The organism is Paraburkholderia bryophila (genome assembly GCF_013409255.1).
GTDB lineage: Bacteria > Pseudomonadota > Gammaproteobacteria > Burkholderiales > Burkholderiaceae > Paraburkholderia.
Window position 1 is genome coordinate 4647308 of record NZ_JACCAS010000001.1, and the last position, 56667, is coordinate 4703974.

The following is a 56667-nucleotide window of genomic DNA, read 5'->3' on the forward strand; positions in this document are numbered from 1 at the left end:
GCAACATGCTGACCGATACGTGCATCGAAGCCGGTTCCATTGTGCGCGTGAAGACGTTCACGTATGAGCAGATCGGCGAGGCGTGGGTAGTGCAGAGCGAGACCGCGTGGGTGAATCAGTCCGGTCTGGCTGCGGAATAGGGCCGCTGAAGGGCTCGCGCATGTTGGTGTTGCCGATGGCGCGCGGACGGCTCTGGTGAGCTATCCGCGCGTGTGAGTCAGTGGACTATCGGTGCCGTCGGGTCGCGCGCCTCTTTCTCGACGCGAACGATGTGCGCCACAAGATCGGCCCCGACGTTTTGCACGAGCGCCTGCGCCCACGCCAGAACGGCGGCGTCAATTGTCTCGCGAGTGGCTGCACTTGTCAGTCCGATACTCGCCCGAAAGCCGAGCGTGATCGCGACCGTGCCGTCTTCGGCGTAGGCCAGCGTTCCCCCGGCCCCTATAGCGGGCATGCCGTCCCCGTTCTGTTCGTCGCCCACCACGTAGAAACTGGACTCGTCGCCGTCTGTTTCGAGATTGCTTTCCATCGCCGCTCCCCTGAAAAAGGGCCGACATATGCCGACCCTCTGCGCCGCCGCCGAATTATGCCTCTAACGCTTCGGCGGTCTTCGTGATTACGAGCGCGATGTTCTCTTGGCTCGCCGCGACTGGCATAGCCGATTGCTCGGCGGCGATTAAGAATCCGAGAACCATTTTCGCGCAGTGCATGAGGAGACTGAGCGCGTTTTCGCCGAGGAAGCTTTCAGCAACGGCCTGCGCCTGCCGACCGATGATTTCCGCGATGTTGTCCCCCTCGAAGCCGACCGTCCCGGCGTTCTGCTGTGCGCGCAAATCAGCCACGAACTGCACGAACTCGCCGACGATTGCTGCCGTTTCTTTTTCCATGCTATTCCCCGAAGAATAAAGCGCTTAGAACGCAAAAGGGCGAGCCGGATCACTCTGGCTCGCCCTGACGGGTCATTGTTGTTGCGCTGCGATCCTACACCAAGCTATTTACGTCTGCGTTAGTGGCTTCCCTCTATGCGTGCGCTTCCTCGTGCTCGTCGCGCTCCTCTTCAGAGTGACCAATCAGCGACGTGGCCGGGATGCCAAGCCCCTCATGCAGGCGGCGAATCATCGGAAGGGTAAGCTGGCGCGTGCCGTTCAGAACCTCATAGACGCGATGCCTCGGCCCGATGTACGGGACTAGGTCTGCCGCGGTCAAGCCCTGGGCTTCCATGCGGAATTTGATGGCGTCGATAGGGTCTGGCGGCGGGATATGAAAGTGCTTGTCCTCGTATGCGCTGACGAGCGCGAGCAAGACTTCCATGCGGTCGCCATCGGGCGTCCCTGCATCCGGGCCAACGTCGAACAGAGCGGACAAATCATCTAGCGCCGCGTCGTAATCTTCTTGCGTGTGAATGGGGCGGATGTCCATGTCATTTCCTCCTCAGTTCGACGGTGGCCGCGTCCACCTCGTTGTATTCGGCATGCGTTCCGAAGAACTTGATGTAAACGGCCTGAAAGCTGTAGTTAATCCCTGTGATAAGCCGGTAGTCATTGCCCTTGATGTTGAAGACGACGCGGTTGTTCGCGATGATGCTCGCGTTCGCGTACCGGTTCTTCACATCCTGCGGGCTCGACCACTTCGCCGCCAGCGCGTCGTCATACCATGCCTTCAGAAACCCGGCTGCCGCAGGGTAGTCCTCGCAGGCGCGAAGATAGGTCTGTTTGGATACGATGTTCATGTGACCATGGTAGTCCCACTGTGGGACTCGGTCAACAGAATTCCCTTTGCGTACCGTGGTTTTCTCGCGTCGCCGGTTCGGGGCGCGCTGCGTCGATTTTTGCGTTGATTGGTGTTTTCGCTGCCAGCAAACCCGCGCCGGGCCTAGTTCCTGAACTGCTGCATCATCGGCGTATGTTGTGCGACCTCGCTGGCCGCTGCGCTTTGAATACCCATCCGTGGTGTCTTTTTGCGTTAGCTGTTCAGGGCGTGAGTTTAACCCGCCGATGGGGCGAACGGACCCTGGCCGGATGGCTAATCCGCGCAGTCAATCGCGCGCGACAGCCTGGCGCGGCGTATTGGTGACCCGCGCCGGCTCAACGAGTCCCGCTTCACCCGCGCATCCCGTCCGCATAAGACAGCATACGACCGCAATTAAGCCATTCGCGGGCACGGTGAATTTGACACCCTTGCTCAATAAATCGCTGCATCGGATCATGTTCACTGCCGGAGCGCACCGCTCCGGTTAAGCTCCACTCCAAGCTAAAGCGTGCGCCGATTCCAGAAAAACCGATCCATGAATGAAGTCGAGAAATTAAAGCGGGCGGTTTCGTGGCTCCGTGACGCAGATGGTTTGCTCATCACGGCAGGGGCGGGCATGGGCGTCGATTCAGGTCTGCCGGATTTTCGTGGGGCGGAAGGGTTTTGGCGGTCTTATCCTGCGTTGCGCCAGCATCAACTGACGTTCCAGGACATGGCGAATCCACGCACGCTCGTCAAGGCGCCGAATTTATCCTGGGGCTTTTATGGCCACCGGCTCCAACTCTACCGGCGAACCGTGCCTCACCACGGTTTTCAGATGCTTCGCCGTTGGGCCGAAAATATGCCGAAACACGCCACTGTTTTCACCAGCAATGTTGACGGTCAGTTTCAGAAAGCAGGATTCTCCGCCGATGTCCTAGCGGAATGCCACGGCTCTATCCACATGATGCAATGCTCGGAAGTCTGCACCGACGCCATCTGGTCGGCGGCGGCGTTCGAGCCGGTTGTGGACGAAGTCGAGTGCCGCTTACTCAGTGAACTTCCGACCTGTCCGCATTGCGGCGCCGTTGCGCGACCGAACATCCTGATGTTCGGCGACTTTGACTGGATTGCGCTGCGCACCGAGGCGCAAGAGGCGCGACTGAATGTTTGGCTTGCGTCCGTAGAACGGCCTGTCGTCGTGGAGATCGGCGCGGGCAAGACTATCCCGACTGTTCGGAATTTCAGTGAGCGGGTGGGCGCCCGCGTCATCCGCATCAATCCCAAAGATCCGGGCATCGCTCCGCATCGTGGAGTCGGTTTTGCGAGCGGGGCGCTTCAAACGCTCTCGCTGCTGGACGAGGCCTTAACCGGTTTTTAACCGGCGTCTAGCGGGCGTCGATCGCGATTCACCCGCGCCCGCGCACCGCCCTCACTCCTCCACCATCACCCGCATATCCACCTTGCGCTCATTCACCGCGCTGCGCCGTTTCGCGAGCCACATCATGAACGTGATGAAGCTGCCGAACACCACAATGATCCACTGCGCCGGCAGCTTCGCGGTCAGCAGCAATGCATAGACCCCAAGCATCAGCAGCACGGCCAGATTCTGATTGAAATTCTGCACCGCGATCGAGTGCCCAGCGGACAACAAAGTCGCGCCGCGATGCTGCAGAATCGCGTTCATCGGCACGATGAAAAAGCCCGACAACGCGCCGAGCAGGATCATCAGCGGATAAGCGAACAGAATGTAAAACGGCAGCACGTATGTGCCGATCCGAATGCCCGAGCCCGCCGGGAACAGATCCTTGTTGTAGAACGCCACCGCGATCGCCACCGCGCCGGTGAGAATCCCCACCGGCAGCACGCGCAACGATTTGCGCAATGGAATCAGCGCCGCCGCGGCCGCCGCGCCGACCGCGATGCCGAGCCCGGTGACGCCCTGCATCACCGCCGCCTTCGACAGCGACAGCCCGAGATTCACGTTGGCCCATTTGAGCACCAGCAATTGCAGCGTCACCGCGCCGCCCCACATCAAGGTTGTGACCCACAGCGCGATCTGCGCGAGCTTGTCGGCCCAGAGCACGTTGAAGCAGTGATAGAAATCGCCGACCAGCTTCTTCGGCTCGGCGAGGCGGTTCGGATAACGCGCGCCGGTGTCGGGAATGAAAATATTGATCGCGGCGGCGATCGCGTACGTGACCATGGTCGCGAACATCGCCAGATCGGCGGACGAGCGGATCAGCGGCCAATGCGCATGCGCGACGAATTTATCGGCGACCGTACTGATCAACGCGCCGCCGACCATCGTGCCGACAATGGTCGACAGCACAGTCGCCGATTCGAGCCACGCGTTCGCCTTGACGAGTTTGTCGGCGGGCAGCAACTCGGTGAGGATGCCGTATTTGGCGGGCGAATACGCGGCCGCGCCGAAGCCGACCACGCCGTAGGCGATCATCGGATGCACGCCCGCGATCATCATCAGGCAGCCGCTCGCCTTCAACGCGTTGGAGACGAACATTACGTGCCGCTTCTGCATGGCGTCGGCGAAGGCGCCGACGAACGGCGCGAGCAACACGTAGGAGACGGTGAAGAAAATCTGCAGCAGCGGGGTGACCCAGGCGGCCGAGCGAATCACGGAGAGTAGCGCGATGGCGGCGATCAGCAGGGCATTGTCCGCGAGCGACGAAACGAACTGCGCCGCGATGATTGTGTAGAAGCCTTTTTTCATGAAGCGGGTCGGAAGCGGTGCGCCTGGTTGGACGCACGGCAGGGCGCAGCGAAAGACGCGCAAAACGCAACCGGCGAACGAGCGGGCCGGCGCGGCATCCCGCTTTGTAGCACGAACGCCTGCGCGATGCAGGCGAGCCAAACGAAAAAGCGGCCGAAGCCGCTTTGGGTGTTTCTTTGGGTGTGGCCTGAGCCGACACCCAAGACCGGTCGGTCGCGCAATGACGCGCGCCTGGCACGTGAATCCGGCACGTGAATCTGGCGGTTCCGGCTTCAGCCTTCACACCAGATCGCAGCCGTGTCTCGCTCAGCCCGCTTGCTGACGGGTACGGCTATAGCGCGACAGGATCGGGATCATCTGCGCGTAAATCTTCGGGTTGCCCGCGACGATTTCGCCGATGTGCAGGAAGTCCGAGTCGCCCGTGTAGTTGCCCACCAGGCCGCCCGATTCCGTGATCAGCAGGCTGCCCGCGGCGACGTCCCACGGATTCAGGCCTTGCTCGAAGAAACCGTCCATGCGGCCGGCGGCGACGTTCGCCAGATCGAGCGCAGCCGCGCCCGGACGGCGCAGGCCGGCGCAGGCTTCGGTCATTTCAGCGAACTGGCGGCCGTAGGCGGCGAGGCCGTCGGTTTCGCGGAACGGGAAGCCCGTGCCGATCAGGCCGTCGGCGAGACGGTCGCGCTTGGCGACGCGGATACGGCGGTCGTTCAGGAACGCGCCACGGCCGCGCGAGGCGGTGAAGAGGTCGTTGCGGGTCGGATCGTAGACCACGGCCTGCGACACGACGCCCTTGTGGGCGAGCGCGATCGACACGCAGTAGTACGGGAAACCGTGAATAAAGTTGGTGGTGCCGTCGAGCGGATCGATGATCCACTGATATTCGGATTCGTTATCCGACTTGCCGGATTCTTCGGCGAGGATCGCGTGATCGGGGTAGGCGGTCTTCAGCGTGTCGATGATCGCCGCTTCAGACGCTTTGTCGACCTCCGTGACGAAATCGTTGTGCTGTTTCTTGCTGACCTGAAGCAGATCGAGGTCGAGCGACGCGCGGTTGATGATCTGGGCTGCGCGGCGCGCGGCCTTCACAGCAATGTTGAGCATGGGATGCATGAGACTGGATCCTTGTGCCGGGGCAGCACGGCTGCTGGCCGGTAAATAAGCGCTAAACCTGCGCTGACAGGGCGCCTGCGAGGCGCGAAAACAGCACGGAACGCTCGCCCGGTACAGGACCGGTGCGCATTCCGCCGACGGAGACGAATTGGATAAGAACGAGGCGCCGGACCTTTCGGTGTCTTTCGTAGACAGACGAAAACCGGACGCGAATCTCAGTATTTTACCTGAGTTTCGCCTGAGTCCGGGCGGCGAGGCATGGTTTGCCCGTATTTACAGGTAAATCGGACCGCTGCCGGGCTTGGCGCTACCATACGCGTCTTTAGTCTTGCAGAACGCCATCGTGGACCACACCCACCATTCCTCCGATCCTGCCGTGGCCGAGTTGCGCGGCGGCTTCACCTCGACCCGTTTCGTGCTCGTCGAGCCGAGTCATCCGGGCAATGTCGGCGCGGCGGCGCGCGCGTTGAAAACCATGGGCTTCTCGCGCCTCGTGCTGGTGTCGCCGCGCGTGCCGAACGTGCAAAACGATCCGGAAGCGATCGCCATGGCGAGCGGCGCGGACGACGTGCTGGCCTCCGCGCACGTCGTGCATACGCTCGCCGACGCACTGAGCGGCGTGCACTGGTCGGTCGCGCTGACGGCGCGGCTGCGCGAATACGGGCCGCCGCAAGGCGCGCCGCGCGCTGCGGCCGGCGTCGCGCGCGAACAGGCGGCGCACGGCGAGATCGCGCTGGTGTTCGGCAACGAGCGCGCGGGCCTGTCGAACGAGGACGTCGAGCGCTGCAGCGCGCTGGTGCATATTCCGGCCAATCCGGCCTACAGCTCGCTCAATCTCGCGCAGGCCGTGCAGGTGCTGGCGTATGAGTTGCGTACGGCGTATCTGTCGACGGACAGCGCGGCGTCCACGGCGATGCAGACGGCCGCGCAAGGATCCGCGGCGCAGGGCGACCCAGCCGAACCCCGCGCGGCCAGCGACGAAATCGAGAGCATGTTCACGCATCTGGAAAGCGCGCTGGTCGCGCTCGAGTTTCTCGATCCGGCCAATCCGAAGAAGCTGATGTCGCGCTTGCGCCGGCTGTTCGCGCGTTCCGGTCTGGAGCGCGAGGAAGTGAATATCGTGCGTGGCATCGCCAAGCACATTCTGCAGAAAACGCGCCACCGGGACGGCGACGCTTCTTAAGGCCGCGTAAAGCCGCGCGTCGCGATCGACGACCTTGCCGGCAGCGTGGGCTTCCGGCAGGTTTCGCGCAATCGCCCTACAATCGCTCGAAACGTTCTAAGCAAAGCTGCCAATCTGCTATGCGGCAAGCATGCCGTCGCGTGTGATGTTCCACACCGGCGTTCTGCTGGCGATCTTTCCTCCCACGACACCATCCCTGCCATGTTCACGAGACTTCGCGAAGACATTGCCACGATCCGCGAGCGCGATCCCGCCGCCCGCAGCGCCTGGGAAGTCATCACGTGTTACCCGGGCCTGCACGCGCTCGTGCTGCACCGGCTCGCGCATGCGTGCTGGCAGGCGCGGCGCCGCTGGCTCGCGCGCTTCGTGTCGCAGATGGCGCGCTTCATGACCGGCATCGAAATTCATCCGGGCGCGACGGTGGGGCGGCGCGTGTTCATCGATCACGGGATGGGCGTGGTGATCGGCGAAACGGCGCAGATCGGCGACGACTGCACGATCTACCAGGGCGTGACGCTCGGCGGCACGTCGCTTACGCGCGGCGCGAAACGGCATCCGACGCTTGAGCGCGGTGTGATCGTCGGCGCGGGGGCGAAGGTGCTGGGCGGTTTCACGATCGGTGCGGAAGCTAAGATCGGTTCGAACGCGGTGGTTACCAAACCGGTGCCCGCGCGGGGGACGGCGGTGGGTAATCCGGCGCGGATCATCATACCGGCGGCGGCCGCGGTGGCTTCGGCAGGCGCGTCCGGCGGGGCGCCAGGCGATGCGGCCGGAGTCGAGCCGCAGGAAGCGAAACGCGCGAGCGCAAGCAGTGCGTTCTGCGCCTACGGCATCACGCCGAATGCGGACGATCCGGTGTCGCTTGCTATTCACGGGCTGATCGATCATGCGGCCACGCAGTCGAAACGCATCGACGAAATCGTCGGTGCGTTGGAGCGGCTGGGCACGAGTCTGGAAGGGCTGCAAGGCGCCGACGCGGCGTTGCTCGATTTGCGGCGTTTGTCGGCCGCGATCGCGGGGAAGGTGGAAACAGCAGCGTCAGCGGAGCGCTGAGCCGCCCACATCAATCCAGCGGCAGCGCCCGAATCCCTTCGGCATCGATCCGCAGATAACCACCACGGCGCTCGCCGTGGTCGAGATCCCAATCCGGCAGCACCCAGCGTGTGCCCGCAGCTTCGCGGTGCCGCGCCGGCCGGTGCGTGTGGCCGTGAATAAGGGTCGCCGTCTTCGACGATTTGAAGAGCGCCGCAATCGCCTTCGACGTCACGTCGTACTTCGGCGAGACCGGTCGCGAGCGTCCTTGCTCGCTCTTCGAGCGCATGTTTTCCGCGAGCGCCTGACGCCAGCGAAACGGCCACGCCAGAAACAGAAACTGCGCGAAGCGACTGCGCGCAAAGCGGCGGAACGCCTGATAGCCAGGATCAGCGGTACACAGCCCGTCGCCGTGCGCGAGCACGACGCGGGTGCCGAACGCGGTGATCACGAACGGATCGGGCAGCCAGATCGCCCCGGCCGCTTTCATGAAGCGCTTGCCCAGCAGAAAATCGCGATTGCCATGCATGATGTAGAGCGCGATGCCGCGCTCCGACAGCGTGTGCAGCAGCGCCGCCATGCGGCCGGCGAACGGCTCGACGAGCATGTCGTCGCCGATCCAGTACTCGAACAGATCGCCGAGAATGAAAACCGAATCCGCCTGCTCCGCGGTGACGCGGATGAAATGCTCGAACGCGGCGACCGTGTGCGGAATCGCCTCGCTCAAGTGAATGTCGGAGAGGAAAAAAAACGGGCGTGCGGCGTGCGGGCGTTTGCCCTCGCCAGGCACGCCCGCGGCGACGCTTCGCAGCGGCGTTTCTTGCAGCATTGAAGGTGCCTGATATCAGTTCGAACGAGTCGACGCGTGCACGGCGCGCGTGGGGCGCGCCATGGCCGCTTAGTCGACGATCACAGCCTTTTCGATCACGACGTCGTCGACCGGCACGTCCTGATGGAAGCCCTTCGAACCCGTCTTGACCTTCTTAATCTTCTCGATAATGTCCAGACCGTCGACGACCTTGCCGAACACGGCGTAGCCCCAGCCCTGCGGCGTCGGCGACGAGTGGTTCAGGAAGTCGTTGTCGTTCACGTTGATGAAGAATTGCGCGGTCGCCGAATGCGGGTCGTTCGTGCGTGCCATCGCAACCGAACCGTTGACGTTCTTCAGGCCGTTGTTGGCTTCGTTGTCGATCGCATCCGCGGTCGGCTTCTGCTTCATGCCGGGTTCGAAACCGCCGCCCTGGATCATGAAGCCGTCGATCACGCGGTGGAACACCGTGTTGTCGTAGTGACCGGCCTTCACGTAGTTGAGGAAGTTCTCAACCGACTTCGGCGCCTTCTCAGCGTCCAGTTCGAGCTTGATGACGCCGTGGTTCGTATGCAGTTCAACCATGATGGAATCCTTTGATGAACGAGGTGGGTAAAAAGCGCGGCCGCCCGTCACGTGATGCGATGACGGCGGTCCGCGCCGGGGCGTAGATTGAGCGCCTGCTGCTGATTGTTACTTGCTGTTGATTGCTGTCAATTGCGTTACTTGCCGACCACCGTAGCCGACTCGATCACGACGGCCTTGGCCGGCACGTCGCTCATCGGGCCGCGCGAGGTGGTGGGCGTGCCTTCGATCTTCTTCACGACGTCCATGCCGCTCGTGACCTTGCCGAACACCGCGTAGCCATTGCCGTCCGGATTCGGATAGTCGAGGCCGGCGTTGTCCACCGTGTTGATGAAGAATTGCGCGGTGGCCGAATTCGGATCGCTGGTGCGCGCCATGGCGAGCGTGCCGGCGGCGTTCTTCAGACCGTTACGGCTTTCGAGCGGAATCGGCGCGCGCGTCGGCTTCTCGGCGAAGCTCTGCGTGTAGCCGCCACCCTGAATCATGAAGCCGCGAATCACGCGATGGAAAATCGTGCCGCTGTACTGGCCGGACTTCACATAGTCGAGGAAGTTGGCGACCGTCTTCGGCGCTTTCTCAGGATACAACTCGACGCGGATGTCGCCTTCCGACGTCTTGAAGAGGACGGACGGATGCGTGGCTTGCGAACCGGACTGGGCAAAGGCGGGGGCGTTTGCGATCAGGGCGGCGCTGCCGAGCGCCAACATCAACCATTTCATGAAGATCCTCAGGGTTGGAAAAAACGATGTGCCGAAAACAGCGTGGCGTTACTTCGACGGCGCCATGTAGGGCGGCATGGCGAGCGAGCCGTTCGAGCCGCCGAACTGGAAGCTGGACGTGTCGGTCATGTTCGAGGTGGCGCGGGCCGTGTAATCGTCCGGCGCGACGGCCGCCTTTTTCACGGCGGGCGTTTTGGTCTGCGGCGGCGAGACGATCTTCTGGATGTCCGCGAGGCGCTGCGTGGTCGTGGCGCTCGCCTTGCCCAGACTTTGCGCGCGACGGTAGGCCTCATTGGCCATGCGCAGATAGAGGTCGCCGAGGTTCTCGTAGGCGAGACCGTAGCCGGGATTCACCTTGGTTGCCGTTTCGAGCGCGGCGCGTGCTTCCGTATAACGGCCTTGCTTCGCGTAGAGCGCCGCCAGGTTGTTATACGGCTCGGGCAGCTCGGGGTACAACTGCGTGAGTTCGGTGAAGGCGGTGATCGCCTCTTCGTCGCGATTCAGGTGGGCCAGCACCGTGGCGCGCTTGAATTTGGCCTGCGCGTCGCGCGGGTTCGACGCGATGCGCGCGTCGAGCTGGGTCAGCGCGGCCTGCCAGTTTTTCTGCGCGATCGTGGTGTCGATTTCCGGCGTGTTGTCGCGCACCGCGGGGCCTTGCGGTAACGTCGACGCCTTCTGCGCGAACGCGGCGGCGCCCGGCACAACCGCCAGCGCGGCAGCGAGGGTGACGCGCAAGGCGAGGGCACGCGTGGAGTCACGGACAACGCCACGGGACATGCCGCGCACGACGCCACCAAAGGCTGTCGCGGCGAGGGTCGCAGCGCTACTCGCGCGGCCGCTGGAAGGTTTCATAGGCTCAGGTCTGGATGTTATACTCCGACCCATTCTAACAAAAGGTCTGCGCGTTCCGTCGAACCGCAAACTGTCTTTTCGCCACTCGTGGTCGTCTCCGCCTTGATCGCAGCCTGACCGCCGCACCCGCTGCACCGGTTTTGCTGTACGCGACGCCCCCGCCGTCAGTTCGCGGGGCGCGGCGCGCATGAAACACATTGCGGATTTCTTTCGGCCCACGCACCGTTCTCTATGGAATCACTGCGCATCTACAACACGCTCGCGCGTGACAAGCAAAACTTCGTGCCGCTGCAGCCCGGCGTCGTGCGAATGTACGTCTGCGGGATGACCGTGTACGACTATTGTCACGTCGGTCATGCGCGGGTCATGGTCGTGTTCGACATCGTGCAGCGCTGGCTGCGCACGCTCGGTTACGAGGTGACCTACGTGCGCAACATCACGGACATCGACGACAAGATCATCCGGCGCGCGGTCGAGAACGGCGAGACGATCAAGTCGCTGACCGACCGCTTCATCGCCGCGTTGCATGAAGACGCGGACGCGCTCGGCATCGCGCGGCCCGACATCGAACCGCGCGCGACCGACTTCATTCCGCAGATGCTCGGCATGATCGAGAAGCTCGAGTCGAACGGTTACGCCTATCAGGCGAGCGACGGCGACGTGAACTACGCGGTGCGCAAGTTCGCGGGCTACGGCAAGCTGTCGGGCAAATCGATCGAAGATCTGCGCGCGGGCGAACGTGTCGCGGCGAACGACGCGAAGCAGGACCCGCTCGACTTCGTGCTGTGGAAAAAAGCGAAACCGGAAGAACCGGCCGACACCGGTTGGGACTCGAAATTCGGCCGCGGCCGTCCCGGCTGGCATATCGAATGCTCGGCCATGGGCTGCACGTTGCTCGGCGAACATTTCGACATTCATGGCGGCGGTCAGGACCTGCAGTTTCCGCACCATGAAAACGAAATCGCGCAAAGTGAAGCCGCGACCGGACAAACGTTCGTGAATTACTGGATGCACAACGGCTACGTGCAGATCGACAATGAGAAGATGTCGAAGTCGTTGAACAACTTCTTTACGATTCGCGAAGTATTGGCGCAGTACGATGCCGAGGTCGTGCGGTTTTTCATTGCGCGTGCGCACTACCGTTCGCCGTTGAACTACAGCGACGTGCATATCGACGACGCTCGCAACGCGCTCGCGCGTTTGTACACCGCGTTGAAAGACGTCACGCCCGACAGCGTCCAGCTCGACTGGAACGAAGCGTTCGCGCAGCGTTTCCAGACCGCCATGAACGACGACTTCAACACGCCGGTCGCGGTGTCGGTGTTGTTCGAACTGGCTACTGAAGTGAACCGCACGCGCGACCCTGCGCTCGCCCGTCAACTGCGCTCGTTGGGTGCGGTGCTCGGGCTGCTCGGCCGTGAGCCGCGTGCATACCTGCAGCAGGCCGCGGGCGCCGCCGCCGAAGGCGCGCTCGAGCCCGCCGCGATCGAAGCGAAGATCGCCGTGCGCGTGGCCGCCAAGCAGGCGAAAGACTATGCGGCAGCAGACCGGATCCGGGCCGAATTGCTCGAGGCCGGCGTTGCACTTGAAGACAAACCCGGCGGGTTGACCGAGTGGCGGCGCGTGTGAGCGCACCTCGTAGTTCCCTCTGATCGACTCGCCAGGCAGGAGGCAGGATGGCAACGGCCACGAAGACGCCGGCTAAACGAGCCACGTCTCAGACAAACGCGGCAGCCGCGGCAAAGTCGACTCGAACGTCGGCTCGCAGCGGTAGCGGCGCGGTAAAAAAAGCATCGTCGAAAGCCGGTGGGGCGGCGGCCAGGAGCGCAACGGGCATCGCATCGGGTGCGGCGAAAAAGCCGGCGGCGAAGCCTGGGCTCAATGGCGCATCGGCGCCGGCGTCTGCGTCTGCTAAGCGCGCCAAAGCGCCGCGTGCGAAGAGCAATGGCGCATTGCCTGCCGAACTCGCGGGCGACGTGCAGGAACTCGCGCGCGTCACGCAAGAAGGTCACGAAGGCGAAGTCGTGCGCAAGACGCGTGCGTCGTCGAGTGCGGGCGGCGAAGGGACTAGCGCGAGCGAAGTCGCGGTGCCGGTGCAGATCGCCGGTCTCACGCCTGAAGAGACGCGGCCCGCGTATTGGGACAAGGCGTGCGCGGATCTCGTCAAGCGCGATCGCATTCTGAAGAAGCTGATTCCGAAATTCGGTCCGGTGCATCTGCTGAGCCGTGGCGATCCGTTCGTCACGCTCGCGCGCTCGGTGGTCGGGCAGCAGATTTCGGTCGCGTCCGCGCAAGCGGTGTGGGCCAAGGTCGAGGCCGCGTGTCCGAAGCTGGTGCCGCAGCAGTTCATCAAGCTCGGTCAGGAGAAACTGACCGCGTGCGGTTTGTCCAGGCGCAAAGCCGAATACGTGCTCGATCTCGCGCAGCACTTCGTGTCGGGCGCATTGCACGTCGGCAAGTGGACGACGATGGAAGACGAGGCGGTGATCGCCGAACTCACGCAGATTCGCGGCATCGGCCGCTGGACCGCGGAGATGTTCCTGATCTTCAATCTGTCGCGCCCCGACGTCCTGCCGCTCGACGATCTCGGTTTGATCCGCGCGATCAGCGTCAACTATTTCAGCGGCGAGCCGGTCACGCGCAGCGAAGCGCGCGAGGTCGCGGCAAACTGGGAGCCGTGGCGTACCGTCGCGACCTGGTATATGTGGCGTAGTCTCGATCCGTTGCCGGTCGAATACTGAATACTGAACCAAAGAACGAGCCATCTCGAAAACTATTGAATGTTCGTATTTGATAGTTGCGAGGGGGTTTAGACATTGGCGCGCGCGGTTAGAATACGCGCTGCCGGTAAGTCCAAGGATTACAACCAATGAAGACCACGTTTCTGGATTTCGAACAGCCGATCGCTGAACTCGAAGCGAAGATCGAAGAATTGCGCTTCGTGCAGGACGATTCGGCCGTCGATATTTCGGAAGAGATCGAGCGGCTGTCCAAGAAGAGTCAACAGCTCACCAAAGATCTTTACGCGAACCTCACACCGTGGCAGGTTTCGCAAATCGCCCGTCATCCGCAGCGCCCGTACACGTTCGACTACGTGAGCGAGCTGTTCACCGATTTCCACGAACTGCACGGCGACCGCAACTATGCGGACGACCTGTCGATCGTCGGCGGCCTCGCACGTTTCAATGGCCAGGCCTGCATGGTGATCGGTCATCAGAAGGGCCGCGACACGAAGGAACGCGCGCTGCGCAACTTCGGCATGCCGCGTCCGGAAGGCTATCGCAAGGCCGAACGCCTGATGCGTCTCGCCGAAAAATTCAGCCTGCCGATCTTCACGTTCATCGATACGCCGGGCGCTTATCCCGGCATCGGCGCGGAAGAGCGCGGCCAGTCCGAGGCGATCGGCCGCAATCTGTACGTGATGGCCGAACTGAAGACGCCGCTGATCGCCACGATCATCGGTGAAGGCGGTTCGGGCGGCGCGCTCGCGATCGCCGTGGGCGACAGCGTGCTGATGCTGCAATTCTCGACCTATTCGGTGATCTCGCCGGAAGGCTGCGCGTCGATTCTGTGGAAGAGCGCCGCGAAAGCGCCGGAAGCCGCGGAAGCGCTGGGCCTGACCGCGCATCGTCTGAAGGCGCTCGGCTTGATCGACAAGATCGTCAACGAACCGCTCGGCGGCGCACATCGCGATCCGAAGGGCATGGCCGCGATGTTGCGCCGTGCGCTCGCCGACTCGCTGCGTCAGTTCCAGGGCATGAGCATCACCGACCTGCGTCAGCGCCGTTTCGATCGGCTCATGGCGTACGGCAAATTCAAGGAAACGACGCCGGGTGCGTAAGCCCGCGCGCGTTTTCTTTCGTCCAGTAGCGCGTCTCGCGCTAGCGACGTGACCACCACCGCCGATTCATCCGCCGACCGCCTCGTTCTCGAGGCGGTCGGCGTTTGTTTATCCGCACTGCCATTGCCGTTGCCACTGCACGGCGACGCGCGTGTTGCGATTGCATTCAGCGGCGGGGTGGACTCGAGCGTGTTGCTCGACGCCGCGGTACGAGTGGCCGGTGCGTCGCGTTGCATCGCGCTGCATGTGCATCATGGTTTGAGCGCACACGCCGACGCTTGGCTCGCGCACTGCGAAGCGTTTGCGCGGGAACGCGGCGTTGAATTCGATGCGCGCCGAGTCGAGGTATCGCGCGATGCGGGTGTCAGTCTCGAAGCCGCCGCGCGCGACGCGCGTTATCGCGCGCTGGATGCGATGTGCGCGGCGCACGGCGTTCATGCGTTGTGGCTCGCGCAGCATGCGGACGATCAGGCGGAGACGGTGTTGCTGCAGTTGTTGCGCGGCGCGGGTCTCGCGGGGCTGGCGGCGATGGCGCCGGAGTACGCGCCGTCTGGCGCGGTGGCGCTGCGGATGCGGCCGTTGCTTCATCTGCTGCGCGCGCAGCTCGAGCAGTACGCGAGCGCGCGCGGCTTGCGCTGGATCGACGACGAGTCCAATGCGGATACCCGCTACGCGCGTAATGCGTTGCGTCACGAGGTGACGCCCGCGCTGGCCGTTCACTTTCCCGGATTCCGCGACGCGCTCGCGCGCACGGCGGCGCATGCGGCGTCGGCGCAGCGCTTGCTCGACGATCTCGCGCGCGTCGACATGAACACGGTGTCGCGCGACGAAGGCCGCGCGTTGTCGCACGACGCGCTGCTCGCACTCGACGACGATCGCGCGCTCAATCTGCTGCGTTACTGGATGCGTACGCTGGGCTTCGTCGCGGCATCGACTGCGCGACTCGGCGATGCGTTGCGTCAATTGCGCGAAGTCGGGGTGGCGGACGATGGTCACCGCTTGCGGATCGATCACGCGGGGCAGGCGTTGCGCAGTTATCGCGGGCTCGTGTATTGGGAGGCGGGCGATAGTCGCGAGCCCGCCGACGAGACAGCGCTCGTCGCGCGTGAGACGAGTGCGTTGGCGTGGCAGGGCGAGTCGATCTGGCGTTTGCCGCAATGGCGCGGGACGTTTGTGTTTGCGGTGGTAGAGCAGGGCGGGATTGAAGCGCCTCGACACGAAGGCGAGTCCACTCCGCGCTTGGGTGCCGGAGTTCATAACGAGTCCCACAGCAAATCCGATTTCGACGCTCAAGCACCCGCCTACGAGCCCGACACGATCCCTCTCAGCGTACTAAAACGCGCGCTACTGACTGCCCGTTCCCGCCGCGGCGGCGAACGCATGCGCGTGAATGCGTCGCCCAACGCGCCGAGCCGCACCCTGAAAAATCTCTTCCAGGAGCGCGGCATCCCGGCATGGAAACGCGACGTGCCGTTGCTCTATCTCGGCGATGACCTTTTGTTCGTGCCCTTGCTCGGCGTGAACCGCGCGGCGCTCGCGGATCTCGGCAACGCAACCGAACCCCGCATTCTCATCAGCTGGCGCGAGGATCTGACGATCGCCTGACCGACCGGTCGGACAACCCGGTGATCCAATCGGTGAATCGCGCGCCGACGCGCCAATCCGCACCGGACAAGCCTTTGCAGCCGGCATTCGACGCCTTTCCATGGCCTTTCCGGCTTGTCTTTTTGCGCTCGATCGGGTACGTTAACTTGTTTGCCCGGCCCGCTTTTGCCGTCGCTTGTGTCGGTTTTCCGATCGTGATCCGAAATTCCCGGTAAGCCATTAGCGATCAATCACGGGCAAATCCGCGCGTGCTGCACGCGCGCTGCATCTACGCCGCCACACACTTCGCCGCCGTTCACGAGACGTTGCGCCCCTGTGCTTTTGTGCGGTCGTCTCCAGCGCGCCAGCGCGGTTTCTCCTTCAGTTCAGAACGACAATGGCACTCATCGTACATAAATACGGCGGCACCTCGATGGGCTCGGTCGAGCGCATCAAGAACGTCGCCAAGCGCGTCGCGAAATGGCATAAGGCCGGCCACAAGATGGTGGTCGTGCCGTCGGCAATGTCCGGCGAAACCAACCGCCTGCTCGGTCTCGCGAAAGAAATCACCACGCAGCCGAGCCCGCGCGAACTCGACATGATCGCCGCCACCGGCGAGCAGGTCAGCTCGGGTCTGTTGGCCATCGCGCTGCAGGAAGCCGGCGTCGACGCGGTCAGCTACGCCGGCTGGCAAGTGCCGATCAAAACGGATAGCGCGTTCACGAAAGCGCGCATCATGGAGATCGACGGCGAGCGCGTGCTGCGCGATCTCGAAGCAGGCAAGGTGGTGGTGATCACCGGCTTCCAGGGTATCGACCCGGACGGCCATATCACCACGCTCGGCCGCGGCGGTTCGGATACGTCGGCGGTTGCGGTCGCGGCTGCGTTGAAGGCCGACGAGTGCCTGATTTACACGGACGTCGACGGTGTCTACACGACTGACCCGCGTGTGGTCGAAGAAGCGCGCCGACTCGATCGCGTGACGTTTGAAGAAATGCTGGAAATGGCCAGCCTGGGTTCGAAGGTGCTGCAGATCCGTTCGGTGGAATTCGCCGGCAAATATCAGGTGAAGACGCGCGTGCTGTCGAGCCTGACCGATCCGCTCATCCCGCTCGACGCCGAAATGAAGTCGGGCACCCTGATTACTTTTGAAGAAGACGAGACCATGGAAAAAGCAGTCATCTCGGGCATCGCGTTTCAGCGCGACGAAGCTCGTATTGCCGTGATGGGTGTGCCCGACAAGCCGGGTATCGCGTATCAGATTCTCGGCCCGGTGGCGGACGCGAATATCGACGTCGACATGATCATCCAGAACCAGAGCGTCGAAGGTAAAACGGCCTTCACGTTCACCGTGGGCCGCGGCGACTATCAGCGCGCCATGGACATCCTCACGACCCAGGTGAAGGGCCACGTGCAGGCGGAGCAGGTGCTGGGCGATCTGAAGGTGTCGAAGGTCTCGGTGGTCGGCGTCGGCATGCGTTCGCATGTGGGTATCGCGAGCACGATGTTCCGCACGCTGTCGGAAGAGGGTATCAACATCCAGATGATCTCCACCTCCGAAATCAAGATTTCGGTATTGATCGACGAGAAGTATATGGAGCTCGCCGTGCGCGCGCTGCATAAGGCGTTCGAACTGGATCAGGCGTAATTTGCTGAAAAACGGGGCGCTGAGAAGCGCCCCGTTTGCTTTGAGCGGCCAATGTGAACAGATCAAGTCGCCAATGACGAAATTGGCACAAAAAATGTTCGCCAGACATTGACCTTCCCTGATCGGCCCGCTATTATCTTGGCTTCGTTGCGCTGACTCCCTGCGCAACCGAAAGTTTGGGAGACGTGGCCGAGAGGTCGAAGGCACTCCCCTGCTAAGGGAGCATCTGGGCCAAAACCTGGATCGAGGGTTCGAATCCCTCCGTCTCCGCCAGAAGTGGTAGAGAGAACCCCGCAGAGTCTAGGCTCTGCGGGGTTTTTGTTTTTCAGCTCGTCGTTAGGCCCATCACCGGGCGGCAGGTACATTCCGTCGATACTGTTCGGTCACCTGGTGTTTTGGAAGTCCGGATTAGCGAACCCGATTCACCGAGCTGCTTCACCTACGCTCAGGAAATCGAAGTTTCGAATGACTCCGGCCGTATGACCAGTAAATGATCATGCCGATCACAAGCCAGACGACCAGTCGTATCCACGTAACCAGCGGCAGTCCGGCCATGAGCAGAAGGCAGAACAAGATGCCGAGGACGGGCACGATCGGCACGCCGGGAACGCGGAAAGGGCGGGCGGCATCGGAGTCGCTGCGTCGCAGATACATGACGGCACTGCAAACGAGAACGAAGGCGAACAAAGTGCCAATGCTAACCATCTCGCCCAGGACGCCGATGGGCGTGAATGCCGCAACGATCGCGACGATCGAGCCGATCATGATCTGGCTAAGGTGAGGTGTCTGCAGGCGCGGATGGACACGGGCGAACAGCTGCGGCAGCAGGCCATCCTGTGACATGGTGAAGAAAATTCGACTCTGGCCGTAGAGCAGCACGAGAATGACCGTCGTCAGTCCGGTCAGGGCACCGATCTTGATGAGAATAGAGAACCAGTTCACACCGATCGCATCTACGCCCTTTGCAATTGGATCAGGCACGTTGAGTTCTGCATAGGGCACGAGGCCCGTCAGCACGCCAGCAACAAGGATGTAGAGGATCGTGCAGATTATCAGCGATCCAAGGATGCCGACGGGCATATCGCGCTGCGGTTTTCTTGCCTCCTGTGCCGCCGTGGATACCGCGTCAAAACCGATGAAAGCAAAGAAGACGACGGCTGAGCCGCGCAGTATTCCGCTCATGCCGAAGTTACCGAATTGCCCGGTGTTTTCCGGAATGAACGGATGCCAGTTCGCGGGGTGGACGAAAAATGCCCCGATCGCAATGAATGCCACAACCACCGTTAGCTTGATCGCGACCATGATGTTGTTCAGCCGCGCCGACTCTTTGGTGCCAAGGACGAGCAAGGTCGTCAGAATGGCGATAATCACGACGGCGGGCAGGTTGACGACGCCCGTTGCTGTCGTGCCGTCGGCCAGCTTGACCACGGTGCCGGACGCCGCGGACAGGGCGGGTGGAACGTCGATGCCCACGTTGTGCAACAGGCTCACGATATATCCGGACCAGCCGACCGCGACCGTTGCTGCGCCCATCGCGTATTCGAGAATCAGGTCCCAGCCGATGATCCAGGCGAATATCTCGCCGAGCGTCGCATAGGTGTAGGTGTAGCTGCTGCCGCATACGGGCAGCATTGCGGCCAACTCCGAATAGCACAATCCAACGAACGCACACGCGATTCCGCCCAGCACAAACGACAGCACGATGCTCGGCCCCGCATATTGGGCCGCCGCTGTACCGGTCAATACAAAGATACCTGCACCGATGATGGCACCGATGCCCATCGCCGTGATGCTTGTCGCGCCCAGCGTCCTCGATAGTCGGTGGCCACCTTCGGCATCTGCACTGGCCACTATGTCTGCGACGGATTTTCGTGCCGTGTAACGGGTATCAGCCATGATGAGTCATCCCGAACAGGTGTTGTTAGAAACGGATCGGACGCTTCGATTCGGAGGGCAAAAAACGCTTGCTGCCGGCGACGGGCAGCATTCAGGGTATGGAACTGACAAATTCAGTCTAGTCCAAATTAGGATTCGCTAACAAGCCGGTACGCCGGCACTAGACGAATACGCGTTTGCCCCGCCTAATTCGTCCCCGTCTCGCGGCGGTGCCGAACCTGTTCGACGGTCTCGCGCGGCGTATGCCCGAACTCCGCCTTGAAAATCCGGTAGAAGTATTTCTCGTCCGTGAAACCATGGCGCCACGCGACGTCCCGGATGCGTTCCTCGGGACGATCGGGCGACGACAACACCTGGTGCACCCGATACAGCCGCTTCTGGCGGATTTCCCGCATGACGCCGCCGGCGCTTTCGAAAAGTCGATAGAGCATGGCTCGCGACAAACCCACGTCCCGGCAGATACTTCCGGGCGTCAGATCGGGCTGCAGCAGATGGTCGTCGATGTAGCGGCGGATCCGCTGAAGCAGCAGGTCCCGAATCGGCGTTTGCGCGGCGGCCAGCGTGTCCAGTTCCGGGTGAAGGCTCGCCTTCAGCAGCTCGGTCGTGGCCCGAACAATGTGCGGTACATCATGACGAGTGAGTTGCGGAAGCGTGTTGTACAGCGACATGAGGTAGTCGCCGAACAACGATCCGACGCCTCGCGTCAATGAAGCGCCGTGCAACTTCCCGGTGTCGGCGGGCAGCCAGTCTCTCGGCACGGAGAGCGAGATTTCGCTCCCCGGCGTAATGACGCGCTCGAACGGCCGCGCGAAGTCCAGCAGATACAGATCCCCAGCCCGCTTGACCGCTGTCGATGCATCGGATCGCAGCGCGGCGGTGCCGCATATCTGCAGACTGAAACTATGGAAGTCCCGTTGATCGGCGCGGATGCGCGCCGGCGTGCGTTTTGCGTCGTAGGCGAGAGACGGATCGGGGTGTCGCCATGTCCGGCCGGCCAGAATGAGCGGGCCGATCGAGACGTTGTCGCGATGAGCGTCGAACGGCAGATCCGATCGGTACGTCGTCACCATATCGCAATAGGTGCTGTGCGCGGCCCAGGCGTCGAATCGTTCGCCGACGGGCGCGGAGTCCGTCGAAAAACGACGAATGCGTAACGCTTGATGTTCGGTCAAATTGCATCTCCTGGCAGGGCGTACGTCGCCTGTCATGGGCGTCTGACGTCAGAAAGGGAAGTCGTCGTATTGTCATTTAACGTGACGAGTCGAATAACCGGGGTTTATACGCATGGTATAGCCGGAGACTCGATTTTCTATTTAGCCTGTAGATGCCGATTAATTGTCTGGTCAGATTGGATAGCCCGAACCGTCAAGGCCGGCAATAGTTTCGCGCAACGCAAATCCACTCCAAATAGAGACGCCATGGCACCCCGCCTCATCGGCGCCCATCCTAAGATGTGGCCTGCATTAACGCTTTATCCAGCCGTGATTTAACAATTATCTGGAATACCCGTTTTGTAGAAAACGGATTTAACAGAAATAGATCACAGCGCGACAGGACGACGCGCGGTCATTTAAATCATCAGCGCGAGCGAGACCTTTTCAATCTGGGGACATCCATGAAATCCATCGCAGCGGTTGCTGTCGCAACCTGCCTGATGTTGTCCGCCTGTGGCGGCGACGACGTGTCCAACTCAACGGGCGGTTCCGCGTCGGGGTCGACCGGCACAACCTCGACGCCGGGTACGCCGTCCAATCCGTCGGGCGGCGCCAGCGTCAAGGCGGGTTGGTCGGCGGCCGCCGCGGTGGACGGCAAAGGCCCGGAGTTTTCTCCGGCCGTGACCGTCGATGCGCAAGGCAATGCGCTCGCCCTGTGGATGACGAACGGCCCGAATGGCTCCCTCGGCAACGAGATATGGTCGAGCCGCTACGTGCCCGGCACCGGCTGGTCGACGCCGACCCGCGTCGACACCACCGACGGCACCTACGCCATGAACGCGCCCGGCACCAGCGCGCCGGTGCTGGTCGGCAGTGCCGATGGTCATGCGGTGGCGCTGTGGCAACAGTTCCTCGCGGGCGTCGGGTACGGGCTGTGGGCGCGGCCTTACGATCCGGCGAGCGGATGGGGCACGGCCGTGGAGTTGTCCCCGAACGAGACCAGCTACGCCTGGACGGCGGGGATCGACGGGAAGGGCAATGCGATCGTGGCCTGGCAGCAGCAAACCGATGTGGCCAGTACGCGCGTTTTCACGAGCCGCTATACCGTCGGCGGCACGTGGTCGTCGCCCGAGCAGATCGTGCAGCCGGTGCAGACCGGTCCTGGCGCGATCACGGGCGTCGGCGGACAAGGTATCGACAATGTCGAGCTGAATCTCTCGGTCACGTCGTCGGGCAATGCGGTACTCGCATGGCGGCAGAAAGACAACACGCAATCGGCGTTGTGGGCGACGACCTACGACGTGACCCACGGTTGGGCCAACGCGAATCCGGTGGTGCTCGAACCGAATGGCGCGGCAAGCCGCTCGGTCTTCGCGCCGGCCGCCGGCATGGATGCGAAAGGCAACCTCGTGCTGGTCTGGGGCGAGGTCGATATCGACAGTAACGGGCCGCACACCACCACGATGTTCGAGCGCTATCTCGCCGGTTCGGGCTGGCAGGCCCCGCAGCCGGTGGCCCCGTTCATCGGCACAACGGACACCGGCTACTACCCGCAACTGGCCGTGAATGACCAGGGCCTCGCGGCGGTGACGTGGATCCGTCCGGACGGCACCTTGCAGGCCAGTGCGACCGATGCGAACGGCGTCTGGGGGCCGACGCAACAACTGACCGCGCAGGTATACCAGTTGAACGCGCGGCAGCCGGAGATCGTCATGGACGCCGCGGGCAATGTGACGGTGGCCTGGCAGGATGTGAGCACGTCGAATTCCACGGACCTCCTCACCAACCGCTATGCGAACGGTGCATGGGGCAAGGCCACGCTCTTCGGTCAGCAGCCGCAGGACGCGACCTGGCCCGCGATTGCGGTCAACGCATCGGGTGTGATGGCGCTCGTCTGGGAACTGTACAAGGACAGCACCGTCGGCAATGTCTTGCAGGCGAGCTTTTATACGTCGGGTTCGTAATCCGCCTTATCGCGACGCAGCGTGAGATCGCTCGTCGAGCCAATCAACAAGAAACAGGAAAAAACGGGAACAAGGAAATGGACCTTCACAAAGCAATCGGGCGCGCGGCGATGATCGCTGCCGGCGGTCTGATCCTGTCGGCCTGCGGCACCACGCAGATGAACATGATCAATGTCCAGAACTCGACCGCGAAGACGCTGGGGCTCGGGTCGTCGGACGAGATCACGATCGACAATATCCAGTACGGGCAAAAGAACGCGCTCGGTGGGCAGGAGGTGAAGTACGACGCGACGACCGGCAAAGGACGGCACTTTGCGTGCACGGTCTTCATGATTCCGGGACTCACGCCGATCAATCCGGCCACCTACAACGACTGGGAATGTCATCCACGGTGATGACAGGGAGCGCAAGATGAAAGCGACAGCAAACCGTTGTCTCTCAGCTTTGTTCCTCGCAACCGCTTTGGCGGGGTGTATGGTGTCGCCGCAAAACCGGACCACGGTCGGCGCGCGATCCGATGCGCCGCTGACCACGGCCGACTGGGCCAAGGTGATCGAAATTGATCGCGCATCAGTGCGGGCGGGTCAGTTGCCGAAAGAGGTGATCCAATACGATCTTCAGATAGAAAAGATGATTCCGGAGAGCCAGGAAATCCTGGCCTCTCACGATCAGGCCAAGGCGCACGCCTGGGCGAAAAAAATGAATGCTATCGTCGAAGCGAGAAACAAGGCCACGGAACAGTTCGCGACCAAAGCAATCGCCAGGAACAATGCCATCGCCAACGCGTTCGGCAATGGAAAGCCTGATCCTTGCCTATCGCCCATGGGCAAGAACACGTGTACAGCGTCGCCGGCTCGACAAGCGGATAGCGTCAATTACTCGGTCGGTCCTGGCGGCTTAGGGGCAACTATCGGTCATTACACCGTGGGGCCTGGCGGCATCGGGGCTGGCGGCTTCTGATCCTGGACGAGAGTTGCAGCCGGTTGAAACTGACGCATGCGTGCGTTGCACTGACGATGCCAATCTGAAGTTGGCTTTCATGACGATCAGGGGAGAGCAACCATGCGTCTCGTACGTTTGGCGCTACTTGGATTAGGTGGTTTTGTCGCCGGTTCTGCATTCGCCTACACAGCTCCTCAAACCCAGGTGTTTCCGCTTTCGATCGTCGATAACCGCCCCTTCATTGCGGCGACGGTCGATGGAAAAGGCCCGTTCTCTTTCATCCTGGACACGGGATCGTCCAGTTCGACGGTCAGCACTGCGTTGGCGGCACAACTGAAGCTTGCCCCCACGGATGCCGGGACGGGAACGGGCGCCGGCGAGCAGCAACTCTCTTTCAGGATCGTTCACGTGAACGATCTGAGCGTGGGTTCGTTCTCAGTCGGCGCTTTGGACATCCCGACGATGGACACGTCCCAACTCGCCCGCGCGATTGGATTTCAGCATGTCGACGGTGTGCTTGGGACGGAAATATTCCACCAATGCGTCCTGACGCTGGATGCCGCGCGAGGCCAGGTGACGCTCCAGGAAGAGGATCAATTCAGGCCGGCAGCGGACGCAATCCCGATTCCGTTTTCTCTGGACGAGAACGACATGCCGGTCATCAAAGCGTCGGTCGCAGGTATCGCCGCCATGTTTCAGATCGATACCGGTGACCGGTTCAGTCTGACGCTGTTCGGTGACTTCTGGCGGGCGCATCGCTTGGACCAGCAAATGGGGGCGACCATCGAAGCCATGACCGGGTACGGCGGTGGCGGGCCGATTCGCGGTAGGGTCGGGCGCTCAGCGGGCTTTTCGATCGGCGATCTTGCCGTGCCGGCACCTGTCACGCGTCTCTCGCTTCAGAAGGCCGGCGCTTTTACCCGGGCCGATCGGGCGGGGAGCATCGGCATGGGCATCCTGAAGCGATTTACGGTCTCTTTCGATTATGGTCATCGTGTGATGTGGCTGTCGAAGAGTGCCGAATTCGATGCGCCAGATCTTTATGATCGAAGTGGCATGTGGTTAGGTCTCTCTCAACCACGAGGGCTTCGGGTCATGGATGTGACGGCGAACGGACCTGCGGCAAAAGCAGGGATCCGGGTCGGTGACGTTATTGTCAAAGTGGGCGCTCTTCCCGCCGAGGCCGCGACCTTATTCAGGATACGAGCCATGCTTCAACAGCCGCGCAGGCTGACCGTTCCCATCCTCGTGAGCAGAACGGGCGGCGATCAGCCAATCCGTCTTGTCCTTCAGGATCTGATACCGCCCTCGCAGCGTAAGCTGTAGAACGTACCCCGGATCAGAAAGACGCGGACAACCTGCCGCCGGGCTGCGGGCGCTATCGGCCCGCAGCCCGGCAGTTTTGCGCGACTCAGAACGCGTGCCGCAACCCCACCATCCCGACAAACTGCGAGGGCCCCGACGACGGCGTCGTATTCTGCGAATCGCCCACCACCGCCACCGCGTCGGTGATCGTCGTGCCCGTGGTGCCGGCCGCGATCAGCGTCTTGCCCTGCGCGTGCTGATACGCCTCCAGCGCGTAGATCGTGGTGCGCGTCGACAGGTTATACGTCTGCTCCAGCGAAATCTGGTGATAGCGCGCCGGGTCGCTCATGCCGTTCGACTTGCTGGCGCTCGTGTAGCTATATCCCGCGCCGATCGTCACGGCCGGCGCGACCCGGTAAGTCGAAATCACGCCATACGTGTTGAACACGGCCTCGCCGGTGAACAATGAACCCGAGCCCGGCGCGTATTGCACGTTCGAGTAGTTGATCCCGATCATCAGGTCTTTCAGCGTGTAGCGTGCCGCCGCGGCGAACAGTTGTGAGCTGCGCGCCGTCGCATAGCCGCTATTCACCGGCGAGTTATCGGCGAAGGTGCCGAGCGCGCCGCTCGTCGCAATGTCCTTCAGCTTCACGTAGCCCGCCGCCACCGCGAACGGCTGGTAGTCGTAGCGAATCGCCGCGCTGAATTGACTGCCGCTGGCGACGCTGCCCGGCACGCCTCCCAGCCCGTATTGCGCGCTGAACTGCAGGCCCGCGAGCGTCGGCGACAGATAGGTGACTGAGTTGTTCAGACGCAGCGTGGTGTCGAGCGCGTCGACGTCGCCCGGGTGCGCGCCGGTCGCACCGGTCAGCACGCCGGTCGGTCCGAGTGCGCCGACCATCTGGAAGTAGGGCGTGTACTGGCGGCCGAGCGTCACCGTCCCGTAGCGGTCGTTGCTGAGGCCCACGTACGCCTGTCGATTGAACATGTAGCCCGCGCTGCTCTGCGCGCCGGTCAGTGAATTGAAGCCGCTTTCCAGCCGGAAAATCGCCTTGGTGCCGGCGCCGAGATCTTCCGAACCGAGCAGGCCGAACTTGCTCGCCTGCAGATTGCCCTGGCTCATATAGAAGTTCGAGTGACCGCGCTGGTTGCTCGAATAGGCGAACGCGTTATCGACGACGCCGTACAGCGTCACGCTGCTTTGCGCCGACGCGCCGGCCGACAGCAGGGCGCCCGCTAACGGCAGGCACGAGAGGGCGAGTGCGCGGGTGCGCGGGTGCTTGAGTGACTTCATGGCTTGCAGGTCTCCTGATGGGTCTGTGTTCGTTGCTCTGCGGGGCTGGGTTTTGTGTGTGCTCGGTGCGAACTCAGTGCGAACTCAGTGCGGGATCGAAATCGTCACGCAGCGCCAGCCGTCCGCCGTGTGATCGGCCACGAGCGTTGCGTGGGTCGACGCGGCGCAGACGATCGCGCGCGCTTCGCTCATCGGCACGAAGACGCGGACTTGCGACTGCGCTTGCGACATCCATCCCTCGCGTTCGATCGCCACCTGCAGCGTGTTCGCGTCGCCCGTCAGCGTGACGTGCCAGCGGCCTTGCGCGCCGTCGCGCCATGCTTCGCTTTCGCCGTCGTCCTCGATGCAGCCGCCGCGCGCGATGCCGGCGCCGGCGGGCGGCACGGCGATAAACGCGCGCTCATCGGCGGCGTGGCCGAAGTGCTGTTCCGCGACGTTCAGCGGAATCACACAGCCTTCGCGCAGCAAGACCACCGGTTGCTCGAACGGCGCGGGCAACGTCACCGTGCGGCCGCCATCGAAGCGCTCGCCGCTCCAGTACGACACCCAGCGCGCGCCGTCAGGCAAATACACGTCGCGCGTGGTCTGGCCGGCTTCGACCACCGGCGCGACCAGCATCTGCGAACCGAGCATCATGTCATCGCCATCTACCAGACAGCGCGGATCGTGCGGAAACTCGGCGAACAACGGCCGCAGCACCGGCTCGTACGCGCTATGCGATTGCCACAGCAACTCGTACAGATACGGAATCAGGCGGTAGCGCAGTTTGATCAGCGCGGCGACCTGCTGCGTGACCTCGGGATGCATCCACGGTTCGTTGACGGTACCGTCGTCGTTCCATGAGTGAATGCTGAAGCGCGGCAGGAAAATGCCGAACGCGACCCAACGCGCGAACAACTCCGGACCCGGCGCGGGGCCCGAGAAACCGCCAATGTCGTGACCGCTGTTCGACACGCCGGACATCGCAAGGCCGAGGCCCATCTTCAGATTGAAGCGCAGCGTTTCCCACGACGTGTAGTTGTCGCCCGACCACGTCTGCACATAACGATGCATGCCGACGCCGCCCGCGCGCGACACGAGAAACGGCCGCCGCTCGGGCGCATGTTCGCGCTGCGCGTCGTGCGACGCGCGCATCATCAGTTGCGTTTGCAGCACCTTGGCCTGATGCGCCGGATACGCGTGGCCGAAGCCGTGCGCGATTGCGTCGGGCGACCAGATTTCGAATTCGTTGTTGTCGTTCCACGTCGCAGCGATGCCGTGTTTCAGCAGGCTGTCTTTCACGCGCGACTTCCACCAGTCGATCGTGTCGGGATTCGTGAAATCCAGGTACGCGCCGACCTCGTCCCAGAACTGCACCCACGCCGGATCGCCGTCGCGCGATTCGATCAGCAGACCGTCGCGCGCGGCTTCCTCGAATGCCGGATGATCCTGCAGCAGGCACGGTTTGATGTTCGCGCACAGACGCACGCCATGGTCGAGATAGCTCTGCACGAAGCCGTCGATGTCGGGAAACTTCTCGTGATTCCAGTTGAACACGTAGCGCTTCGCGCCGATCGACGTATAGCCCGACGACAGATGAAACGAATCGCACAGCACGTCGTGCTCGCGACATTGCGCGATAAATTCGCCCATGCGTTGCTGCGCGTCGGGTGCGTCGGTGTAGGTCATCGTCGAGCCGGAGTAGCCGAGGCCCCATTTCGGCAGCCACGCCGGTCGCCCGGTCATCCACGTGAAGCGGCGCACCGCGTGCAAAGGCGTGCCGGCCGACGCGATGAAGTAGTAGTCGAGATCGCCATGCTCGGCGACGAAGTGCCGGTAGTGGCCGTGATAGTTATCGAGCTCGCGGCCCATGTCGAAGCGGCAGTCGGCGAGCGTGTCGTAGAACAGGCCGAATCCTGTCGACGCTTCCGGTTGCCATGTCACGTAAAACGGAATGTGCTTGTAGAGCGGGTCGGTGCTGCGCGCGCTGTAGCCCATCGCGTCGATATTGCGCATCTCGTAGCTTTGGTTCGCGCGATCGAGCGAGCCGGCCCGTTCGCCGAGACCCACGTAAATCTCGTCCTTGCGCCGCTCGACGTAGTGATAAACGCGCTGGTCCCACCAGCCGAAGTTGTAGGCCTGGGTTTTGCGGTCGCTCATCACGCGCTGCCACACGCCCTCGTGCAGGATGTCCCACGCGCAGAAGCCGCCGTCGAGCGTGACGGTCAGGCGGATGCGCGCGGTTTCCACCACGAGCTGCGCGGCGTCGCCCGACACCGCGAACGGCGGCGGCGTGAAGCCGCTCAGGTCGCGGCGCTCGCGGCCTTCGAGCGCGACGTCGTCCATGCCGGGCGCGATGGCCCAACTGCGCGGGCCGTGCAGCTCGCCGTCCGGCAGCACGAGCACGCGGATGATGTCTTCCGCGAGCACGAACAGCTCGATCCGACATGGCGTCTGCGCCGTCAGAACAAGATGATTGTCGACATGAGACGACAGCGAAAAACGCGGCGGATGTTTCAGATTCGTCAATGAACGCATGATGAGTCGTCGAGTAAGGTCAGGCGGGGGTGCCGGCGCCCGTGTCGGTTTGCCGCGGACGCGCGTCGCTGGACACGCCGCGCATCAGAATGATCAGCAACGTCGCGCCGATCAGGTCGAAAGCGCCGAGGGCGCCGAATAGGGGCGTGTAGCCGATCTTGTCGGCCAGCGCGCCAACCAGCAGCGAGAAGCCGAGGCCGCCGATCCACGCGGACATGCCGGCGAAACCGGCGACGGTGCCGACTTCGCTGGGATCGAAGACATCGGCGGCGAGCGTGTTGACGAGCGCCGAGATCATCTGGTGCGCGAAGCCGCCCACACAGAACAGCGCGATCGCTTCATACGGCGACGCGACGAGGCCGATGCAGGCCGGCCCGAGCATCATGAACGCGCCGAGCACGACGCCCGCGATCCGCGACCAGATCAGCGGCACGCGCAGATGCTTCATCAGGAACGGCGACAGATAACCGCCGAACAGACCGCCGAGGTCGGCGGCGAGAAAGGGCAGCCACGCAAACAGCGCGATCTGCTTGAGATCCATATGACGCTGGGTGGCGAGGTACAACGGGATCCAGAAGCTGAACGTCTGCCAGGCCGGTTCGGCGAAGAAGCGCGCCTGCGCGATCGCCCAGAAGCGGCGCGTGCGCAGCACTTCGCGGATGCTGCGGCGCTGTGTCGTGGCCGGTGTCTGGCCGGTGACGATGGTTTCACGCTCTGCCTGGCCGATGCGCGGATGATCGGCCGGGGAGCGGTACAGCAGATACCACGCGGCGGCCCACACAAAGCCGAGCGCGCCGGTCACCGCGAAGGCGCTTTGCCAGCCGTAGCGCAGCGACAGGAACACCACGAGCGGCGGCGCGAGCAGCGAGCCGAGCGAGGTGCCCGCGTTGAAATAACCGACCGCGACCGATTTCTCGCGATTCGGAAACCACTCGGCGACCACCTTCATGCCGGCGGGAATCGCGACGGCCTCGCTCAGGCCCATCAAACCGCGCAACGCCGCGAGCGACAGCCAACTGCCGACGAAGCCGTGCAGCACGCCGGTGAGCGACCACAGGCAGGCGAACAGCGCGAAGCCGAGCCGCAAGCCGATCAGGTCGATGATCAATCCGCAGATCGGCTGCATGATCGTGTAGCCGATCTGGAACGCGCCGACCACGTAGGAATATTGCTGCGTGCTCATGTGCAGCAGCTTCATCAACTCGGGCGCCATCACGCCGAGCGCGTTGCGCGACAGATAGTTGACGATCGTCCCCATACACACGAGGGCGATGATCCACCAGCGCAAACCTATGATTGTTTTCAAAATCTGTCTCCGTACCCAGAATGTCCGCCGGCTTGGTCACTGATCTGGCTGGCGTGCGCGAATTCGAACATTTTTCTTCGTTTCGTGTCAGTCATCGTATCACTTGGAGGGGGTGGCGACACTAGGGGAAACCATAGTTTTGACACTTGAATTGTGAGAAATAGCCGATAAAACAGGGGTGTGGCGGCACATCGATTTCGTAGACGTCTGATGACCGCTGACCTGTTCGAGTCGATAGCGATGTTCTTTCGAACATGAAAATGTTCGTTTTTTTGAGTGAGAGCGGTCGAGGCCGGCGTGCGTGGATGCGTCGTGGGTGATCGGATCCGGGCGGGCGGCTAGGATCGTCGCGCCGGTTTGCGCGCAGAAGCGGTAGAGGAAGGGGCGAGGGCATGTCACCCAATATGCTTCGACATCCTACTGATTTGCCGGGCATGACGGCGACCTCACGCTGTTGCCATCGGTCCTGGCCGGTTGATGAAAACGCAGCGCACGACTCGATTACAACGCCGCCGTTTTTCACCAAAACCTTGTCCAATGTAACGAGACGTAACCAGGTCGCGAGGCTTGCGATGTTATGCATCAGTTATTACAAAGTTGAAATACGCGGCACGCGGCCTTGCGCTATATTTCGGCCAACAACACACATTCATCAAAAGGGTGATCCATGAAGTCCACTCGTCTTGTTCCACTTCTGATCGGGGTTCTCGCGTTGGGTGCATCAGGTGCTGCTATGGCCGGTGGCTTTAACGTCGGGGTCAATATCGGTATTCCCGCACCGGTCTACGTCGCGCCCGCTCCGTACTACGCGCCGCCGCCGCCGCCTCCGCCGCCGGTCGTGTATCAACCGGCTCCTGTGTACTATGGCGGTCCGGCAATCGTGATCGGCTGGCATGGCGACCGCTACTGGGACGGCCGTCGGTACTGGGGTCGCGATGACTGGTATCGCCGTCATCCCCCGGGCCGCTACGACTACGGTCGCGACCACTACGACAATCGTCGCGGCTGGCACTAAGGTTTCACGCAGGGTTCGCGCCGCGCTTGCGCAAAGCGTAGAAAGAAAAACCGCCTTCGGGCGGTTTTTTCATTGGGCGCGTGCGTTATCGGGATGTTGCGGTCGGCGCGCTTTTATTGGGTAGAATTCCCTCGCATTGCGATTGCCCTTCAATTGTTCCGTCACCGTCAAGGCCCCCATGACAACTGGCTCGCGCCGAGTTCCGACGCCTCATGCACTTCGGTGCAGCGTGATTCAAAGACTCTCGCGTGCTGGTTTGCCGCTGATGGCGCATCGATCGTCGCTTGCGTTGCCGGATCGAGGCGCGGCGCGACCACTGCGCGCATGGCGCACGTCCTGCGCCGCTGTTATGAGCGCCGTGCTCACTCTTTGCGGTTTGCTGATGTCGCCGTCGGCGCACGCGGTCTACGCGATCGCGCAATACGGCGAGCCGAAATACCCGGCGGACTTCAAACACTTCGACTACGTCAACCCCGACGCGCCGAAGGGCGGCACCCTGGTGCTGGCCAACCCGAACCGCCTCACGAGCTTCGATAAATTCAATCCGTTCACGCTGCGCGGCAACCCGGCGCCGGGCGTGGATCTGATGTTCGAGAGCCTGACCATCGGCAGCAGCGACGAAGTCGCGTCCGCTTACGGACTGCTCGCCGACGACATCGCGATCGCCCCCGACGGCTTGTCGACGACCTTCCACATCAATCCGCGCGCGCGCTTTTCGAACGGCGATCCGGTCACCGCCGACGACGTCAAATTCTCGCTCGACACGCTGAAAAGTCCGCAAGCCGCGCCACAGTTCGCATCGTATTTCGGCGAGATCACGCGCGCAGTGGTGGTCGATCCGCAGACCATCCGCTTCGAGTTTCGCCAACGCAATCGCGAGCTGCCGCTGCTCGCGGGCAGCATGCCGGTGTTCTCGCGCAAGTGGGGCGTGAAGCCCGACGGCAGCCGGATCCCGTTCGACCAGATGGCGTTCGAAAAGCCGATTGCCAGCGGGCCGTATCTGATCGACCAGTACGACAACGGCCGCACCATGACCTACCGGCGCGACCCGAAGTACTGGGGCGCGGCATTGCCCGTGCGGATCGGCATGAACAACTTCGACCGGATCGTCTACAAGCTCTATTCGGATAGCACCGCGCGGCTCGAAGCGTTCAAGGCGGGCGAGTACGACGTGCTCGTCGAATACGTTGCACGCAATTGGGTGCGGCGCGATGTGGGCAAGAAGTTCGACAGCGGCGAGCTGATCAAGCGCGAGTTTCCGCAACATAACGGCACCGGCATGCAAGGCTTCATGCTGAATCTGCGGCGGCCGTTGTTCCAGGACGTGCGCGTACGCAAGGCGCTCGATCTCGCGCTCGACTTTCAATGGCTGAACCGCCAGTTGTTCTTCAATCAGTACACGCGTATCGACAGCTTCTTCGCTAACACGGATCTGCAGGCCAAGGGCTTGCCGTCGCCGGGCGAACTGGCGCTGCTCGAACCGTGGCGCGCGAAGCTCGACCCCGCCGTGTTCGGGCTGCCGCCGAAGCAGCCGGACACCGATCCGCCGGGCTCGTTGCGCGCCAATCTGCTGCAGGCGCGCGCGCTGTTGCAGCAGGCGGGTTGGACCTATCGCGACAACGCGTTGCGCAACGCCAAGGGCGAGCCGTTCCAGTTCGAGATTCTCGACGACTCCGGCTCGTCCGCGCAGATGGAGCCGATCGTCGCGACCTTTATCCGCAATCTGCAGAAGCTGGGCATTGCCGCGACGTTCCGTGTGTCGGATTTCGCTGTCTATCAGAAGCGGCTCGACGCGTTCGATTTCGACACCACGACGATCCGCATGGGCGACGTGCAGGTGCCGGGTTCGGAGCAGATCGACCGCTTCGGCAGCAAGGCTGCGGACACGCAAGGTTCCGACAATGTGATCGGCCTGAAGTCGCCCGCCGTCGACGCGATTCTGCGCGCGCTCGTGCAGGCGCAGACGCGCGAGCAACTGCTCGACGCGACGCACGCGCTCGACCGTGTGCTGATTAATGGCTATTACGTGGTGCCGCATTGGTACAGCGCGACGCATCGGGTGGCGTTCAAGCGCGGCCTGGCGTGGCCGAAAACCTTGCCCCTGTACTATGGCGCGGAAGGCTGGATCACGTCGATGTGGTGGTATCAGCCCGTGCAAACGGCCGTGCAAAAACCAGCGCAAACCGCTCCGTCGACGCAGCCCTAGCCGATCACGTCGCCACGCCGACGCGTGATCCACTCACCGTATTCGCACCGGACACACCGCCATGTGGAGCTACATCCTCAAACGCCTGCTGCTGATGATTCCGACCTTGCTCGGCGTGCTGACGCTGACCTTCGTCGTGATCCAGTTCGTCCCCGGCGGTCCGGTCGAGCAGATGCAGCACGAGCTGCGCAAGGGCGCGGAAAACGGCGCGCCGTTCGGGCTGCGCGCGCACACCGGCGTCGACGCGCAGCAGATCGCGCAACTCAAGGCGCTGTACGGCTTCGACAAACCGCCGCTCGAACGCTACGGCCTGATGCTCAAACGCTTCTCGACCTTCGACCTCGGCCAGAGCTATTTCCGCCATCAAAGCGTGTGGTCGCTGATCGTGTCGAAGCTGCCGGTGTCGATCAGCATCGGCTTGTGGACCTTCTTCCTGACGTACCTGATATCGGTGCCGCTGGGCATCGCGAAGGCGGTGCGCAACGGCTCGCGGTTCGATATCGCGACGAGTCTGGTGGTGCTGATCGGCTACGCGATTCCCGGCTTCGTGCTGGGCGTGCTGCTGCTCGTGCTGTTCGGCGGCGGCACCTTCCTGCAACTGTTTCCGCTGCGCAACCTCACGTCGGACAACTGGGCGCAGTTGAGCATGGGCGGCAAGATCGTCGACTATCTGTGGCACATCACGCTGCCGATCACGGCCTCGGTGGTGGGCAGCTTCGCGGTTGTCACCATGCTCACCAAGAACGCCTTCCTCGACGAGATCCGCAAGCAATACGTGCTGACCGCGCGGGCGAAAGGGTTGTCCGAACGGCGCGTGCTGTGGAAGCACGTGTTTCGTAACGCGTTGCTGCCGTTAGTCGTTGGTTTTCCGTCGGCGTTTATCGGCGCGTTCTTCACCGGCAGTCTGCTGATCGAGACGCTTTTTTCACTCGACGGCCTCGGCCTGCTGTCGTACGAATCGGTGGTGCGGCGCGACTATCCGGTCGTGCTCGGCACGCTGTATCTGTTCACGCTGATCGGTCTCGCGACCAAGCTGATTTCCGACCTTTGCTATGTGTGGGTCGATCCCCGCATCCAATTCGAACAACTGGAGCGTTGATGAATCGAGCCCGTCTTTCCACCGATGCGGCGGCGCGCACCGAACCGGCTCGCGCGTTCGTCTCGCCTTCGCCCGCGCGCCGGGTCTGGCAGCGGTTTCGCCGGCAGCGTCTGGGCTACTGGAGCCTGATCGTGTTCGTCGTCGCGTTCGCGGCGAGCCTCGCCGGCCCGCTGTGGTCGAACGATAAACCGCTGGTGGTGCGCTACGACGGCCAGTTGTATTTTCCGATGTTCAAGACCTACGCCGAGACCACCTTCGGCGGCGATTTTCCGACGCCCGCGGATTACCTCGATCCGTACGTCATGCGTCGTCTCGATGCGCCGGGTAACTTCGCGGTGTATCCGCCGAACCGTTACTACTACGACACGCTGAATTACTTCTCGAAGGCGCCGAACCCGGCGCCACCGTCGCGCGATAACTGGCTCGGCACCGACGACCGCGGGCGCGATCTGTTCGCGCGGTTGCTGTACGGCTTCCGCGTGTCGGTGGAGTTCGGCCTGGTGCTGACGCTGATCGGCACGGTGTTCGGCATTGCGGCGGGCGCGGTGCAAGGGTTTTTCGGCGGGCGCATCGATATCGTCGGGCAGCGGCTGATCGAAATCTGGAGCGCGATGCCCGAGCTTTACCTGCTGATCATCTTCTCGTCGATTTTCGAGCCGGGTTTCATTCTGCTGATCGTGCTGCTGTCGTTGTTCGGCTGGATCGGTTTGTCCGATTACGTGCGCGCGGAATTTCTGCGCAATCGCCAGCAGGACTACGTGCGGGCGGGGCGGGCGATGGGCCTGTCGAGCTGGCAGATCATGTGGCGGCACGTGTTGCCCAACAGCCTGACGCCGGTGATCACGTTCCTGCCGTTCCGCATGAGCGGCGCGATTCTCGCGCTGACGAGCCTCGATTTTCTCGGCCTCGGCGTACCGTCGCCGACGCCGAGCCTCGGTGAACTGCTCGCGCAAGGCAAGGCGAATCTCGACGCGTGGTGGATCTCGTTGTCCACCTTCGGCGTGCTGGTCGCGATGCTGTTGCTGCTGACCTTCATGGGCGACGCGCTGCGCAATGCGCTCGACACCCGGATCGCCGATGCGATGCGCGCCGGAGGCAATCAATGAGCGCCACGCCAGCCACACAGAACGGCGCGCAGGCGGCCACGCCGCCGCTGCTGGAGCTCGAGCATCTGCACGTGACGTTCGGCGACACCGTCGCGGTGAACGACGTCACGCTCGCGATCGCGCGCGGCGAGCGGGTCGCGTTGGTCGGCGAATCGGGTTCGGGCAAGAGCGTGACCGCGCTGTCGATCCTGCGACTGCTCAACGACGCGCAGGTGAGCGGCGCGATCCGTTTCGACGGCGAGGATCTGCTCGCGAAAAGCGAACGCGAAATGCGCGGCTTGCGCGGCTCGGACATCGCGATGATCTTTCAGGAGCCGATGACGGCGCTCAATCCGCTCTATACGGTCGGCGACCAGATTGCGGAAACCATCGTCGTGCATGACGGCGTCACGGCCAACGAGGCGCGCAAGCGCGCCGTCGCGCTGCTGGGGCGCACCGGCGTCGCGGAGCCGGGCAAGCGGGTGAACAGCTATCCGCATCAACTGTCGGGCGGCCAGCGGCAGCGCGCGATGATCGCGATGGCGCTGGCGTGCCGGCCGCGTCTGTTGCTCGCCGACGAACCGACCACCGCGCTCGACGTGACGATCCGCGCGCAGATCGTCGAACTGCTGCTGGAGTTGCAGCGCGACGAAGCGGAAAAGCGCGGCATGGCCGTGCTGCTGATCACGCACGACCTGAATCTGGTGCGTCACTTCGCGCATCGCATCGCGGTGATGGAGAAGGGCATGCTGGTGGAGAGCGGGCCGGTCGAGCAGGTGTTCGCGTCGCCGCAGCATCCCTATACTCAACGGCTGCTGGCGAGCCGGCCCGAGCGCACAGTGGTGCCGGTGCTGCCGATCTCGCCGGTGCTGCTCGAGGCGCGCGAGGTCTCGGTCGATTTCAAAACGAAGCTGCCGGGTTTCAGCGGCTGGTTCCGCGCGGGACGTTTTCGCGCGGTCGCGCAGGCCAGCGTGTCGGTGCGTCAGGGCGAGACCTTGGGGATCGTCGGCGAATCCGGTTCGGGCAAATCGACGCTGGCGATGGCGCTGCTCGGCCTGCAACGCACCGCGCACGGCGAGATCGAATTCCAGGGCAGGGCGCTCGGCAGTTATCGCGGCGCGGAACAGACCACGTTGCGCTCGAACATGCAGGTGGTGTTTCAGGACCCGTTCAGTTCGCTGTCGCCGCGCCAGACGATCGAGCGGATCGTCGGCGAAGGGCTCGCGCTGCACCGCCCGACCATGACACCCGAAGCGCGGCGCGACAAGGTGGTCGCCGTGCTGCGCGAAGTCGGCCTCGACCGCACGGTGCTGTACCGCTATCCGCATGAGTTCTCCGGCGGCCAGCGGCAACGTATCGCGATCGCGCGGGCGCTGGTGCTCGAACCGCGCATTCTGATCCTCGACGAACCGACCAGCGCGCTCGACGTGTCGATCCAGCAGCAGGTGCTGAAGCTGCTCGCCGGGTTGCAACGGAAGTACAACCTCGGCTTCGTTTTCATCAGTCATGATCTGGCCGTGATCGGGGCCATGGCGCACCGTGTCGCGGTGATGCAAAACGGTTCGATCGTCGAAAGCGGGGACGTTGAGCAGATTTTTGCCACGCCGTCGCACCCGTACACGCGAAAGCTGCTGAAAGCAGCGCTGGATCATTGATTTTTCACCCTTTCACCAATTGGGTGCGTCTCTCGATTGTATTTTTCTATTTGTTTTGACACGTGAATACTTACTGGCTAGTATCGACCAAACTTTTTTCCGTAGACCACTGATTTTTAGGCAAAAACTACCGACCAATGCAGCACAGAAACCTTACCCAGGCTTGCACGCGCGTCGTCGCCGGGATGTTCATTGGCGTCATGATGGCAGCAGCTCCCGGCGCGTTCGCCGACGAAGTCAGCAGTTTCAATCCGAATGCCTCACTTTCGACCCCCAGCGGGTCGAATTCTTTGTCCTCCCCGAGTTCCCAGGCCAGCACGCCGGATAGCGACGGCGGCGCCAAATCGTTCCTGTCCGGCATGGCCGGCAAAGCGGGCGACGTGGTGGTCGGCGCACTGAACATGATCGGTGTGCGCTACCGTTGGGGCGGCAATACGCCGGATTCGGGGCTCGATTGCAGCGGCTTTGTCCGCTATGTGTTCCAGGACACGCTCGGTATGGCGCTGCCGCGTCGTGCTGAAGAAATGAGCCGCGTCGGCGAGAAGGTGCGCGTCAGCGACCTCAAGCCGGGCGATCTGGTGTTCTTCAACACGATGCGCCGTTCTTTCTCGCACGTCGGCATCTATATCGGCGACAACAAGTTCGTGCATTCGCCTTCCACGGGCAGCACGATCCGCGTCGACGACATGGATAGCGGCTACTGGGAAAAGCGCTACACCGGTGCACGCCGGATCGAAACGTCCTACCAGGACGGCGAGGATCTACGTAAGCGTGTGAACGCGGCGATTGGCGGAAATAACTGATTTTGCTTTGAATTGATTGGGTGGTTGGGGTCTCGTAAAGAAGCCTGCTTCGAATGAAGCAGGCTTCTTGCGTTTGGGCGGCGGGTTTAGGGGCGCGTTTGGAGCCGGCCGGGCGCCGGCTGGGTGCTGTTCGCGTGGCGACCTGAGCGCAATGGCGCCGCCCAAATCGCGCCGCGTTATCCGATCGCTTGCCCCACGGGCCGGGCCGCAGCCAGCTTGCGTTGCAACTCCGGCATCATTTTCGCCACCGCTTCCTCGCCTGCCAGAATCGCCGCGTTGCGCTGCGAGAAATCGCTGCCGCTCATGGCGGCCAGATTCGGCCGGATCACGATGTCGGCGTATTTGTCGAGTTCGTAAGCCTTGATCGACTGGCCCATGATCGTGAAGGTCTGCATCAGCACGTCGAACGAGCTGGAAGTCTGGCCGCTTTCCGGGCGCTGCGAGATATCAACGGCGATCACGAAATCCGCGCCCATCTTGCGCGCGAACGACGCCGGCACCGGGCTCACCAGGCCGCCGTCCACATATTCATGGCCGCCGATTTTGACCGGCTCGAAGATCGACGGCACGCTGCACGACGCCCGCACCGCGATGCCCGTATTGCCGCGCTGGAACAGGATCGGCCGGCCGCTGTTGAGGTCGGTGGCGACCACGCCGAGCGGCTTGACCATCTTCTCGATCGGGCGGTTGTTCAGCGTGGTGTTCAGGTAGTTCTGCAGCGCGATACCTTGCAGGAAACCGCGCGTGCGAAACGGCATGGCCCAGTCGCTGATCGACGCTTCGTCCATGGTCAGCGCCAGCTTGTTGAGCGCGAAGCCGTTCATGCCCGACGCGTACAGCGCGCCGACCACCGAACCGGCGCTCGTGCCCGCAACCAGATCGACCTGGATGTTGCGCGCCTCGAGCGCCTTGATCACGCCGATGTGCGCGAAGCCGCGCGCGGCGCCCCCGCCCAGCGCCAGCGCGACGCGCACCGGGCGCTGCGGCTTGTCGAGCGGCGGCGTGGGCGAGGTCGGCGTGGCGGTGATCGGCGAGCCCTCGAGCTTGCTGCCGGTCGTGGTGCAGGCGGCCAGCACGGCGGAAGCGGCGGCCAATGAGAAATTGCGGCGGGCGAGGCGGGGCGAGGTGGGTTTCAACGGGTTCTCCAGCAACGGCACGGGCGACGCAAACGGCGTGGCCTTGAGCCGCGGTCAGGCGGGTAGAGTCAAACGGACAGGATCGCCGGGCGATTCCATGCGCTGTGGTTTGATCTCGAGTCGCAGCGCGCGCACATCATAAATCAAAGCGCCGGGCGCGCGGCGGCGCGGTAATGAAACGTTGCAGAGGGACGCTTCGGGTAGTGGGCGGCGTCGCGTCATTGGCCATTCGGACGAGGGCAGGCAGCGCGAGGAGCAAAGGTATAATTCCGCTCTCGTATTTATTTCCTTCGTGTCCATGCGCGGCGTCTGTTTGCCGCATGGGCGCGGTCCGCTGCCGCGCTTCACGGGTTTGGCCCGTCAAGGTGCCGGCGCCTGTCTTCCGAGTAACCGCTAATGACCACCTCCGTTCGTACCCGTTTCGCACCGAGTCCCACCGGCTTCATCCACCTCGGCAACATTCGCTCCGCGCTCTATCCGTGGGCGTTCGCGCGCAAGATGAAAGGGACCTTCGTGCTGCGGATCGAGGACACCGACGTCGAGCGTTCCAGCACCGAGGCGGTCGACGCCATTCTCGACGGCATGCAGTGGCTCGGCCTCGATGTCGACGAAGGCCCGTTCTACCAGATGCAGAACATGGACCGTTATCGCGAAGTGCTGCAGCAGATGAGCGAAGCCGGACTCGTCTACCCGTGCTACATGTCCACGGAAGAGCTCGACGCACTGCGCGAGCGTCAGCGTGAAGCGGGCGAAAAGCCGCGCTACGACGGCACGTGGCGCCCGGAGCCGGGCAAGGTGCTGCCGGAGCCGCCGGCCGGCGTGCAACCGGTGCTGCGCTTCCGTAATCCGCTGACCGGCGTGGTCGCATGGGACGACGCGGTGAAGGGGCGCATCGAGATCTCGAACGAAGAACTCGACGACCTGGTCGTCGCGCGTCCGGACGGCACGCCGATGTACAACTTCTGCGTGGTGGTCGACGATCTGGACATGCGCATCACGCACGTGATTCGCGGTGACGATCACGTCAACAACACGCCGCGGCAGATCAACATTCTGCGTGCGCTCGGCGCCGAACCGCCGGTGTACGCGCACTTGCCGACCGTGCTGAACGAGCAGGGCGAGAAGATGAGCAAGCGCCACGGCGCGATGAGCGTCATGGCCTATCGCGACGCCGGTTTCCTGCCGGAAGCCGTGGTCAACTATCTGGCGCGTCTGGGCTGGTCGCATGGCGACGCGGAAATTTTCTCGCGCGAGCAGTTCGTCGAATGGTTCGATCTGGAGCATCTGGGCAAGTCCCCGGCGCAGTACGACCACGACAAGCTGAGCTGGCTGAACGCGCACTACATCAAGGAAGCGGACAACGCGCGTCTCGCGGAGCTGGTCAAGCCGTTCTTCGCCGAGCTGGGTATCGACGAAGCGGCGCTTGCGCAGGGCGCGGATCTGACGTCGGTCGTGGGCTTGCTGAAGGACCGAGCGTCGACGGTGAAGGAAATCGCCGAGAACGCCGCGATGTTCTATCGCACTCCGGCGCCTGAGGCGGAAGCCTTGACGCAACACGTCACCGACGTGGTGCGTCCGGCGCTGGCCGATCTTGCGGCCGGGTTGAAGACAGCGGAGTGGACCAAGGAGGCGATCGCCGCCACGCTGAAGGCCACGCTCGGCGCGCACAAGCTGAAGATGCCGCAACTGGCCATGCCGGTGCGTCTGCTGGTGGCCGGCACCACGCATACGCCGTCGATCGACAGCGTGTTGATGCTGTTTGGCCGCGATGTCGTCGTGGGCCGTATCGAAAAAGCGCTGGGATAAGCGCGTTCGCGCGGACCTTGAGAGGGTTTGCGTGCGACTTGTGAAAAAAGTCGCATGCAATTGCTCAAAGGGTCTTTACAAAGCGCAAATTGGCCTCTAGAATCTCGTTTCTGTTCTGCAAGGGGGGTATAGCTCAGCTGGGAGAGCGCTTGCATGGCATGCAAGAGGTCAGCGGTTCGATCCCGCTTACCTCCACCATCAGAGCAGAGTGAAGTTGTTCCGAAGTCTGGAACTTGTAGCAAAAAAACTTCACAAACAGTTGTTATGTAGTTAGAATAGCGGTCTTCGCAGTTGACGAAACGAAATAACTGAGAAGTTAGCGTAAGTTAGCAGCGAGTTAAAGACAGATCTGAAAAGATTATGTCCCCTTCGTCTAGAGGCCTAGGACATCACCCTTTCACGGTGAGTACAGGGGTTCGAATCCCCTAGGGGACGCCAAACATCAGCGTCGCTTTAGTGTTCGAAGTAATTCGAGTAGCAGTAAAGCAGCGCAGCTTGCGAGAAAAAACCAACGCTCGCAAGCCAAGATGGGCAAACTGGAGTGGTAGTTCAGTTGGTTAGAATACCGGCCTGTCACGCCGGGGGTCGCGGGTTCGAGTCCCGTCCACTCCGCCAGACAAAGCCCGTTCATACAAACCTGAACGGGCTTTTTCATTAAAGGTGTAAGCAGTACGTTGTCCCCTTCGTCTAGAGGCCTAGGACATCACCCTTTCACGGTGAGTACAGGGGTTCGAATCCCCTAGGGGACGCCAAGACATCGGCGTCGTTCGGTAAGCAGTTGAACGGTGCAGTCGGCGAGTGAGCCTAGCTCATTGGCTGCGGTGCGAAAATCTGGAGCGGTAGTTCAGTTGGTTAGAATACCGGCCTGTCACGCCGGGGGTCGCGGGTTCGAGTCCCGTCCGCTCCGCCAGATTTGAGAAAGCCCACTTCGAAAGAAGTGGGCTTTTTTTATTCCCGCGCGGGTTCCTCGCCATTGTTGCGCGCATTTATTTCCGCGATCCACGCCGCCTGGGTATGCTCGGGACAAACAGCCATTGCCAGCACGCGCAGCCTGTTTTACCGTTGACCCGACTCATCTTTGCCGCCCCACCATGTTCGATCCATCCGAAGCTCCGTCACCGTTTCATCTGCGCAATGCCAGCATGGACGATTTCGAGTTCGCCGAGGCGCTGACTCGCGCCAATATGGGCGGTTACTACCGGCGACATCATCTGGTGTGGCGGGGCGATCTGTTCCTCGGCAGTTGGCGCGAATCGGAGAATTTCATTCTCGAGATGGACAGCCATCCGATCGGCGTGTTGCGCATCACGCAGGAAGGCGATTCGCTGCATATCCGCGACGTGCAGATTGCGGAAGGGCATCGGCGGTTGGGAGCGGGCACGTATCTGCTGGATATCTCGCATCAGTGGGCGCGCGAGCGCGGCTTGCACGAGTTGCAGTTGCGTGTGTTTGTCGATAATCCGGCCGCGCGACTGTATCAACGCAAGGGTTATAAGCTGAGCGGACCGCGCTTGGCGCAGCTCGGCGCGATCCGTCATCTGGCACGACGGGTTTGACGGCGCAGGGCCGCTGCTTAGGGTTTTCTCGTTCGCACCGCCCCGCATTGCACTGCGCCGTATCGCACCGCGCGATCTCGCATTCCTCTAATCCGTCTCTCTGTCTTCGTGATCGCCCGATTCGGCGCGATGCTCCGATCCCCGTTCGATAAACGCGCGCGGACTTTCACCGAAGGCGCGTCGGAACATCGCTGAAAACGCGCTCTGGCTCTGATAGCCCAGTTCCAGCGCGACATGCGAAAGCGGCCGTCCCTGACTCAGTAGCGGAATCGCACGCGCGAGAATCGCCTGCTGACGCCATTGTGAAAAACTCACGCCCAGTTCCTGTCGAAACAGCCGCGCGATCGTACGCGTGCTCGCGCCCACGCTGCTGGCCCATTGTTCGAGCGACTCACCGTGCGTCGGGTCCGCGAGCACCGCCTCGCATAACGCACGCAGACGCTTTTCATTGGGCATCGGCACGGAAAGCGGCAGCGGCTCCGAGCGCGTCAGTTCATCGAGTGCGAGTGCGCCGAGCAACTGCTCGCGGGCGGCCGGAATGTCCGGCGTATCGAGTGCGGCAATCACTTCGCGCAGCAGATCGGACACTTCGACCACGCGCGGCGTATCGAGTCCGGCGGGCACCGTGCTTTCGGTGATGTAGAGCGTGCGCAGAAACGCATCTTCGACGGCGACCACTTCGTGCTCCACATGCGGCGGCACCCAGATGGCACGCGAGGGCGGCACCATCCACGTCGTGCCGCTCGTCGCCACCCGCAGCACGCCGCGCGATGCGTAGGCCACCTGGGCCCACGCGTGCGTATGACGCGCAATGCGCCAGCCAGACGACATCGGCCGCGAGCGCACGCGGATCGGGTGGGTGTCGTTCGGCCGGAACTCAGGTGGAATGTCGGCGAAGCGGACGAAACTCGCTGGAGCGAAGTCGACGGACGAAGTCATGGTGAAGGCTCGATGGGAATAGTCGAGTGCTAAAGAGTCGGGGCCACCAACCGTACCCTACAGGCGGCGTAACTAGCAAGCAGCGAAACCGCAGCGCGGCCGCCAGGGCGCTGGCGAACGCAACGTCAGCGCCAAGCCCCAGGCACCAGGCACCACGCACCGCTCGCTACGCATCGCCCGCTACGCATTGCCCGCTATCGTCGCTCGCTATCGTCGCTCGCCACGCGCCGCCCGCCACGTGCCACCCGCCACCGCCACCGCCACCCGCCACCCGCCACCCGCCATCGCCGCGCGCGCCTCACCGCATTCCACACCTTCCCCCGACCCCAAAGTTGCATAATGTCCCGACTGCCCGTCCTTCGAGGAGAACTCCATGACCTTTGCTACCGCGGACTTGTGCGACGCCCACGAGGAGCAGTTGGCGCTCGGCGCCTTACGCGTGCTCGAGCCGGTCTTTCATCTGTTCAGCCGCAGCGAGAGTTTCAGCGGCGAAGCGGTGACGCTCAAAGTCTTCGAAGACAATGCACTCGTGCGCGCCACGCTCGAGGAGCAGGGTGCGGGCCGGGTGCTGGTGGTCGACGGCGGCGGCAGTCTGCGGTGTGCGCTGGTCGGCGGTAACCTCGCGCAGATCGCTCAGCACAACGGCTGGGCGGGCATCGTCGTGAACGGCTGCGTGCGCGACGCGCTGGAGTTGAACGAAGCCGACGTCGGCGTGATAGCACTGACCACCAACCCGCGACGTTGCCATAAGCTCGGCGGCGGCCAACGCGACGTGCCGGTGCAGTTACCCGGCGCGCTGGTGCATCCCGGCGAATGGATCTACGCGGACATTGACGGCGTGCTGGTTTCCAGCGCCGCGCTGAACTGAGTCGCGCCTGAACCGCGCCTGAACCGCGCCTTGAAGCCAGGCCTTGAACCACGCGCTGAATCACGCCTCAAACAGAACTTACCCGACCACCCATCCAAGGAGAGCAAACGACGATGCAAACCGTCTTTGTATACGGCACGTTGCGCGCCGGAGAAGTGAACGACATCCGCGACGCCGCGGTTCGCAATGAGATTCCCTTGCCGAATCTGCTCGGCACGGCCACGGTGCGTGGCCATCTGTTCGACTTCGGCTCGTACCCGGGGTTGGTGGTCGACGAAGCGGGCGTCGACGTGATCGGCGACGTCTACGAAATCGAAGACGAACTGGTCGCGGTGCTCGACGAAATCGAAGCGGTGTACCCGGGCGTCGAAGATCGATTCCTCGCGCGCGAAGTGATGGTGAAGGTGGACGGCAACGTCGTGAATTGCCGTTTCTACCCGGTCGCGCCGGGAGCGGTGAAGGGCTTGCCGGAAATCAGATCGGGCGATTGGGTCGAGCATCGCGGCACGCGCTGAGCGGAGCCGTCGCGCGCAGGTAGCGCGCAAAGCGACGCACGCCGCAAAAGCAACCGGGCCAAAAAAACGGCCCGGCAAGCTCACGCCTGTCGGGCCGTCCGGTCGGTCAGTCTTGCGACGCAAGCCGCCTTCGCATCGCGCGTGATACGCACGCGCATACGTGCACAGGTTCACAAGCGCACAGGTGCATGAAACGCGCGAAAGTAAAGCAAGCTTGCTACTACGTCGTTCGTTGCGGATGCATCTAACCTCCGCGTCAGATTTCCTCGTAAAGCGGCAACGTCAGAAAGTCGGTGAACTGCTCCGACGTCGACATCTCTTCGAAGATCTGCGCGGCGCGCTCATACGGCTTCGTATTGCCACCCACCGCCTGCTTCACGTTGTCGAGTTCCTGCGCCGACAATTCGCGCACCAGCTCGGCCGTCACCTTGCGGCCGTCGTCGAGCTTGCCCTTCGGCGAGCGAATCCACTGCCACACCTGCGAGCGCGAAATTTCCGCCGTCGCCGCGTCTTCCATCAGGTTGTGAATCGGCACGCAGCCATTGCCCGCGAGCCACGCGCCCAGGTAGTGAATGCCGACGTTGATGTTGTTGCGCAGACCGGCCTCGGTGATCGGCGCTTCCGGACGGAAATCCGTCAGATCGGTGGCCGTGACGAGCACGTCGTCGCGTTGCTTGCCGATCTGGTTCGGCTTGTCGCCGAGCACCTTGACGAACTCTTCCATCGCGATCGGCACCAGCCCCGGATGCGCGACCCAGCCGCCGTCGTAACCGTCGCCGGCATCGCGCGCCTTGTCGGAACGCACGCCGCCCATCGCCTTCTCGTTCGCGGCCGGATCGTTCTTGATCGGAATCAGCGCGCTCATGCCGCCAATCGCCGGCGCATTGCGACGATGGCAGGTCTTCAGCAGCAACAGCGCGTAAGCACGCATGAACGGCGCGGTCATCGTGATCTGCGAACGGTCGGCGAGGCAGAAGTCGCGGTCGGCCTTGAACTTCTTGATCGCCGAGAAGATGTAGTCCCAGCGGCCGGCGTTCAGCCCCGAGCTATGCTCACGCAGCTCGTACAGAATCTCGTCCATTTCGAACGCGGCGACGATCGTTTCGATCAGCACCGTCGCGCGAATCGTGCCGCGCGGCACACCGACGGCTTCCTGCGCGGCGAGGAAAATGTCGTTCCACAGACGCGCTTCCAGATGGCTTTCCAGCTTCGGCAGATAGAAGTAGGGGCCCGAGCCGCGTGCGACCAGTTCCTTCGCGTTGTGCACCATGAACAGCGCGAAGTCGAAGATCCCGCCCGATACGCGCTTGCCGTCCACCGTGACGTGCTTCTCGTCGAGATGCCAGCCGCGCGGTCGTACGATCAGCGTGGCGACCTTGTCGTTCAGCGTGTACGACTTGCCGTTCTGCTCCAGCGAAATCGTGCGGCGCACCGCGTCCATCAGGTTGATATGGCCGGTGATCTGGTTGTCCCAGCTCGGCGCATTCGAATCCTCGAAGTCGGTCATGTACGAATCCGCGCCCGAGTTCAGCGCGTTGATGATCATCTTGCGCTCGACCGGACCGGTGATTTCGACGCGGCGGCACTGCAGATCCTGCGGCAGCGGCGCGATGGTCCAGTCGCCGTCGCGAACGGGTTTCGTTTCCGCGAGGAAGTCGGGACGCTCGCCGGCGTCGAGACGCTTCGTGCGTTCCACGCGAGCCTGCAACAACTGCTGACGGCGCGGTTCGAACGTGCGATGCAGCGCGGCGACGAGTTCAAGCCCTTCGCGCGTGAGAATCGCTTCGTAGCCCGGCTTGATCTCAGCCGTGATGGCCATGCCCTGCGGCAGCGTGAGTGAAGACTGCGACGATGACAGCGGATTCGCCATGGTTTCTCCTTGGTCGGTCAGATTGCAAAGATGCAAATGTTGAATTGCGATTGAGGTGCGTCGCGGGGTCCGGTGGAAGCTGTCATGCGCCAGGGCTGTGGCGCGTGCGGCCGCTACCGGGGCCGCTGCTGCGGCCGGGCGACGCGAGGGTTTTCAGGAAAGCGAGCAGATCGTGCATGCCTCCGCCCGTCCCATGTGGCATGACGCCCAGTTCTTCGACGGGGGCGTTTTGCCGGTTGAGCCAGAAAGTGGTGAAGCCGAACCATGTCGCGCCGGCCACGTCCCAGCCGTTCGACGACACGAAGACGAGCTCGCGCGGCTCGGCGCCGAAGGCTTGCGTGCCGAGCGTATAAGCGGCGGGCGAGGGTTTGTAGGCGCGCACGGCGTCCACGGATAGGACGTGATCGAACAGCCCTGTCATGCCGGCGCTCTTCACGGCGATGTCGAGCATTTGCGGGTTGCCGTTCGAGAGGATCGCGAGGCCGGCGCGCGGGCTGGCTGGCGCGCCGGATTCCGCATCGGCCACGGACGACGCCTCGCGCAACAGGCGCAGCGCCGGCACGGCATCGGGGAAGGCGGAGAGGCACGCGTATTCGTCCATCAGACGTTTTTCGGCCGCGCGGCTCAGCGTGAGCTGACGTTTTTTCGCGGCGAAACGCAGCGCGTCGAGCGTGATGTCCCAGAACGGCCGGTAGTGCGCGCCGGGCGAGCCGGCCGGATCGGCGAGCGTGCGCAGCTGCGTGTATTCGATCTGTTTTTGCCGCCATAACTGCGAGAGCGCATCGCCATGGCCGGGAAACATCTGCTCCGCGGCAGCGATCACCGAATGCACGTCGAAAAGCGTGCCGTACGCGTCGAAAATCACTGCTTTAGGGAAAAGTGTCGTTGTGGCCGACATTGCCGTGCACTCCTATCAGAGGTCAGGACGGATTGTATTAGTGATGCTCAGTGCTAAAAAAGAGGCTAAAGATCACTTGATCTTTTACTTTCATACACCTAATCTGACGCGCACCGACCACTTCCCCGCATCGCTGCGGCTTCGCCCGCTTATGGACCGTTTCAAGCAGATCGAGACTTTCGTCGCCGTTGCGGCCAAGGGCAGCCTGTCCGCCGCGGCGCTTGCGGAAGGCGTCGCACCGGCGATCATCGGCCGCCGGATCGATGCGCTCGAAGAGCGACTCGGCGTCAAATTGCTGGTGCGCACCACACGCAAGATCACGCTGACCTTCGAAGGCTCGGCCTTTCTCGAAGACTGCCAGCGTGTCATTCATGATATGCAGAACGCCGAAGCCAGCGTGTCGGCGGGCGGCGTCAAGGCGAGCGGCCATTTGCGGCTGTCGGCGCCGGCCGGTTTCGGGCGGCGCCACGTCGCGCCGCTGGTGCCGGCGTTTACCGTCGCGCATCCGGACGTGTCGATCACGCTCGACCTCTCCGACCGGCTGGTCGATCTGGTCAACGAGGGTTTCGACTGCGCGGTGCGGCTCGGCGAGTTGCCGGATTCGTCGCTGGTGTCGCTCAAGCTCGGCGAGAACCGTCGCGTGTGCGTGGCGTCGCCGTCGTATCTGAGCCGGCGCGGCGCACCGCACACGCTGGCCGACCTCGCGCATCACAACTGCCTCGCGCTCGGCGCGAGCGCCAATCAGCAGCGCGGCTGGATGTTCCAGCAGGCCGACAAGGTCGTGTCGATCAAGGTGTCCGGCACGATGGAATGCTCGGACGGCGCGGTGCTGCACGAGTGGTGCCTGGAGGGCTACGGCCTCGCGTGGCGCTCGTGGTGGGAAGTCGGTACGGACATCGCCGCCGGGCGGCTGGTCAGCGTGCTCGACGAATTCGCCGCGCCGCCGATCGGCATCCACGCGGTGTTTCCGCAGCGTCGCCATTTGCCGCTGCGGGTCCGGCTGTTTCTCGACTTTCTCAAGCATACGTACGGCCATCCCGGTTATTGGGGCTGAACGCGCGGCGGGTTTAGTGCGTTCTCGCGCGCGGACCGCGCGGGCCGTGTAGCCGCGCTTGCGCCGCCGTCCGCAGCGGGTTTCCGATATGCGGATAGACCCTCGGCAGATCCATACCCGCGATTCGGCGACCTACAATCGATTCAGGCGGCTTGCCAGCCGCGCCTCGTGGACGCTGACGCCGTGCTGCGCTGAGCCGGCGACGGAGGGCATCATGTTCAGGCACATCCTCGTTCCTACCGATGGTTCCGACCTGTCGCGCAAAGCGATCGACGGCGCGATCGATCTCGCGCAGGCCGTCGGCGCGCAAGTCACTGCTTACGCGTGTCTGCCGCAGTATCCGTACTCGCCGTTTTCCGACGTGGTGGTCGAGCCGCCCTCCGAATTCCTGCAGCGCAGCGAACGCGAAGCGCGCGTGCATCTGCGCGAGGTCGAGCTGGCCGGACGGCGAGTCGGCGTCGCGGTGGTGAGCCGCACCAGCGTGCATCCGGCGCCGTATCTCGGCATCATCGAAGCTGCCGAGCACGGCGGTTGCGACGTCATCTTCATGGCTTCGCACGGGAGGCGCGGCCTCGGCAGTTTGCTGATCGGCAGCGAAACGCAGCGGGTGCTCACGCATACGAAGATTCCAGTGATCGTGTATCGCTAGATAAGCGCTGCGCCGGGCGAGGCGCCGAAAAAAAACGCGCCGGCGATCAGGCCGGCGCGTCCACTGTTCGCCGCGCAATACATTGCGCTGGCTTTGTTTCCGCCGCTGCGAGTTTGTTCTCTCCCAGATTCCTCTGCCCCGGGGCTGACACGGCGAAAGCCGTGGCGCCCCGATGACGTGCTCCTCCCTGTGACGACGGCGCTCTGACGGCGCCGCTTGTCGTCGTTTGCCTGTCCGCGCGCGCCGGTCACGTTCCCGCGATCGAACCACGGGAACCGGGCGCGCCGTACTTACGCGACCTTCTTGTCGAAGAACTGTTCGTCTTCCGTCGAGCCGTGCAGCGCGGTCGTCGAGGCGTCGCGTTCGACCGTTTGCGTCACGGCGTCGAAGTAGCCGGTGCCGACTTCGCGCTGATGCTTCACGGCGGTGAAGCCCTTGTCGGCGGCAGCGAATTCAGCCTGCTGCATTTCGACGAACGCCGTCATCTGATTGCGGGCGTAACCGTGCGCGAGGTTGAACATCGAGTAGTTCAGCGCGTGGAAGCCGGCCAGCGTGATGAACTGGAACTTGTAGCCCATCGCGCCGAGTTCGCGCTGGAACTTGGCGATGGTCGCGTCGTCCAGGTTCTTCTTCCAGTTGAACGACGGCGAGCAGTTGTACGACAGCAGCTGGTCCGGGAATTCCTTGTGGATCGCGTCGGCGAATTTCTTCGCGAACTCGAGGTCCGGCTTGCCGGTTTCGCACCAGATCATGTCGGCGTACGGCGCGTAGGCGAGGCCACGCGAGATCGCCTGTTCCAGACCCGGCTTGGTGCGGTAGAAGCCTTCCACCGTGCGCTCGCCGGTCAGGAACGGCTTGTCGTTGTCGTCGATATCCGACGTCACGAGATCCGCCGCTTCCGCGTCGGTGCGCGCCAGCAGCACGGTCGGTGTGCCGGAGACGTCGGCAGCCAGTCGCGCGGCGGTCAGCTTGGCGATGTTTTCGCGCGTCGGCACCAGCACCTTGCCGCCCATGTGGCCGCATTTCTTCACCGAAGCCAGTTGATCTTCGAAGTGCACGCCCGACGCGCCGGCTTCGATCATCGCCTTCATCAGTTCGAACGCGTTCAGCACGCCGCCGAAACCGGCTTCAGCGTCGGCGACGATCGGTGCGAAGTAGTCGATATAGCCTTCGTCGCCCGGATTCTTGCCTTCCGACCACTGGATCTGATCGGCGCGCGTCAGCGTGTTGTTGATGCGCTTCACGACCAGCGGCACCGAGTTCGCCGGATACAGCGACTGGTCCGGGTACATTTCGCCGGCCACGTTGGCATCGCCCGCCACTTGCCAGCCCGACAGATAGATTGCCTTGAGGCCGGCCTTGACCTGCTGCATGGCCTGGTTGCCGGTCAGCGCGCCGAGCGAGTTGACGAACGGCTCGGTGTTGACGCTTTCCCACAGCTTTTGCGCGCCGCGCTTGGCCAGCGTGTGGTCGACCTGCACCGAGCCACGCAGACGGATCACGTCTTCCGCCGAGTAGGTCCGCTTCACGCCTTTCCAGCGCGGATCGGTGTCCCATTGCTGTTGGAGTTGCTTGGCTTGTTCTTCGCGCGTCGTCATGGTGTGCTCCTTAGTTGCCTGTAATGGGTAGGTGACTCTGTCTTCGTCGAAGCGGTTGGCCGGTTTGGCGTTTCGTTCCGTGAAGTCTTATATAAGAGTCTAGGCAAATCGATGCGGGCGCAATAGACGGGCGGAAGGGTTTTTTGGATATTTATTTCTATTTAAAATCAATGGCTTGAATAGATCGTTTCGCATTAAGAAACGACTTTTCCCATCTTGCAATAGGACGTCTTGTGCCGTGCAGCACGATTTTTTACGACGCAAAAAAATTTTCCACATCGTGAAATTTCAGCATCGATCAAATCGCGGACGAAAAAAAACCGGCGCTTGAGCACCGGTTTCTCTCGACTGACGAACGGCGCGGGGCCGTTCGGGTCTTTTTCACACTAACTTGCTGTATCACTCGGGACCGACAACGCGCGCTGTGGCAGTTGATACTCGCGGGCGCGCGGTGCCGTTATCGGGCGAATACTGATCGGCTAGCTTAGCTGCCGCGCCGCGCCGTACGCGGGCCGTCGCTGCGGCGTGTGCCGTAGCCGCCGTCGCGCGAACCGCCGTAGCCTTCACGCGAACCACCGCCGAAGCCGCCTTCACGCGAACCACCTTCACGCGAGCCGCCGCCGAAGCCACCTTCACGCGAACCGCCGCCAGCCGACTTACCGGCCCAGCCGCCGCCATTGCCGCTGCGCGCACCGCCGCCGTTACCGGCCGGCTTGCCTGCGCCGCCGCCGCTACCGAAGCGACGGCCAGCACCGCCACCGTTGCCACCGCCCGGACGGCCACGGCCGCCAAAGCCAGGACGGCCGCCGTTACCCGACGGAGCCGACTTGCGCGGCTCGAAGCCTACAACGATGTTGACCGGCAGCGGGGTGCGCACGAAGCGCTCGATGCGCTTCAGCGCGCCTTGTTCAGCGTGATGCACGAGGCTCACCGCGGTACCCGTGCGGCCAGCACGGCCGGTACGGCCGATACGGTGCACGTAGTCTTCAGCGAACTTCGGCAGGTCGTAGTTGAACACGTGCGTGATGCCCGGAATGTCGATACCGCGAGCGGCGACGTCCGTTGCCACCAGCACGCGAACGCGACGCTCGCGCAGTGCCTTGATCGTGCGGTTACGCGCGCCTTGCGGCAGATCGCCGTGCAAAGCGGCCGATTCGAAACCGGCGTCGGCCAGACGGCCGGCCAGCTGGTCGGCGTCCATCTTGGTTGCCGTGAACACGATAGCCTGGTCGAGGCCTTCGTCACGCAGCAGATGGTCGAGCAGACGATCCTTGTGATCGCGGTCGTCCACGTAGTGAACCGTTTGCGAGATGTTGGTGCGCTGTTCGAGGCGCTGAACGATTTCGATGCGTTCCGGATCCTTCAGCAGACGGCCCGTCAGCGAACCGATCTTGCCGTCGAGCGTGGCCGAGAACAGCATGGTTTGACGCGTAGCCGGCGTAGCCGCGACGATCGTTTCGATGTCTTCGATGAAGCCCATGTCGAGCATGCGGTCGGCTTCGTCGAGCACCAGGATCTGCAGTTGCGACAGATCGATACGGCCGCGTTCCAGGTGGTCGATCAGACGGCCCGGCGTGGCGACCAGGATTTCCGGGTTCTTTGCCAGCAGCATCAATTGCTGGCCGTAAGCGACGCCGCCCAGAATGCTGACGGTGCGCAGACGCTTCAGATGCTTGCCGTAGTTGGCAGCGGCGGTGGTGACCTGCATCGCGAGTTCGCGGGTCGGCGTCAGGACCAGCATGGTCGGACGGGCAACCGGTTGCGGACGGCGCGTGTTGCGGGCGTCGGCCGCCGGACGCGCTTCACGCGGCTGGCTGGCTTGCGCCTTTTGCAGTTGCGAGAATCGCTCGATGGCGGGCAGCATGAACGCGGCGGTCTTACCCGAACCGGTCGGGCTCGAGACCATCAGATCGCGGCCGGCGATACCGGCGGGGATAGCGCGTTGCTGAACCGGCGTCGGGTTCTGGTAACCAGCGGCGGTCAGCGCGGAGACGACATCCGCGGAGAGACCGAGCGACGCGAACGTCGGGCCGGTCGGCGCGGCGGCTTCAGCGGCGACGGCTTCCGGAGCGGCAGCGACGGCTGCGACTTGTTCCGGTGCGTCGGCGAGACCGAGGGCTTGATCGGCGATGGCGTTCAACGGGCTGGAGGTGTTGCTCGAAGTCATGAGAATCCTTGGTACACAGGGAATTAAAACGTCGGCGCCAATCGGCATACCCAAGTCGTCGGATTCAGCGAGCAAAGAAGCAGCGAGCAAATCGAAAAACGGGGGCAGCTCGCGACAATGAAGGCGAGCTTTTCGTTAGAAGCTGTATCGGATGCGACATGCCAACACGGCGTGCCGCCAGCCTGGTACATGATCGCCCGTAGGGGGCTAGGCAGGAGGGGACAGGTTCTAAACTGGATTGGAGCTAAACGCTACGAGGCGCTGCGCCGCAAAGGCCGCTGGAGGAAAGCCGGGCAGAGCAGTGAAGCGCAGGCAGCATTCTATAGGGTTTTGTTGCACTGCGCCACTGTTAGGAAACTTCTTAGTGGAAAAAATTGCTTTTTCTGGCTGCGCGGGGCGCGCTAAGCGGCGGCGGGCGGGGCGCCCAGCGTTTAGCCGTGGCGCGGATCAGGCAAGTGACGCGAAGGGGAGAAGAGCGGGAGACCGCGCTAATTGCGCCGCCAGTCGGCTACGCGGACAGTCGCCAGACAGTCCGACCGCTCAACGGCCCGATCGCCAGGCGACCAGGCGCTCCCGATCCGCCGCGCTATCGCTGTCAGGCCGCCGTGCCGTTCTTCAGCGATTCGACGAGTTCCGCGTATTGCTGTTTGGCGGCGTCCTGCGTTGTGCCTTTGAGCGCGCCCCACGCGTCGTATTTGTATTTGCCGACGATGTCGGTGAAGCCCGGCTTGTCGCCGTGGACGTCACCTTCGGTCGCCTGCTTGAAGAGCGCGTAGAGGCGCAGCAGCGTGAGGTTGCCCGGACGCTCCGTCAACTGTTTGACGTCTTCCTGGGCCTGCGCGAATTGGGTGGTGATGTCGGTCATGTTCGTTTTGCCCGGTAGGCGGGAGTGGGTTACGGTGGCCGACGATCATAACAATTGCATGCCGCTGACGGCCCGAGGGCTTATTCCAAACGCCGGCCGCCGGCTTGCGGGCCAACCCGAACCAGATTGGCGCGCGCCGTGCCGATCACGCCGATTACAATACGGTCCATGACTCAAACTGTGCTCCTCGCTCTCGATACGTCGACCGAATTCTGTTCGGTAGCGCTTTTGTCCGTCGCCGGCGCCGCCGCCGGCCAGACGCATGCCGAACCCCGTCTGTGGGTCCGCCACGAGCAGACCGGCGCGGTCTCCAGCACGCGCCTGCTCCCGGCAATTCGCGAACTGTTTGCCGAAGCCGGTCTGACGCTGGCGGACTGCGACGCGATCGCGTTCGGCTCCGGCCCCGGCTCGTTCACCGGACTGCGGACGGCAACCGGCGTCGCGCAAGGTCTCGCATTCGGCCTGAATCTGCCGGTCGTGCCGGTCAGCACGCTGCTGGCTTGCGCGGAAAGCGCCCGGTTGCGCGATCTGTCGGCGACGCGCGTGCTGGCCGCGCTCGATGCCCGTATGGACGAAATCTATTGGGCCGACTTCGCGTGGGATGAGGCGCAGGGCGACTGGCGCACGCTGCAAGCGGCCTCGCTCGACGCGCCGGAGCGGTTGGTGTTGCCGGAGGTTCCGTTCACGCTGGCCGGCAACGCGGCTGCCGCGTTCGGCGCGCGGCTGCCCGCGGTGGCCGCGGCGCGCACGGTCGATGGCGACGCGCTGCCGCACGCTGTGCCGCTCGCGCATGCCGCGCTGCGTGCGTTGCGCGCCGGCCGCACCGTGCCGGCCGATCAGGCCGCGCCGGAATATGTACGCGACAAGGTCGCGCAGACCACGGCGGAGCGGATGGCCGACAAGGCTGAAAAGGTCGAGAAAGCCGAGAAAGCCGAGAAAGCCGCCCACGCTTCGCACGACGCTCAGCCGGGCGAGGGCGGCCAATGAGCGGCGTGTTGCTAGCTGACCGCTACATATCGCCGATGACCGAAGGCGATCTGGACGAGGTCGCGGCCATCGAAAAGATCGCTTATGAGTTTCCGTGGAGCCGGGGCAATTTCGGCGACTCGCTGCGCAACGGCTATTTCGGCATCTGTCTGCGTCATGTGACCGGCGCGCTGATCGGCTATTGCGTGCTGATGCCGGTGGTCGACGAAATGCATCTGCTCAACCTGTGCGTGACGCCTGCCTCGCAGGGCGTCGGCGCCGGCCTCGCGCTGCTGCGCGAAGCGGTGCGAATTACCCGCGCCGAAAAACTCGAAGGACTGCTGCTCGAAGTGCGGCCGTCGAATCATCGCGCGATCCGACTGTACGAGCGCTTCGGCTTTGCGTCGATCGGCCGGCGCAAAAATTATTATCCGGCGCGGCATCGCAGCCGGGAGGACGCCATCGTGATGCGTTTCTCGTTTGCCACGGAGGGCGCAGATGGCGCTGCATGATTCGGTACTGGAAGAGTTCGGCCTCGCGCCGCTGTGGGTGCGTCGCGGAATGGCGGCGCAGCCGGTTGCGTCTGAAGCGACAGAAGCGTCTGAAGCGGCCAGCGGGCAAGATGTGGCCGCAGCAGCCGCAGTTGAGCCGGAGATGCGCCGCGCGGCTCAACCGTCGCAGCAACCGGCCACACGCGATCGCTCCGACGATCGCGACGCGCCGACGCGCGCAAGCGAATCATCACGTCCCGTACAGGACGGCCGGCCAAACGAGCGCCGTACGCAACCGGCGCAACCTGAAGTTCAAACACGCTCGCAACCGCCCGCCGTCGAAACACCGCGTCAACCGAAGCCGCCATCCCGGCCCGCGGCACAATCGCGCGCCCCTGAACAACCGCCTTCATTCGACGCACCGCCCGACGACGATTTCGCGTGGTTCGACGATCTGCCAACCGAGGCGCCCGGACATGGGCATGCTCCGTCCGAAAGCCGCCGCGAAGCATCGCAGCCGCCGGCGATCCACACGCTTGACTGGGACGCGCTGAGCGAACGCGTCGCCGGCTGCGAAAGTTGCCGATTGTGCGAGAAGCGCACCAACACGGTCTTCGGTGTGGGCGATCGCAATGCCGACTGGATGCTGATCGGCGAAGCCCCCGGGGAGAATGAAGATCGTCAAGGCGAGCCGTTCGTCGGCCAGGCCGGCAAGCTGCTCGACAACATGCTGCGCTCGCTGACGCTCGCGCGCGACACCAACGTCTATATCGCGAACGTGATCAAGTGCCGGCCGCCCGGCAACCGCAATCCCGAGCCGGACGAAGTCGCGCGCTGCGAGCCGTATCTGCAGCGTCAGGTGGCGCTGGTCAAGCCGAAGCTGATCGTCGCGCTCGGCCGCTTCGCCGCGCAGAGTTTGCTGAAGACCGAGGCGAGCATTTCGTCGCTGCGTGGCCGCGTGCATGAATACGAAGGCGTGCCGGTGATCGTCACCTATCACCCGGCCTATCTGCTGCGCAGCCTGCCCGATAAGTCGAAGGCATGGGCCGACCTGTGCCTCGCGCGCGACACGTGGCGCGCAGCCGGCGGCGCGCCCGCGAACCCGCCGAAGTGACGACCGCCGATGGCCCGGCGGCGCACGTCGCCGTCGCGCCCGGCGCTTGCGCCGCGACGCTCGACACGCTGCTGACCCGTTTGCGTGAGCCCGCCGTGCGCGATCTCGCCTGG

General features: G+C 63.1%; 51 protein-coding genes and 6 tRNA genes (2 of these 57 only partly in view). 35 read left to right on the forward strand and 22 right to left on the reverse strand.

Annotated features, from left to right (window positions below; all coding sequences use genetic code 11):
* Positions 1 to 140, forward strand: partial view of a hypothetical protein gene (locus GGD40_RS20905; protein ID WP_179744769.1) — the 3' portion only. The gene continues 94 nt to the left of window position 1, outside the view; only the last 140 of its 234 coding nucleotides appear in the window; its start codon lies off the left edge, out of view; it ends in the stop codon at positions 138 to 140.
* Between the two features lie 77 nt (positions 141 to 217).
* Here GGD40_RS20905 and GGD40_RS20910 read toward each other — a convergent pair whose 3' ends face one another.
* The 4 genes from GGD40_RS20910 to GGD40_RS20925 form a co-directional block, all read right to left on the reverse strand.
* The gene (locus GGD40_RS20910; protein ID WP_179744770.1) at positions 218 to 529 is read right to left on the reverse strand and encodes a hypothetical protein; all 312 of its coding nucleotides are present in this window, start codon (positions 527 to 529) and stop codon (positions 218 to 220) included.
* A 55-nt stretch (positions 530 to 584) separates the two neighbouring features.
* Complete coding sequence (locus GGD40_RS20915; protein ID WP_179744771.1) at positions 585 to 887, reverse strand: hypothetical protein; 303 nt, start codon at positions 885 to 887, stop codon at positions 585 to 587.
* A 133-nt stretch (positions 888 to 1020) separates the two neighbouring features.
* Entirely contained in the window at positions 1021 to 1419 is a 399-nt protein-coding gene (locus GGD40_RS20920) for a helix-turn-helix domain-containing protein (protein ID WP_179744772.1), read from the reverse strand.
* Between the two features lies 1 nt (position 1420).
* Positions 1421 to 1729, reverse strand: a complete 309-nt coding sequence (locus GGD40_RS20925; RefSeq protein ID WP_179744773.1) for a type II toxin-antitoxin system HigB family toxin — start codon at positions 1727 to 1729, stop codon at positions 1421 to 1423.
* 555 nt (positions 1730 to 2284) lie between these two features.
* On the opposite strand from GGD40_RS20925, the gene GGD40_RS20930 reads away from it, so the two are divergent.
* The gene (locus GGD40_RS20930; protein WP_179744774.1) at positions 2285 to 3109 is read left to right on the forward strand and encodes an SIR2 family NAD-dependent protein deacylase; all 825 of its coding nucleotides are present in this window, start codon (positions 2285 to 2287) and stop codon (positions 3107 to 3109) included.
* 51 nt (positions 3110 to 3160) lie between these two features.
* On the opposite strand, the gene lplT is transcribed toward GGD40_RS20930, so the two are convergent.
* Positions 3161 to 4459: a lysophospholipid transporter LplT gene (gene lplT, locus GGD40_RS20935; protein ID WP_179744775.1), complete on the reverse strand. Its 1299-nt coding sequence runs from the start codon at positions 4457 to 4459 to the stop codon at positions 3161 to 3163.
* Between the two features lie 306 nt (positions 4460 to 4765).
* Positions 4766 to 5569: an inositol monophosphatase family protein gene (locus tag GGD40_RS20940; protein ID WP_179744776.1), complete on the reverse strand. Its 804-nt coding sequence runs from the start codon at positions 5567 to 5569 to the stop codon at positions 4766 to 4768.
* A gap of 343 nt (positions 5570 to 5912) precedes the next feature.
* On the opposite strand from GGD40_RS20940, the gene GGD40_RS20945 reads away from it, so the two are divergent.
* Together GGD40_RS20945 and cysE are read left to right on the forward strand one after the other, a co-directional pair.
* Positions 5913 to 6752, forward strand: coding sequence for an RNA methyltransferase (locus GGD40_RS20945; RefSeq protein ID WP_179744777.1), 840 nt, complete (start codon positions 5913 to 5915; stop codon positions 6750 to 6752).
* A gap of 201 nt (positions 6753 to 6953) precedes the next feature.
* Complete coding sequence (cysE, locus tag GGD40_RS20950; RefSeq protein ID WP_179744778.1) at positions 6954 to 7805, forward strand: serine O-acetyltransferase; 852 nt, start codon at positions 6954 to 6956, stop codon at positions 7803 to 7805.
* Positions 7806 to 7815: 10 nt separating this feature from the next.
* Here cysE and GGD40_RS20955 read toward each other — a convergent pair whose 3' ends face one another.
* From GGD40_RS20955 to GGD40_RS20970, 4 genes are all read right to left on the reverse strand, one after another.
* Complete coding sequence (locus GGD40_RS20955; protein ID WP_179703884.1) at positions 7816 to 8613, reverse strand: UDP-2,3-diacylglucosamine diphosphatase; 798 nt, start codon at positions 8611 to 8613, stop codon at positions 7816 to 7818.
* A 69-nt stretch (positions 8614 to 8682) separates the two neighbouring features.
* Entirely contained in the window at positions 8683 to 9177 is a 495-nt protein-coding gene (locus tag GGD40_RS20960) for a peptidylprolyl isomerase (protein ID WP_179703885.1), read from the reverse strand.
* A gap of 137 nt (positions 9178 to 9314) precedes the next feature.
* The gene (locus GGD40_RS20965) at positions 9315 to 9896 is read right to left on the reverse strand and encodes a peptidylprolyl isomerase (RefSeq protein ID WP_035546312.1); all 582 of its coding nucleotides are present in this window, start codon (positions 9894 to 9896) and stop codon (positions 9315 to 9317) included.
* A gap of 48 nt (positions 9897 to 9944) precedes the next feature.
* Positions 9945 to 10748, reverse strand: a complete 804-nt coding sequence (locus tag GGD40_RS20970; protein WP_179744779.1) for a tetratricopeptide repeat protein — start codon at positions 10746 to 10748, stop codon at positions 9945 to 9947.
* Positions 10749 to 10979: 231 nt separating this feature from the next.
* Between GGD40_RS20970 and cysS the strand changes: the two genes are divergently transcribed.
* From cysS to GGD40_RS21000, 6 genes are all read left to right on the forward strand, one after another.
* Entirely contained in the window at positions 10980 to 12377 is a 1398-nt protein-coding gene (gene cysS, locus GGD40_RS20975; protein ID WP_179744780.1) for a cysteine--tRNA ligase, read from the forward strand.
* 47 nt (positions 12378 to 12424) lie between these two features.
* On the forward strand, positions 12425 to 13489 hold the full coding sequence (locus GGD40_RS20980; protein WP_179744781.1) for a DNA-3-methyladenine glycosylase family protein: 1065 nt from the start codon (positions 12425 to 12427) through the stop codon (positions 13487 to 13489).
* 128 nt (positions 13490 to 13617) lie between these two features.
* Positions 13618 to 14589 (forward strand): acetyl-CoA carboxylase carboxyltransferase subunit alpha, encoded by a 972-nt coding sequence (locus GGD40_RS20985; RefSeq protein ID WP_179703889.1) that lies wholly within the window; start codon positions 13618 to 13620, stop codon positions 14587 to 14589.
* Positions 14590 to 14637: 48 nt separating this feature from the next.
* Complete coding sequence (gene tilS, locus GGD40_RS20990; protein ID WP_179744782.1) at positions 14638 to 16194, forward strand: tRNA lysidine(34) synthetase TilS; 1557 nt, start codon at positions 14638 to 14640, stop codon at positions 16192 to 16194.
* Between the two features lie 376 nt (positions 16195 to 16570).
* Positions 16571 to 17821, forward strand: coding sequence for an aspartate kinase (locus tag GGD40_RS20995; RefSeq protein ID WP_179703891.1), 1251 nt, complete (start codon positions 16571 to 16573; stop codon positions 17819 to 17821).
* 179 nt (positions 17822 to 18000) lie between these two features.
* Positions 18001 to 18094, forward strand: a tRNA-Ser gene (locus GGD40_RS21000).
* A gap of 162 nt (positions 18095 to 18256) precedes the next feature.
* On the opposite strand, the gene GGD40_RS21005 is transcribed toward GGD40_RS21000, so the two are convergent.
* Positions 18257 to 19717: an amino acid permease gene (locus GGD40_RS21005; protein ID WP_179744783.1), complete on the reverse strand. Its 1461-nt coding sequence runs from the start codon at positions 19715 to 19717 to the stop codon at positions 18257 to 18259.
* Between the two features lie 185 nt (positions 19718 to 19902).
* The gene (locus GGD40_RS21010; protein ID WP_179744784.1) at positions 19903 to 20889 is read right to left on the reverse strand and encodes an AraC-like ligand-binding domain-containing protein; all 987 of its coding nucleotides are present in this window, start codon (positions 20887 to 20889) and stop codon (positions 19903 to 19905) included.
* A 443-nt stretch (positions 20890 to 21332) separates the two neighbouring features.
* On the opposite strand from GGD40_RS21010, the gene GGD40_RS21015 reads away from it, so the two are divergent.
* The 4 genes from GGD40_RS21015 (at position 21333) to GGD40_RS21030 (ending at position 25103) form a co-directional block, all read left to right on the forward strand.
* The gene (locus tag GGD40_RS21015) at positions 21333 to 22835 is read left to right on the forward strand and encodes a hypothetical protein (protein ID WP_179744785.1); all 1503 of its coding nucleotides are present in this window, start codon (positions 21333 to 21335) and stop codon (positions 22833 to 22835) included.
* A gap of 77 nt (positions 22836 to 22912) precedes the next feature.
* A complete protein-coding gene (locus GGD40_RS21020) occupies positions 22913 to 23230 on the forward strand; it encodes a hypothetical protein (protein WP_179744786.1) in 318 nt (105 codons plus the stop codon).
* Between the two features lie 16 nt (positions 23231 to 23246).
* Positions 23247 to 23795, forward strand: a complete 549-nt coding sequence (locus tag GGD40_RS21025) for a hypothetical protein (protein WP_179744787.1) — start codon at positions 23247 to 23249, stop codon at positions 23793 to 23795.
* 102 nt (positions 23796 to 23897) lie between these two features.
* The gene (locus GGD40_RS21030; protein ID WP_179744788.1) at positions 23898 to 25103 is read left to right on the forward strand and encodes an aspartyl protease family protein; all 1206 of its coding nucleotides are present in this window, start codon (positions 23898 to 23900) and stop codon (positions 25101 to 25103) included.
* A gap of 85 nt (positions 25104 to 25188) precedes the next feature.
* Here the strand turns inward: GGD40_RS21030 and GGD40_RS21035 are convergent, their stop codons facing one another.
* The 3 genes from GGD40_RS21035 to GGD40_RS21045 all read right to left on the reverse strand — a co-directional run bounded on the left by GGD40_RS21035 (position 25189) and on the right by GGD40_RS21045 (position 30199).
* The gene (locus GGD40_RS21035; protein WP_179744789.1) at positions 25189 to 26376 is read right to left on the reverse strand and encodes a porin; all 1188 of its coding nucleotides are present in this window, start codon (positions 26374 to 26376) and stop codon (positions 25189 to 25191) included.
* Positions 26377 to 26460: 84 nt separating this feature from the next.
* Positions 26461 to 28893 (reverse strand): glycoside hydrolase family 31 protein, encoded by a 2433-nt coding sequence (locus GGD40_RS21040; protein WP_179744790.1) that lies wholly within the window; start codon positions 28891 to 28893, stop codon positions 26461 to 26463.
* A gap of 19 nt (positions 28894 to 28912) precedes the next feature.
* Complete coding sequence (locus tag GGD40_RS21045; RefSeq protein ID WP_179703900.1) at positions 28913 to 30199, reverse strand: MFS transporter; 1287 nt, start codon at positions 30197 to 30199, stop codon at positions 28913 to 28915.
* Positions 30200 to 30866: 667 nt separating this feature from the next.
* Between GGD40_RS21045 and GGD40_RS21050 the strand changes: the two genes are divergently transcribed.
* From GGD40_RS21050 to GGD40_RS21075, 6 genes are all read left to right on the forward strand, one after another.
* Positions 30867 to 31214, forward strand: coding sequence for a hypothetical protein (locus GGD40_RS21050; RefSeq protein WP_035546261.1), 348 nt, complete (start codon positions 30867 to 30869; stop codon positions 31212 to 31214).
* Between the two features lie 349 nt (positions 31215 to 31563).
* Positions 31564 to 33420, forward strand: a complete 1857-nt coding sequence (locus GGD40_RS21055; RefSeq protein ID WP_179744791.1) for an extracellular solute-binding protein — start codon at positions 31564 to 31566, stop codon at positions 33418 to 33420.
* Between the two features lie 61 nt (positions 33421 to 33481).
* On the forward strand, positions 33482 to 34519 hold the full coding sequence (locus GGD40_RS21060) for a microcin C ABC transporter permease YejB (RefSeq protein ID WP_179744792.1): 1038 nt from the start codon (positions 33482 to 33484) through the stop codon (positions 34517 to 34519).
* Complete coding sequence (locus GGD40_RS21065) at positions 34519 to 35625, forward strand: ABC transporter permease (RefSeq protein WP_179703904.1); 1107 nt, start codon at positions 34519 to 34521, stop codon at positions 35623 to 35625. The genes GGD40_RS21060 and GGD40_RS21065 overlap by 1 nt, the downstream gene beginning before the upstream one ends.
* On the forward strand, positions 35622 to 37259 hold the full coding sequence (locus GGD40_RS21070) for an ABC transporter ATP-binding protein (protein ID WP_179744793.1): 1638 nt from the start codon (positions 35622 to 35624) through the stop codon (positions 37257 to 37259). The genes GGD40_RS21065 and GGD40_RS21070 overlap by 4 nt, the downstream gene beginning before the upstream one ends.
* Before the next feature lie 137 nt (positions 37260 to 37396).
* On the forward strand, positions 37397 to 38062 hold the full coding sequence (locus tag GGD40_RS21075) for a C40 family peptidase (protein WP_035546255.1): 666 nt from the start codon (positions 37397 to 37399) through the stop codon (positions 38060 to 38062).
* Positions 38063 to 38238: 176 nt separating this feature from the next.
* Here GGD40_RS21075 and GGD40_RS21080 read toward each other — a convergent pair whose 3' ends face one another.
* A complete protein-coding gene (locus tag GGD40_RS21080; RefSeq protein WP_179703906.1) occupies positions 38239 to 39198 on the reverse strand; it encodes a patatin-like phospholipase family protein in 960 nt (319 codons plus the stop codon).
* Between the two features lie 396 nt (positions 39199 to 39594).
* Here GGD40_RS21080 and gltX point away from each other — a divergent pair, with 396 nt between their 5' ends.
* From gltX to GGD40_RS21115, 7 genes are all read left to right on the forward strand, one after another.
* Positions 39595 to 41004 carry a glutamate--tRNA ligase gene (gene gltX / locus GGD40_RS21085; protein WP_179703907.1) on the forward strand — a complete coding sequence of 470 codons (1410 nt, stop codon included), beginning with the start codon at positions 39595 to 39597 and terminating at the stop codon, positions 41002 to 41004.
* Positions 41005 to 41126: 122 nt separating this feature from the next.
* Positions 41127 to 41202 (forward strand) — tRNA-Ala (locus GGD40_RS21090).
* A 164-nt stretch (positions 41203 to 41366) separates the two neighbouring features.
* Positions 41367 to 41442 (forward strand) — tRNA-Glu (locus GGD40_RS21095).
* A 100-nt stretch (positions 41443 to 41542) separates the two neighbouring features.
* Positions 41543 to 41619, forward strand: a tRNA-Asp gene (locus GGD40_RS21100).
* A gap of 61 nt (positions 41620 to 41680) precedes the next feature.
* Positions 41681 to 41756, forward strand: a tRNA-Glu gene (locus GGD40_RS21105).
* An 81-nt stretch (positions 41757 to 41837) separates the two neighbouring features.
* Positions 41838 to 41914: transfer RNA gene (locus GGD40_RS21110), tRNA-Asp, on the forward strand.
* Positions 41915 to 42095: 181 nt separating this feature from the next.
* Positions 42096 to 42560, forward strand: a complete 465-nt coding sequence (locus GGD40_RS21115; RefSeq protein WP_179703908.1) for a GNAT family N-acetyltransferase — start codon at positions 42096 to 42098, stop codon at positions 42558 to 42560.
* An 87-nt stretch (positions 42561 to 42647) separates the two neighbouring features.
* On the opposite strand, the gene GGD40_RS21120 is transcribed toward GGD40_RS21115, so the two are convergent.
* Entirely contained in the window at positions 42648 to 43499 is an 852-nt protein-coding gene (locus GGD40_RS21120; RefSeq protein WP_179703909.1) for an AraC family transcriptional regulator, read from the reverse strand.
* Positions 43500 to 43872: 373 nt separating this feature from the next.
* Between GGD40_RS21120 and rraA the strand changes: the two genes are divergently transcribed.
* Entirely contained in the window at positions 43873 to 44367 is a 495-nt protein-coding gene (gene rraA / locus GGD40_RS21125; RefSeq protein ID WP_179703910.1) for a ribonuclease E activity regulator RraA, read from the forward strand.
* Positions 44368 to 44480: 113 nt separating this feature from the next.
* Entirely contained in the window at positions 44481 to 44882 is a 402-nt protein-coding gene (locus GGD40_RS21130) for a gamma-glutamylcyclotransferase family protein (protein ID WP_179744794.1), read from the forward strand.
* 256 nt (positions 44883 to 45138) lie between these two features.
* Here GGD40_RS21130 and aceB read toward each other — a convergent pair whose 3' ends face one another.
* Together aceB and GGD40_RS21140 are read right to left on the reverse strand one after the other, a co-directional pair.
* Positions 45139 to 46752 (reverse strand): malate synthase A, encoded by a 1614-nt coding sequence (gene aceB, locus GGD40_RS21135; RefSeq protein ID WP_179744795.1) that lies wholly within the window; start codon positions 46750 to 46752, stop codon positions 45139 to 45141.
* Between the two features lie 82 nt (positions 46753 to 46834).
* On the reverse strand, positions 46835 to 47650 hold the full coding sequence (locus GGD40_RS21140; RefSeq protein WP_179703912.1) for a haloacid dehalogenase type II: 816 nt from the start codon (positions 47648 to 47650) through the stop codon (positions 46835 to 46837).
* Between the two features lie 151 nt (positions 47651 to 47801).
* Between GGD40_RS21140 and GGD40_RS21145 the strand changes: the two genes are divergently transcribed.
* Positions 47802 to 48704 carry a LysR family transcriptional regulator gene (locus GGD40_RS21145; RefSeq protein ID WP_176061421.1) on the forward strand — a complete coding sequence of 301 codons (903 nt, stop codon included), beginning with the start codon at positions 47802 to 47804 and terminating at the stop codon, positions 48702 to 48704.
* A gap of 214 nt (positions 48705 to 48918) precedes the next feature.
* Positions 48919 to 49353, forward strand: a complete 435-nt coding sequence (locus GGD40_RS21150; protein WP_111929034.1) for a universal stress protein — start codon at positions 48919 to 48921, stop codon at positions 49351 to 49353.
* Positions 49354 to 49643: 290 nt separating this feature from the next.
* Here the strand turns inward: GGD40_RS21150 and aceA are convergent, their stop codons facing one another.
* The 3 genes from aceA to GGD40_RS21165 all read right to left on the reverse strand — a co-directional run bounded on the left by aceA (position 49644) and on the right by GGD40_RS21165 (position 53983).
* Complete coding sequence (gene aceA, locus GGD40_RS21155; RefSeq protein ID WP_035546239.1) at positions 49644 to 50951, reverse strand: isocitrate lyase; 1308 nt, start codon at positions 50949 to 50951, stop codon at positions 49644 to 49646.
* Positions 50952 to 51435: 484 nt separating this feature from the next.
* Entirely contained in the window at positions 51436 to 53118 is a 1683-nt protein-coding gene (locus GGD40_RS21160; RefSeq protein WP_179744796.1) for a DEAD/DEAH box helicase, read from the reverse strand.
* Positions 53119 to 53713: 595 nt separating this feature from the next.
* Positions 53714 to 53983 carry an acyl-CoA-binding protein gene (locus tag GGD40_RS21165; RefSeq protein ID WP_035549067.1) on the reverse strand — a complete coding sequence of 90 codons (270 nt, stop codon included), beginning with the start codon at positions 53981 to 53983 and terminating at the stop codon, positions 53714 to 53716.
* Between the two features lie 168 nt (positions 53984 to 54151).
* On the opposite strand from GGD40_RS21165, the gene tsaB reads away from it, so the two are divergent.
* The 4 genes in view from tsaB to GGD40_RS21185 are tightly spaced (each overlapping or abutting the next) and all read left to right on the forward strand, a layout consistent with a single transcriptional unit that may run on beyond the window.
* Positions 54152 to 54970 (forward strand): tRNA (adenosine(37)-N6)-threonylcarbamoyltransferase complex dimerization subunit type 1 TsaB, encoded by an 819-nt coding sequence (gene tsaB, locus GGD40_RS21170; RefSeq protein WP_179744797.1) that lies wholly within the window; start codon positions 54152 to 54154, stop codon positions 54968 to 54970.
* Entirely contained in the window at positions 54967 to 55461 is a 495-nt protein-coding gene (rimI, locus tag GGD40_RS21175; protein ID WP_179703915.1) for a ribosomal protein S18-alanine N-acetyltransferase, read from the forward strand. The genes tsaB and rimI overlap by 4 nt, the downstream gene beginning before the upstream one ends.
* The gene (locus tag GGD40_RS21180; protein ID WP_179744798.1) at positions 55448 to 56554 is read left to right on the forward strand and encodes a uracil-DNA glycosylase; all 1107 of its coding nucleotides are present in this window, start codon (positions 55448 to 55450) and stop codon (positions 56552 to 56554) included. The genes rimI and GGD40_RS21180 overlap by 14 nt, the downstream gene beginning before the upstream one ends.
* A protein-coding gene (locus GGD40_RS21185) for a DUF1853 family protein (protein ID WP_373565304.1) crosses the window boundary here: on the forward strand, positions 56551 to 56667 show its 5' portion. 885 nt of this gene lie beyond the right edge of the window; only the first 117 of its 1002 coding nucleotides appear in the window; its start codon is at positions 56551 to 56553; its stop codon lies beyond the right edge, outside the window. The genes GGD40_RS21180 and GGD40_RS21185 overlap by 4 nt, the downstream gene beginning before the upstream one ends.

Coding starts and splice junctions, on each gene's coding strand:
- GGD40_RS21130 (WP_179744794.1), top strand. CDS start 44,481: ATGCAAACCGTCTTTGTATACGGCACGTTGCGCGCCGGAGAAGTGAAC.
- cysE (WP_179744778.1), top strand. CDS start 6,954: ATGTTCACGAGACTTCGCGAAGACATTGCCACGATCCGCGAGCGCGAT.
- GGD40_RS20920 (WP_179744772.1), bottom strand. CDS start 1,419: ATGGACATCCGCCCCATTCACACGCAAGAAGATTACGACGCGGCGCTA.
- GGD40_RS21145 (WP_176061421.1), top strand. CDS start 47,802: ATGGACCGTTTCAAGCAGATCGAGACTTTCGTCGCCGTTGCGGCCAAG.
- GGD40_RS21050 (WP_035546261.1), top strand. CDS start 30,867: ATGAAGTCCACTCGTCTTGTTCCACTTCTGATCGGGGTTCTCGCGTTG.
- GGD40_RS21150 (WP_111929034.1), top strand. CDS start 48,919: ATGTTCAGGCACATCCTCGTTCCTACCGATGGTTCCGACCTGTCGCGC.
- GGD40_RS20965 (WP_035546312.1), bottom strand. CDS start 9,896: ATGAAATGGTTGATGTTGGCGCTCGGCAGCGCCGCCCTGATCGCAAAC.
- cysS (WP_179744780.1), top strand. CDS start 10,980: ATGGAATCACTGCGCATCTACAACACGCTCGCGCGTGACAAGCAAAAC.
- rraA (WP_179703910.1), top strand. CDS start 43,873: ATGACCTTTGCTACCGCGGACTTGTGCGACGCCCACGAGGAGCAGTTG.
- GGD40_RS20955 (WP_179703884.1), bottom strand. CDS start 8,613: ATGCTGCAAGAAACGCCGCTGCGAAGCGTCGCCGCGGGCGTGCCTGGC.
- GGD40_RS21060 (WP_179744792.1), top strand. CDS start 33,482: ATGTGGAGCTACATCCTCAAACGCCTGCTGCTGATGATTCCGACCTTG.
- GGD40_RS21015 (WP_179744785.1), top strand. CDS start 21,333: ATGAAATCCATCGCAGCGGTTGCTGTCGCAACCTGCCTGATGTTGTCC.
- GGD40_RS21005 (WP_179744783.1), bottom strand. CDS start 19,717: ATGGCTGATACCCGTTACACGGCACGAAAATCCGTCGCAGACATAGTG.
- GGD40_RS21075 (WP_035546255.1), top strand. CDS start 37,397: ATGCAGCACAGAAACCTTACCCAGGCTTGCACGCGCGTCGTCGCCGGG.
- GGD40_RS21140 (WP_179703912.1), bottom strand. CDS start 47,650: ATGTCGGCCACAACGACACTTTTCCCTAAAGCAGTGATTTTCGACGCG.
- GGD40_RS21165 (WP_035549067.1), bottom strand. CDS start 53,983: ATGACCGACATCACCACCCAATTCGCGCAGGCCCAGGAAGACGTCAAA.
- GGD40_RS20910 (WP_179744770.1), bottom strand. CDS start 529: ATGGAAAGCAATCTCGAAACAGACGGCGACGAGTCCAGTTTCTACGTG.
- GGD40_RS20995 (WP_179703891.1), top strand. CDS start 16,571: ATGGCACTCATCGTACATAAATACGGCGGCACCTCGATGGGCTCGGTC.
- lplT (WP_179744775.1), bottom strand. CDS start 4,459: ATGAAAAAAGGCTTCTACACAATCATCGCGGCGCAGTTCGTTTCGTCG.
- GGD40_RS21120 (WP_179703909.1), bottom strand. CDS start 43,499: ATGACTTCGTCCGTCGACTTCGCTCCAGCGAGTTTCGTCCGCTTCGCC.
- aceA (WP_035546239.1), bottom strand. CDS start 50,951: ATGACGACGCGCGAAGAACAAGCCAAGCAACTCCAACAGCAATGGGAC.
- aceB (WP_179744795.1), bottom strand. CDS start 46,752: ATGGCGAATCCGCTGTCATCGTCGCAGTCTTCACTCACGCTGCCGCAG.
- GGD40_RS21040 (WP_179744790.1), bottom strand. CDS start 28,893: ATGCGTTCATTGACGAATCTGAAACATCCGCCGCGTTTTTCGCTGTCG.
- GGD40_RS21180 (WP_179744798.1), top strand. CDS start 55,448: ATGGCGCTGCATGATTCGGTACTGGAAGAGTTCGGCCTCGCGCCGCTG.
- GGD40_RS21025 (WP_179744787.1), top strand. CDS start 23,247: ATGAAAGCGACAGCAAACCGTTGTCTCTCAGCTTTGTTCCTCGCAACC.
- GGD40_RS21030 (WP_179744788.1), top strand. CDS start 23,898: ATGCGTCTCGTACGTTTGGCGCTACTTGGATTAGGTGGTTTTGTCGCC.
- GGD40_RS20980 (WP_179744781.1), top strand. CDS start 12,425: ATGGCAACGGCCACGAAGACGCCGGCTAAACGAGCCACGTCTCAGACA.
- GGD40_RS21115 (WP_179703908.1), top strand. CDS start 42,096: ATGTTCGATCCATCCGAAGCTCCGTCACCGTTTCATCTGCGCAATGCC.
- GGD40_RS20970 (WP_179744779.1), bottom strand. CDS start 10,748: ATGAAACCTTCCAGCGGCCGCGCGAGTAGCGCTGCGACCCTCGCCGCG.
- GGD40_RS20925 (WP_179744773.1), bottom strand. CDS start 1,729: ATGAACATCGTATCCAAACAGACCTATCTTCGCGCCTGCGAGGACTAC.
- GGD40_RS21070 (WP_179744793.1), top strand. CDS start 35,622: ATGAGCGCCACGCCAGCCACACAGAACGGCGCGCAGGCGGCCACGCCG.
- GGD40_RS20960 (WP_179703885.1), bottom strand. CDS start 9,177: ATGGTTGAACTGCATACGAACCACGGCGTCATCAAGCTCGAACTGGAC.
- tsaB (WP_179744797.1), top strand. CDS start 54,152: ATGACTCAAACTGTGCTCCTCGCTCTCGATACGTCGACCGAATTCTGT.
- GGD40_RS20985 (WP_179703889.1), top strand. CDS start 13,618: ATGAAGACCACGTTTCTGGATTTCGAACAGCCGATCGCTGAACTCGAA.
- GGD40_RS21160 (WP_179744796.1), bottom strand. CDS start 53,118: ATGACTTCGAGCAACACCTCCAGCCCGTTGAACGCCATCGCCGATCAA.
- GGD40_RS20940 (WP_179744776.1), bottom strand. CDS start 5,569: ATGCATCCCATGCTCAACATTGCTGTGAAGGCCGCGCGCCGCGCAGCC.
- GGD40_RS21035 (WP_179744789.1), bottom strand. CDS start 26,376: ATGAAGTCACTCAAGCACCCGCGCACCCGCGCACTCGCCCTCTCGTGC.
- GGD40_RS20915 (WP_179744771.1), bottom strand. CDS start 887: ATGGAAAAAGAAACGGCAGCAATCGTCGGCGAGTTCGTGCAGTTCGTG.
- GGD40_RS20930 (WP_179744774.1), top strand. CDS start 2,285: ATGAATGAAGTCGAGAAATTAAAGCGGGCGGTTTCGTGGCTCCGTGAC.
- gltX (WP_179703907.1), top strand. CDS start 39,595: ATGACCACCTCCGTTCGTACCCGTTTCGCACCGAGTCCCACCGGCTTC.
- rimI (WP_179703915.1), top strand. CDS start 54,967: ATGAGCGGCGTGTTGCTAGCTGACCGCTACATATCGCCGATGACCGAA.
- GGD40_RS21020 (WP_179744786.1), top strand. CDS start 22,913: ATGGACCTTCACAAAGCAATCGGGCGCGCGGCGATGATCGCTGCCGGC.
- GGD40_RS21055 (WP_179744791.1), top strand. CDS start 31,564: ATGAGCGCCGTGCTCACTCTTTGCGGTTTGCTGATGTCGCCGTCGGCG.
- GGD40_RS21065 (WP_179703904.1), top strand. CDS start 34,519: ATGAATCGAGCCCGTCTTTCCACCGATGCGGCGGCGCGCACCGAACCG.